Source organism: Pseudoalteromonas sp. Bsw20308 (genome assembly GCF_000310105.2).
Classification (GTDB): domain Bacteria; phylum Pseudomonadota; class Gammaproteobacteria; order Enterobacterales; family Alteromonadaceae; genus Pseudoalteromonas; species Pseudoalteromonas fuliginea.
In genome coordinates, this window is record NZ_CP013139.1 from 346,028 (window position 1) to 403,698 (window position 57,671).

The 57,671-nt window shown below is 38.5% G+C and carries 43 protein-coding genes and 2 pseudogenes (1 of these 45 cut by a window edge); 27 read left to right on the forward strand and 18 right to left on the reverse strand.

The window, feature by feature from the left end:
- From D172_RS18775 to D172_RS18800, 6 genes and pseudogenes are all read left to right on the forward strand, one after another.
- A pseudogene (locus D172_RS18775) lies at nucleotides 1–399 on the forward strand (amidohydrolase family protein) (it extends 908 nt beyond the left edge of the window).
- A gap of 8 nt (nucleotides 400–407) precedes the next feature.
- Nucleotides 408–812 (forward strand): DUF4440 domain-containing protein, encoded by a 405-nt coding sequence (locus tag D172_RS18780; protein WP_007375577.1) that lies wholly within the window; start codon nucleotides 408–410, stop codon nucleotides 810–812.
- Nucleotides 813–873: 61 nt separating this feature from the next.
- Nucleotides 874–2,115 (forward strand): sensor histidine kinase, encoded by a 1,242-nt coding sequence (locus D172_RS18785; protein ID WP_007375576.1) that lies wholly within the window; start codon nucleotides 874–876, stop codon nucleotides 2,113–2,115.
- Entirely contained in the window at nucleotides 2,112–2,639 is a 528-nt protein-coding gene (locus D172_RS18790; protein ID WP_007375575.1) for a response regulator transcription factor, read from the forward strand. Before D172_RS18785 ends, D172_RS18790 begins: the two co-directional genes overlap by 4 nt.
- Before the next feature lie 27 nt (nucleotides 2,640–2,666).
- Nucleotides 2,667–3,089 carry a thiol-disulfide oxidoreductase DCC family protein gene (locus D172_RS18795; RefSeq protein WP_007375574.1) on the forward strand — a complete coding sequence of 141 codons (423 nt, stop codon included), beginning with the start codon at nucleotides 2,667–2,669 and terminating at the stop codon, nucleotides 3,087–3,089.
- A gap of 102 nt (nucleotides 3,090–3,191) precedes the next feature.
- Nucleotides 3,192–3,470 (forward strand): peptidylprolyl isomerase, encoded by a 279-nt coding sequence (locus D172_RS18800; RefSeq protein ID WP_002959014.1) that lies wholly within the window; start codon nucleotides 3,192–3,194, stop codon nucleotides 3,468–3,470.
- A 185-nt stretch (nucleotides 3,471–3,655) separates the two neighbouring features.
- On the opposite strand, the gene cysB is transcribed toward D172_RS18800, so the two are convergent.
- Nucleotides 3,656–4,633, reverse strand: a complete 978-nt coding sequence (gene cysB / locus D172_RS18805) for an HTH-type transcriptional regulator CysB (RefSeq protein WP_007375573.1) — start codon at nucleotides 4,631–4,633, stop codon at nucleotides 3,656–3,658.
- Nucleotides 4,634–4,932: 299 nt separating this feature from the next.
- On the opposite strand from cysB, the gene D172_RS18810 reads away from it, so the two are divergent.
- From D172_RS18810 to D172_RS21390, 4 genes and pseudogenes are all read left to right on the forward strand, one after another.
- Nucleotides 4,933–5,691: a hypothetical protein gene (locus D172_RS18810; RefSeq protein ID WP_007375572.1), complete on the forward strand. Its 759-nt coding sequence runs from the start codon at nucleotides 4,933–4,935 to the stop codon at nucleotides 5,689–5,691.
- A 1,094-nt stretch (nucleotides 5,692–6,785) separates the two neighbouring features.
- On the forward strand, nucleotides 6,786–7,556 hold the full coding sequence (locus D172_RS18820; protein ID WP_007375571.1) for a sel1 repeat family protein: 771 nt from the start codon (nucleotides 6,786–6,788) through the stop codon (nucleotides 7,554–7,556).
- Nucleotides 7,557–7,802: 246 nt separating this feature from the next.
- Nucleotides 7,803–8,288: an ankyrin repeat domain-containing protein gene (locus tag D172_RS18825; protein ID WP_033023035.1), complete on the forward strand. Its 486-nt coding sequence runs from the start codon at nucleotides 7,803–7,805 to the stop codon at nucleotides 8,286–8,288.
- A gap of 91 nt (nucleotides 8,289–8,379) precedes the next feature.
- Nucleotides 8,380–8,484 (forward strand): annotated as a pseudogene (locus D172_RS21390) (peptidylprolyl isomerase); the annotation flags it as partial.
- An 86-nt stretch (nucleotides 8,485–8,570) separates the two neighbouring features.
- On the opposite strand, the gene D172_RS18830 reads toward D172_RS21390, so the two are convergent.
- The 5 genes from D172_RS18830 to D172_RS18850 form a co-directional block, all read right to left on the reverse strand.
- Nucleotides 8,571–9,230, reverse strand: a complete 660-nt coding sequence (locus D172_RS18830) for a DsbA family oxidoreductase (RefSeq protein ID WP_007375570.1) — start codon at nucleotides 9,228–9,230, stop codon at nucleotides 8,571–8,573.
- 114 nt (nucleotides 9,231–9,344) lie between these two features.
- On the reverse strand, nucleotides 9,345–10,565 hold the full coding sequence (locus D172_RS18835; RefSeq protein ID WP_007375569.1) for a M24 family metallopeptidase: 1,221 nt from the start codon (nucleotides 10,563–10,565) through the stop codon (nucleotides 9,345–9,347).
- A gap of 101 nt (nucleotides 10,566–10,666) precedes the next feature.
- Entirely contained in the window at nucleotides 10,667–11,275 is a 609-nt protein-coding gene (locus tag D172_RS18840; RefSeq protein ID WP_007375568.1) for a flavin reductase family protein, read from the reverse strand.
- A 9-nt stretch (nucleotides 11,276–11,284) separates the two neighbouring features.
- Complete coding sequence (locus D172_RS18845; RefSeq protein ID WP_007375567.1) at nucleotides 11,285–12,007, reverse strand: SDR family NAD(P)-dependent oxidoreductase; 723 nt, start codon at nucleotides 12,005–12,007, stop codon at nucleotides 11,285–11,287.
- Complete coding sequence (locus D172_RS18850; RefSeq protein WP_007375566.1) at nucleotides 12,004–12,402, reverse strand: thiol-disulfide oxidoreductase DCC family protein; 399 nt, start codon at nucleotides 12,400–12,402, stop codon at nucleotides 12,004–12,006. The genes D172_RS18845 and D172_RS18850 overlap by 4 nt, the downstream gene beginning before the upstream one ends.
- Before the next feature lie 120 nt (nucleotides 12,403–12,522).
- Between D172_RS18850 and ppc the strand changes: the two genes are divergently transcribed.
- Nucleotides 12,523–15,168, forward strand: a complete 2,646-nt coding sequence (ppc, locus tag D172_RS18855) for a phosphoenolpyruvate carboxylase (protein ID WP_007375565.1) — start codon at nucleotides 12,523–12,525, stop codon at nucleotides 15,166–15,168.
- Between the two features lie 136 nt (nucleotides 15,169–15,304).
- Nucleotides 15,305–16,231, forward strand: a complete 927-nt coding sequence (gene cdd / locus D172_RS18860) for a cytidine deaminase (RefSeq protein ID WP_007375564.1) — start codon at nucleotides 15,305–15,307, stop codon at nucleotides 16,229–16,231.
- A gap of 94 nt (nucleotides 16,232–16,325) precedes the next feature.
- On the opposite strand, the gene udp is transcribed toward cdd, so the two are convergent.
- The gene (udp, locus tag D172_RS18865; RefSeq protein ID WP_007375563.1) at nucleotides 16,326–17,081 is read right to left on the reverse strand and encodes a uridine phosphorylase; all 756 of its coding nucleotides are present in this window, start codon (nucleotides 17,079–17,081) and stop codon (nucleotides 16,326–16,328) included.
- 464 nt (nucleotides 17,082–17,545) lie between these two features.
- Here udp and D172_RS18870 point away from each other — a divergent pair, with 464 nt between their 5' ends.
- The 8 genes from D172_RS18870 to D172_RS18905 all read left to right on the forward strand — a co-directional run bounded on the left by D172_RS18870 (nucleotide 17,546) and on the right by D172_RS18905 (nucleotide 29,802).
- Nucleotides 17,546–18,655 carry an arginase family protein gene (locus D172_RS18870; protein ID WP_007375562.1) on the forward strand — a complete coding sequence of 370 codons (1,110 nt, stop codon included), beginning with the start codon at nucleotides 17,546–17,548 and terminating at the stop codon, nucleotides 18,653–18,655.
- 88 nt (nucleotides 18,656–18,743) lie between these two features.
- Nucleotides 18,744–19,445, forward strand: coding sequence for a substrate-binding periplasmic protein (locus D172_RS18875; RefSeq protein ID WP_007375561.1), 702 nt, complete (start codon nucleotides 18,744–18,746; stop codon nucleotides 19,443–19,445).
- Between the two features lie 133 nt (nucleotides 19,446–19,578).
- Complete coding sequence (locus D172_RS18880) at nucleotides 19,579–20,859, forward strand: hemolysin family protein (protein ID WP_007375560.1); 1,281 nt, start codon at nucleotides 19,579–19,581, stop codon at nucleotides 20,857–20,859.
- A gap of 308 nt (nucleotides 20,860–21,167) precedes the next feature.
- On the forward strand, nucleotides 21,168–22,337 hold the full coding sequence (locus D172_RS18885) for an efflux RND transporter periplasmic adaptor subunit (RefSeq protein ID WP_007375558.1): 1,170 nt from the start codon (nucleotides 21,168–21,170) through the stop codon (nucleotides 22,335–22,337).
- A 12-nt stretch (nucleotides 22,338–22,349) separates the two neighbouring features.
- Nucleotides 22,350–25,484, forward strand: a complete 3,135-nt coding sequence (locus D172_RS18890) for an efflux RND transporter permease subunit (RefSeq protein WP_007375557.1) — start codon at nucleotides 22,350–22,352, stop codon at nucleotides 25,482–25,484.
- The gene (locus D172_RS18895; protein WP_007375556.1) at nucleotides 25,481–26,899 is read left to right on the forward strand and encodes an efflux transporter outer membrane subunit; all 1,419 of its coding nucleotides are present in this window, start codon (nucleotides 25,481–25,483) and stop codon (nucleotides 26,897–26,899) included. Before D172_RS18890 ends, D172_RS18895 begins: the two co-directional genes overlap by 4 nt.
- Before the next feature lie 96 nt (nucleotides 26,900–26,995).
- The gene (locus D172_RS18900; RefSeq protein WP_007375555.1) at nucleotides 26,996–27,622 is read left to right on the forward strand and encodes a TetR/AcrR family transcriptional regulator; all 627 of its coding nucleotides are present in this window, start codon (nucleotides 26,996–26,998) and stop codon (nucleotides 27,620–27,622) included.
- A 560-nt stretch (nucleotides 27,623–28,182) separates the two neighbouring features.
- Nucleotides 28,183–29,802, forward strand: coding sequence for a diacylglycerol kinase family protein (locus D172_RS18905; protein ID WP_007375554.1), 1,620 nt, complete (start codon nucleotides 28,183–28,185; stop codon nucleotides 29,800–29,802).
- A 50-nt stretch (nucleotides 29,803–29,852) separates the two neighbouring features.
- Here the strand turns inward: D172_RS18905 and D172_RS18910 are convergent, their stop codons facing one another.
- Together D172_RS18910 and D172_RS18915 are read right to left on the reverse strand one after the other, a co-directional pair.
- On the reverse strand, nucleotides 29,853–30,161 hold the full coding sequence (locus D172_RS18910) for a VF530 family DNA-binding protein (protein WP_033023078.1): 309 nt from the start codon (nucleotides 30,159–30,161) through the stop codon (nucleotides 29,853–29,855).
- Between the two features lie 54 nt (nucleotides 30,162–30,215).
- Nucleotides 30,216–30,518 carry a DUF1496 domain-containing protein gene (locus D172_RS18915; protein ID WP_007375552.1) on the reverse strand — a complete coding sequence of 101 codons (303 nt, stop codon included), beginning with the start codon at nucleotides 30,516–30,518 and terminating at the stop codon, nucleotides 30,216–30,218.
- 126 nt (nucleotides 30,519–30,644) lie between these two features.
- On the opposite strand from D172_RS18915, the gene D172_RS18920 reads away from it, so the two are divergent.
- Nucleotides 30,645–30,878, forward strand: a complete 234-nt coding sequence (locus tag D172_RS18920) for a TIGR02647 family protein (RefSeq protein WP_007375551.1) — start codon at nucleotides 30,645–30,647, stop codon at nucleotides 30,876–30,878.
- Nucleotides 30,879–30,889: 11 nt separating this feature from the next.
- On the opposite strand, the gene maiA is transcribed toward D172_RS18920, so the two are convergent.
- A complete protein-coding gene (gene maiA, locus D172_RS18925) occupies nucleotides 30,890–31,519 on the reverse strand; it encodes a maleylacetoacetate isomerase (protein WP_007375550.1) in 630 nt (209 codons plus the stop codon).
- Nucleotides 31,520–31,521: 2 nt separating this feature from the next.
- Complete coding sequence (gene hmgA, locus D172_RS18930; protein WP_007375549.1) at nucleotides 31,522–32,823, reverse strand: homogentisate 1,2-dioxygenase; 1,302 nt, start codon at nucleotides 32,821–32,823, stop codon at nucleotides 31,522–31,524.
- A 151-nt stretch (nucleotides 32,824–32,974) separates the two neighbouring features.
- Between hmgA and D172_RS18935 the strand changes: the two genes are divergently transcribed.
- Complete coding sequence (locus D172_RS18935; RefSeq protein ID WP_007375548.1) at nucleotides 32,975–33,406, forward strand: MarR family winged helix-turn-helix transcriptional regulator; 432 nt, start codon at nucleotides 32,975–32,977, stop codon at nucleotides 33,404–33,406.
- 51 nt (nucleotides 33,407–33,457) lie between these two features.
- Here D172_RS18935 and D172_RS18940 read toward each other — a convergent pair whose 3' ends face one another.
- From D172_RS18940 to D172_RS18950, 3 genes are all read right to left on the reverse strand, one after another.
- On the reverse strand, nucleotides 33,458–36,586 hold the full coding sequence (locus D172_RS18940; RefSeq protein ID WP_007375547.1) for a TonB-dependent receptor: 3,129 nt from the start codon (nucleotides 36,584–36,586) through the stop codon (nucleotides 33,458–33,460).
- 341 nt (nucleotides 36,587–36,927) lie between these two features.
- Nucleotides 36,928–40,101 carry a TonB-dependent receptor gene (locus D172_RS18945; RefSeq protein WP_007375546.1) on the reverse strand — a complete coding sequence of 1,058 codons (3,174 nt, stop codon included), beginning with the start codon at nucleotides 40,099–40,101 and terminating at the stop codon, nucleotides 36,928–36,930.
- Between the two features lie 43 nt (nucleotides 40,102–40,144).
- Nucleotides 40,145–40,999, reverse strand: a complete 855-nt coding sequence (locus tag D172_RS18950) for a S1/P1 nuclease (RefSeq protein WP_007375545.1) — start codon at nucleotides 40,997–40,999, stop codon at nucleotides 40,145–40,147.
- Between the two features lie 221 nt (nucleotides 41,000–41,220).
- On the opposite strand from D172_RS18950, the gene D172_RS18955 reads away from it, so the two are divergent.
- Nucleotides 41,221–42,117 carry a hypothetical protein gene (locus D172_RS18955; protein WP_188085299.1) on the forward strand — a complete coding sequence of 299 codons (897 nt, stop codon included), beginning with the start codon at nucleotides 41,221–41,223 and terminating at the stop codon, nucleotides 42,115–42,117.
- Nucleotides 42,110–43,054 carry a hypothetical protein gene (locus D172_RS18960; protein ID WP_007375543.1) on the forward strand — a complete coding sequence of 315 codons (945 nt, stop codon included), beginning with the start codon at nucleotides 42,110–42,112 and terminating at the stop codon, nucleotides 43,052–43,054. Before D172_RS18955 ends, D172_RS18960 begins: the two co-directional genes overlap by 8 nt.
- Before the next feature lie 29 nt (nucleotides 43,055–43,083).
- Here D172_RS18960 and ushA read toward each other — a convergent pair whose 3' ends face one another.
- Nucleotides 43,084–44,703 carry a bifunctional UDP-sugar hydrolase/5'-nucleotidase UshA gene (gene ushA, locus D172_RS18965; protein WP_007375542.1) on the reverse strand — a complete coding sequence of 540 codons (1,620 nt, stop codon included), beginning with the start codon at nucleotides 44,701–44,703 and terminating at the stop codon, nucleotides 43,084–43,086.
- A gap of 87 nt (nucleotides 44,704–44,790) precedes the next feature.
- A complete protein-coding gene (locus D172_RS18970; RefSeq protein WP_007375541.1) occupies nucleotides 44,791–44,976 on the reverse strand; it encodes a hypothetical protein in 186 nt (61 codons plus the stop codon).
- A 249-nt stretch (nucleotides 44,977–45,225) separates the two neighbouring features.
- Here D172_RS18970 and D172_RS18975 point away from each other — a divergent pair, with 249 nt between their 5' ends.
- Entirely contained in the window at nucleotides 45,226–45,966 is a 741-nt protein-coding gene (locus tag D172_RS18975; RefSeq protein ID WP_007375540.1) for a peptidylprolyl isomerase, read from the forward strand.
- A gap of 67 nt (nucleotides 45,967–46,033) precedes the next feature.
- On the opposite strand, the gene D172_RS18980 is transcribed toward D172_RS18975, so the two are convergent.
- Nucleotides 46,034–46,450 (reverse strand): MAPEG family protein, encoded by a 417-nt coding sequence (locus D172_RS18980; RefSeq protein WP_007375539.1) that lies wholly within the window; start codon nucleotides 46,448–46,450, stop codon nucleotides 46,034–46,036.
- A 240-nt stretch (nucleotides 46,451–46,690) separates the two neighbouring features.
- On the opposite strand from D172_RS18980, the gene D172_RS18985 reads away from it, so the two are divergent.
- Nucleotides 46,691–49,573 carry an insulinase family protein gene (locus D172_RS18985; RefSeq protein ID WP_007375538.1) on the forward strand — a complete coding sequence of 961 codons (2,883 nt, stop codon included), beginning with the start codon at nucleotides 46,691–46,693 and terminating at the stop codon, nucleotides 49,571–49,573.
- Between the two features lie 972 nt (nucleotides 49,574–50,545).
- Nucleotides 50,546–52,723 carry a discoidin domain-containing protein gene (locus D172_RS18990; RefSeq protein ID WP_007375537.1) on the forward strand — a complete coding sequence of 726 codons (2,178 nt, stop codon included), beginning with the start codon at nucleotides 50,546–50,548 and terminating at the stop codon, nucleotides 52,721–52,723.
- A 505-nt stretch (nucleotides 52,724–53,228) separates the two neighbouring features.
- On the opposite strand, the gene D172_RS18995 is transcribed toward D172_RS18990, so the two are convergent.
- Complete coding sequence (locus tag D172_RS18995; protein WP_007375536.1) at nucleotides 53,229–57,608, reverse strand: di-heme oxidoredictase family protein; 4,380 nt, start codon at nucleotides 57,606–57,608, stop codon at nucleotides 53,229–53,231.
- Between the last annotated feature and the right edge of the window lie 63 nt (nucleotides 57,609–57,671).

Sequence of the window (57,671 nt, forward strand, 5' to 3'; positions counted from 1 at the left end):
GGGGCAACGGTCAGTGAAGAGGTGCTTACAAACCCAAATATGCCACCGGCAATAGCCGACAAAGTGCGTGAAGTGACTCCAAAAATGCAGGCTTCGTTTAAACTTGCACTGAAAAACAAGGTTAATATAGCTTTTGGAACAGACTCTGGGGTGTCGCGTCATGGGCTTAATGCTAACGAATTTAGTTTAATGGTAAACAATGGTATGAGCGAAGCCCAAGCTATTAAATCAGCAACCATACATGCAGCTAAACTGCTGGGGCAAAGCGCACTCATTGGCGACTTGAGTGTTGGTAAACAAGCAGATATTATCAGTGTGAATGGCTCACCGCTTAAAAATATCGACGTACTTAAAAACGTACAATTTGTTATGAAAGCTGGGCAAGTTTATAAACAATAGGGAAGGTTATGAGCAGCAAAATAAAAGTGTCGTTGTTTAATCATTTGATTGACGCTGAGCGCCAGTTACTAGACCCAGAAGTTCGCCAATCTGAGCGCGCATTAGATGCTTTACTCGATGATGAATTTATCGAAATTGCTGCCAATGGCACTACATTTAATAAATACCAAGTACTAACTCGTTTACCTACCGAGGTTGTGCCACAGTTTTATAATCAGCATTTTAAGGGCCGAATGCTGAGCGATGATGTAGTGCAACTTAGTTATCAAGCAGCTTATAGGCGCTCTGCTCGCGCTGAGTTTAATTATTCATTGCGTATGTCGCTTTGGCGGCAAACTAACGGGCAATGGAAAATGGTGTTTCACCAAGGAACGCCTTGTGCACCTTTTTCAATTTCGATGGATGATGATTAAAAATCACATAACCGTTAAAATAACCTTATTAAACATTTGATTGGGCAATTACCTCTTGTTAATGCGTACCGACCCCACCATTAGTCGACTATTAATGCTGCGAAGCGGCGCTATTGCCGTGCAATTAATTGCGGTGCTTAGCGTTTATTTTTTATTAGAACATCAAATTGCATTACTGCCTTTACTTATTGTTATTGCCGTTGAGGCTGTGTTTCAGCTTATTAGCCTATTTGCTTATCGAAATGTAAGCCGTGCTAAACCTTTGGGTATGTTGATGCAGTTAACCGCTGATGTATTATTTTTAACGGTTTTGCTATCGCTAAGCGGCGGTGCGACCAATGCATTTGTATCACTGTTATTGCTCCCGATAATGATCGCTGCTGTTACGCTGCGAGAAAAAGGATTAGCTTATATTGCGGTATTAGCCATTGCCGCATACAGTTTTTTACTTATAAAGATGCCCGATCACAGTATGCATCAAATGAATATGAGTGGTCATTTTATTGGCATGTGGGTTAATTTTGTTTTAAGTGCCAGCGTAATCGCACTTGTTATTGGCGCAATGAGCAGGGCACTTAAAGAGCGAGAGCGAATTATTGCAAACGTGCGTGAAAAACAATTACGTAATGAACAGCTTGTTACCCTTGATGGGGCCGCTGCACAAATAACCCATCAACTAGCGACCCCAATTGCAAATTTACAGCTATTGTTTGAAGAGTTATTAGAAGAGCAACCAAACAACCCCATTGTTAAGCACATGCAAGCGCCGCTTACTCAGTGTAGTACGCAACTTAACGACTTTAGAAAACTCTCAGAGCAATTACGCCTTAAAAATTCACAAGAGCATACCACCGTAAAGCAGCTGCAAACACAAATTACAGATACACTTTTACTGCAATACCCTGATCAGCACATTAAATGGATTACGCCACCTATTGCGGCAACGCTATTGAGTGATGCGATGTTATTGCCTGCTATTTTAAATTTATTGCAAAACGCCGCGCTTGCTAATCAAAAACAAGGTAAAACTCAATTAGAGCTGAGTTGGCAGCAAGATAACTTACATAGTGAATGCGTTTACTTGTTAATTCGCGATTTTGGCCCTGGCTTTTCATCATCGCAATTAGCAGAGCTGGGCGGGCAACTTATGCCAAGCGATCAGGGAATGGGGCTTGCTGTACTTTTATCAAACGTTACTTTTGAGCGTTTAAATGGCTCACTTACTTTGTTTAACCATGCTGATGGCGGCGCTGTTGCCAAAGTTAAACTCGCTATTGTAAACATTGAGAATAACGCCTCATGAAGTTACTTATAATTGAAGACGACATTAATTTAGCCAGCACACTGGCAAGGCGCTTAACTAAACAAAGCTTTATCTGCGAGGTGGCGCATAATCAAAGTGATGCGTTACTTACCGCGCGTAAAATATTGCCCGACTTTGTTTTATTAGACATGAAACTAGGTGACGACAACGGGCTTGCACTCATAAAGCCGCTGCGTAGTTTGCTCCCCCAAACTCATATTGTTTTACTAACAGGGTTTGCAAGTATAGCAACCGCAGTAGAGGCAATGCGTTTAGGCGCAAACGATTACCTTACTAAGCCGGTTGATATGGCAACATTATTAAAAGCGCTTAACACCGAGCCTGTGCCATCGGCATCGAGTGTTATTGATGATGCGGTTATGTCGCCGGAGCGCTTAGAGTGGGAGCATATTCAACAAGTACTGCACAGTAATAATGGCAATGTGTCGGTTACCGCAAGGCAACTTAATATGCATAGACGTACTTTGCAGCGCAAGTTACAAAAAAAGCCGGTGCAGCAGTAATTTAGTACTTAATTTGAGGAAAGTGCCATGAGCGATGATGCAGCTATATTAATGCAAAATCAAAAAATTATATTATTTGATGCGCAATGTAAGCTGTGCAGCGCGTGGTGTAATTTTATTATTGCTAATGATACACAGACTATTTTTAAATTATGCAGTGTGCAATCTCCAAAAGGAGAACTGTTGTTAGCACACTTTGGTTTTTCAACAATTGAATATGCTTCAATGGTTTACCTAGAAAACGGTAAAGCATTTACACAAAGCCATGCTTTTTTTAATGTTGTTAAGCAGCTAGGTTATCCATACAAGCTAGCAAACGTATTTAGTATTTTGCCAAATAGGTTTAATAATTGGCTATACGATAAGATTGCTTTAAACCGCTATACCTTATTTGGTAAATATCAGTATTGCAGAATTCCCAACCCAGATGATGCCAAACATTATTTATAAATTAGTGGTTAATACACTGCAGCATAAGTAGATGATAGGCTTATGAGGTTGTGTTAAAATCGCCGCGTTTAATTTTAGCTAACGGTATAAAAGGCTTTTTTCATGGCAAACACAGCACATGCACTTCACATTTTGGTTAAGCACAAAGAAATTGCAGAAGATATTATTAAGCAATTAGGTAAAGGTGCGAAGTTTCAAACCTTAGCTAAAAAGTATTCGTCATGCCCATCGGGCAAAAAAGGCGGTGACTTAGGTGAATTTAGACGCGGCCAAATGGTCCCTCAGTTTGATAAAATTGCATTTAAAGGCGCAATTTTAGAACCCCACCTAGTTAAAACAAAATTTGGCTGGCATGTAATTAAAGTACTTTATCGCACGTAATAAAATGATTTTTTGGTATTTGCGCGTTGTGATTGCTTGTATATGGGAAATGACTACATCGCTGTAAATTTAACCTTTGATGATAAACACGCGCTAACCTAAAATTTTGGGTTGTTTACTATTATAAAGTATTAAAAAAAACCGCATTTTATATCTACGCGGTTTTTAACTAATTAAATTATTGATTACTTAACTGGTAATTCGATATCTGCAAATAATTTATCGACATCATCTTGGTTACGCAATAAACTTGCTCGTTCAACACGTTCTTTTGTTAGGTGTGGTGCAAAACGCTCAATGAAGTCATACATATAAGTGCGTAAAAAACTGCCTTTTCTAAATCCAATTTTAGTGGTACTTGCCTCAAATAAATGGCTCGCATCAATACAGACTAAATCGGTATCACTTATTTGATCTATTGCCATTGAAGCGACTACACCGACCCCTAACCCTAGACGAACATAGGTTTTAATTACATCAGCATCGGTTGCTGTAAATACAATATGGGGCTCAAGACCATGTGCACTAAATGCTTTATCTAGTTCTGAGCGACCCGTAAAGCCAAATACGTAAGTAATGAGCGGATATTGCGCTATGTCGGCAACAGTTAAATTATTTACTTTTTTCGCAAGAGGATGGTCTTTTGCAACAACAATACTGCGATTCCAGTGATAGCATGGCAACATAACCAAATCTGAATAAAGATGAAGTGCCTCAGTCGCAATTGCAAAATCAGCGTCGCCACGAGCAGCTGCGTCTGATATTTGTTGTGGTGTACCTTGGTGCATATGGAGTGAAACCGCAGGATATTTCTTCATAAATCCTTGAATAACACTCGGAAGAGCGTAGCGGGCTTGCGTGTGAGTTGTTGCAATATTAAGCTTACCTTGATCTGGTAATGTATGCTCATTTGCAACCGCTTTTATGCCTTCTACTTTGGAAAGTATTTCTCGGGAAATATTAATTATTTCTTCGCCAGCGCCCGTCACATGGGTTAAATGTTTACCGCTGCGGCCAAAAATTTGTACACCCAACTCATCTTCTAACATACGTACTTGTTTAGAAATACCAGGTTGAGAGGTAAATAAACTTTCAGCAGTTGCTGAAACATTTAATTTATGATTTTGTACTTCTACGATATATCTGAGTTGTTGTAATTTCATAGCTGCATATTTTAACGTTGTTATTCATATAATTTATAAAGGTAATACGTGTTAAACCCAAGCGTTTTTAATTTTAAAATTCACCTTGAGTTTTAGGCATACACATTTATCTGTTTGGGATCTAAGGCTAGCACAATAAATATGCTTCAGATAGCAATGATTATCCGAGATAATCTTATAATAGGCCCTCCTTGTAATGCTTTTTTAGCATATTTATAAGTTAAACAGCGCAAAGCTACCCTGTTAGTATATATTTAATGTAAGATTAAAAAATTAGATATGAATCCGAGAATTACACTATGATCGTTTCAATTATTATTGTGCTCATAGTCGCACTTATTGTGATTGCGCTTTGGGTAAGTGCTGTACAGCAACACAAAGAGAAACAAGAAGGCGAACGTCGCAAAGAGCTTACAAAGCAAAAGGCGATAATAGAAGAGACTGAAGAGGCACTTGTGAATAGCGCCAACATACCTTTGTCCGAACCTATTATTCGCGTACTACAACGCCGTGTTTATGAAGCGCTGAAAACTATGGTGGCAAATTCCACTGGTTCAAAGGCGCTTAAAAATAGGTTAAGTGAAGCAAAAGAGCATCTTACGCAACCTGTTCAAGGCAATAATAATGACTCGCTGTCTTTACCGAGTAACGACAAACAGCTTGTAAGTCTTATCCAAGGTATAAAAAAATTACGCATAGTGTTACGCTCAGAACACAATAAAGGGCGAGTTGATAGCCAAGTGTTTACGGTTGAAGATAAACGATTAGAAAAGCTTCAACTTCGTATCAATATAGAAAGCCAAATAAAACGCGGTTTATCAGCACGTTCGGCAAACATGGTAGGTTCTGCTAGGCAATATTTTGAAAAAGCCCAGGTTACTCTTAACGGGGTTACTTATTCTGACGAATATGTTTCAGCTAAACGCCAAGAAGTGGAAGGTTATCTAGAGGCAATTAGTGTAGAGCTTCGGGCATCGAATGCTAATGCGCTTAAAAAGAAAAACGAACAAGAGCAGGACGACTTGGATATATTATTTGCTCCTAAAAAGAAATGGTAAATATGTGTTATCAGCGATAAGCATCCTTTCATTTTAAATTATTATTTGAAAGCCAGAAACTTTCTGGCTTTGTATATTTTTATTTCAGCCTACCCCTCAGCTAAAATGCTTGATCAGCTTGTCGTGTTGTTACAGGTAATCAGTACTCGAATGATAAATCTAACACCCATCCTAATTTCCTTAGCGAAAAATGGAATGAAAAATAAACTTTAGCCAAAAAAGTAAATTTAGTGGCGCAGTTTTGTTAGTCCAATTAATGTGGCAGTCTACTTTGGTTTTTGAAGCAACTATTACTTAGCCAAGAATCTATATATGGTAATTAAATGATTGAAAAAATTATTGGTTTCGTTCTTTTTTTTTTATTCTTAGTATCATTTTTAAGTGTGCTCGGCAATTTATTAGCTGCTTTACTTAATCCTATTGAACTGAAGTTAATTGCCTTCAAAAGGTTGAGTATATCCTTGGCTATACTGATAGTTACATTTTTAGTCGCATATAAATTAGGTTATTTTATTGATAAGTATAAATAAAGGAAATAACAAAGACACATATAGGCGTTCCCTTTTAGTCAAAACGAGTTAGTTTATAAACATAAAAAATTAATGCTTTTCATCTTATTTAATATCACTGTAATGGTGCGTCGCAGTCTTTTTGAAAAGCAAAGTTACTAAAAAATAATGATGCCACCCTGCATAATTTTATGTGGTGAAAATCATTTACGGGAATCGAAGAGGATGGGTTGAAGTTAAGTCCTTTATACTACTGTGAATAATAACACCTCCTTATTACTGTATGTTGACGATAAAAAAATAACGTTAACATCCATCCTAATTTTCTTAGCGAAGAACGGAGTAAAAAAGATGAAATCTTTGCCAAAAAGATTAAATTTAGTGGCACAGTTTTGTGGTTAAATTAAGATGGCTGTCATCCTAATTTCTTGTATGGGGTACGTTGGAGTTGAAGCTTCAGCTACCATTGGAACTGCTGAAGGCTATATGAGTTATAGTTATCCTGTAGTAGAAAATTTTAACGTAATAAGCAGTGCTTTCATAGAGTCGTTTTATAATCAGTCTAAGGGACCGCTGGGGGATTAATTGAGTAAGTTTTTATTTTTTATATTGTTAGTAGTATTTTTTTGCCATCAAGCAAAGGGTAATTGTAGTGAGAATGTTACTTTAGAGTTGATAAAGGATGATATTGACGCACAACAGGAACTCGAATGGAAAGATGTTTCTAATATACTAGAACAAGGGATATTGCAGAATGACAGCACTGCGTATTTTCTGTCTGGTTACATTTTATATTTGGGAGCATACAACCAAAATCCAGATTATAAAGAAGCTAGAAAAATGCTTTCAATTTCATCGGATTTAGGGAATATAAGAGCAAAGCATATTCTGGGTAGTTTTTTAATTACAAGTGAAAAAGCAGAAGATGTATATAAAGGTACCAAGCTACTAGAGTTATCTTTTGAGGAAGGTATTTTAGATTCTAGTGTAAATTTATATTATGCATATCAACTTGGAAAATATGGTGATATTGCTTTTCTAAAAAATTCCTTACGTAAAGCATCTGATGTGGGTGATGATGAGGCTGCTATATTATTCGGTCAATTGACTTTAGATGAAGCAATGAAAAAGAATGATTCAGAATCACTATTTAAAATGGTTTCTTATCTATCAAACAGAGCTGATAAGCAAGGTTTTTCAAATGATATGTATAAGAACTTATATTATCTTTTTTTTGGAGTATACGGCCTGCGAGACTCTCCGTTAAAAAATAGTATTTATGCGGATTATTATTTAAAAAAAGCGGCTGAAAATGGACATGAATATGCAATAAAAATACTTAATGAAAATAAATAGGTCCAGGTCTCTTTTTGCTTTTTTGTTATAATAGTTATTTTTACTGGTTCAATTGTTGCTGTTGGTAAAGGTAGTGTTAGTGAGGAAATCACAAATATTACCAGCATTAGTTCTGGGATACTTGTACGCATTAATGCGAAAAAATTAACGTGACACCCATCTTAATTTTAGGCTTGTCTGCGCCCACTTATATACCAGTAAAACATCAGTTCAAATACCACAGAATTACAGGAGTATAGGTTGATTATGTCCCTTGGTAACATACGATTAGTAAAATATATTGTCCCAATACTTTTACTGTGTGCAAATAATGTCTGGTCTTGCTCAAAGTATGCAGAGATGGTTCAAACGGCTGACTTGAGTGAGGTCGGCGAACTTGCCCGACGAGAATTGGGACATGAACTTATGAGGGAGTATGATTTCCCAAGTAAGGTATTGAAGAGACTGATGAATAATGAAATGGAATTTGAAAAAAGTAATATTCTTCATAAATATGGGGATGTTTTGCTTGATATGGCTGTTTATCGTTCAAACTATGAAGGTGTCAGGTATTTGCTAAGTAACGACATATCCTTATTTTCAAAACGGAGATTTATAGAAAGCCCAATATTTGTTGCTACAAGTGCTAAGGACAAAAAAATGTTAAAGTTACTATTAGAAATGACAAGCTCTGAACATACTCAATTGTTTAAAATGGCAAATAAATATATTGATTGTGCTAACTCTTTGTAAGGTTAAGTAGTTTCATAAAAAATTAACGTGGCACCCATCTTAATTAGGATAGTTTTGCTTGTTAAAAATAGGTGCCTGTCTTGCTTAATATCTACCACAGTTCGATAAGGTTGCATTTAAAGGCGAAATTTTAGAACCCCACCTAGTTAAAACCAAATTTGGCTGGCATGTAATTAAAGTACTTTATCGTACTTAGTTTATTTTTAAGTAAGAAGTAGTCTGCGCTATATAGAAGAAGGCTGCAATAAGCAGCCTTTTTTAGTTTTAAACTTTATTTGTATATTAAGCGTCTTGCTTGGCTTCTTCTTCACTAATTTGTTTTAGTGCTTGAATGAATGATTCGCTTGGTTGTCCGCCAGTAAGTGCATACTTATCGTTTATGATAAATGTAGGTACTGACGTAATACCCATTTGTTTAAAGTTGTCTTGCTCTTGGCGTACGTCTTGTACGTATTTGTCTGAATGTAGAATACCGCGCGCAGTTTCTTTATCAAGACCTACTTTTTCAACAACGTCGAGTAGTGCTTCTTCTTGATTTAAGTATTTTAAATCAGTGAAGTGCGCTTCAAAAAAGGCAAGTTTTAATTCGGTTTGCTTACCTTCTTCACGTGCCCACATTAATAAACGATGCAAATCAAAGCTGTTGATCATGATGCGTTTGCCATCAAAATTAAAGGTGAATCCAGCACGCTTTCCTGCTTCGAACATGTTTTTACGATTTTCGTCGCCTTGCTCTTCTGTTAGGTTGTACTTTTGCATTAAATGTTCGTTTAAGTCTTGACCTTCAATTGGCATATCTGGGTTTAGTTCAAAAGGATGCCACGTAATATCTGCGCTCATTTCGTCTTTGAGTTGCTCTAGTGCAGTTTCTAGGTTTTTATAACCCACTACACACCAAGGGCACATTACGTCTGAGACGATATCAATTTTAAAGTTTTTCATATTTATCCTTTTGAGGATTGCTTTGGTATAACAGGGGATATTGGGATGAACTGCACTTTATCAATACCAAACTAAAAAGAGCAGCTAAACAGCTGCTCTTGAAGGTATTCAGTTTTAAGCGTTAAGCCCAAATGGGTCGTCAATGCTATAACTTGGTTGTGTAAACCAATGAGGGCCGTTGTCGGTCATGTAAAAATGATCTTCTAAACGCACGCCAAATTCATCGGGTATAACTAACATTGGTTCGTTACTAAAGCACATGCCAGGGGCAAGTGGGGTTTTATCACCGCCAACTAAATATGGCCATTCATGAATGTCTAGCCCAATGCCGTGCCCCGTTCGATGCGGGCAACCCGGTGTTTGGTACTGCGGGCCTAGCCCTTGCGCTGCTAAATAGTTACGTGCGCCCGCGTCAACGTCTTCGCACGTAGCACCAATTTTAGCTGCATTAAATGCCGCCATTTGCGCTGCTTTTTCATGATCCCAAAACATACGTTGGCGCATTGTTGGTTCGCCAAATACATAGGTACGGGTTATATCTGATAGGTAATCGTGTACTTTACAGCCAGTATCAATTAGTACCATATCGCCTTTTTTAAGTATTTGGGCATCTTTAACACCGTGCGGGAAAGACGTTGCAACACCAAATAAAACAATACAAAAATAGTTACCTGGTGCACCTACTTTTTGGTGTGCTTGCTTAATAAAAGCTTCTACTTCGGTGGTGGTTATTCCCTCATAAAGCATGCTTGCTGTGGCTTGATGTACGGCTAAGGTCATGTCCATCGCGCGTTGCATTAAGCTAAGTTCATGAACTGATTTATGCATACGGCAATGCGCCGTTACAGGTTGTGCATTTATGAGGGTTAAACCCATTTGTGCTTTATTAATGCCGTCGAATATAAAAAATTGTGCGCTTTCATCAATGCCAATAGTTGCGTTTTCATTAATGTTTAACTTTTTTAATACTTCGACAAAAAGTGCATAAGGATTTTCGTGCTCTTGCCACCCATGAATAGGCCCATCTATTACTTTAAACCCGTTTAGTGAACCAATTTCGAAATAAGGCGCAATGTATTGTACTTCACCAAGGGCGGGTAATATCGCGCCAACCATACGTTCGCTCGCGTACCATTTCATGCCTGTAAAGTAGGTAAGGTTGGTGCCAGCGTTTAAATAAATTGCATCTATGTTGTTTGCTAGCATATACGCTTGCGCCTTGGCTATGCGCTCTAAATGTTCGTCAGCTGCGATAGGGGTCAGCGTTTGCGTCATGTTACTTAGGCTTGCCAGCGCTTGCTCGCTTGATTGTGTACCAATACCGGTGGTGGTCATATTTTTCTCCTTGGATTTTTAGCTAGTGTGATTAATACCAAGGTAAAATTCAATGTTATGCGATAAGAGGCTATTAGTTTATAGCCTCTTAAAATGGCATATTATTTTTTAGCGTAAGGTAAACGCGTGAGTTTATTACTTGTGTGGTAGCTATCAAGCCCGGTTACTGCCACTGTTTCAATAGCCTGTAAATCTAAAAAGCCATCACTTTGAAGTGCTACTTCATCTAAATACACATCAGTGATTTCACCTATTACAAGCTCTGTGCCATTGATGGCTAAATGTTGGTTTTCTACAAATTTAACTGAGTACTTTAAGCGGCTTTCTTTAACAAAAGGCGCTGCAAAGTCATTTAAATATTCGGGCGTTAAACCTGTCGCCGCAAATTCCGACTCGCCTTTGTCGTAGCGGGCTGATGTTTGATGAGCTTGCTTATAAATAGCTTTATTAACCTGGTTAATGGTGTAACTACCGGTTTCGATTATGTTTTCGAACGTATGTCGAGGCACGCTATTTGGGCGCATTATCATGCCAACTAGCGGCGGGTGAGCCCCTAAATGAATAACAGAGCTAACAATGGCGAGATTAGTATTGCCTTGTTTGTCTTGCGTGCCAATTAAGTTGGCGCTCTTAAAACCCGAAAGCGAATTAATTAAATGAGTACGAGTGTGTTTTTCAAGTGCGTTTATGCGCTCTTTAGTAAAATGCATTAAAGGTCCTTACCACGGTATGGTTTCGCCTTGCCAATCTAAGTAGGCAGGCTGACCATTGAGTTCTAAATGAGGGTTATTAAAAGTAAGTGTAAAAAGCTGCTTGGCTACAAATTCAGCTGTAAACAGTTTTCCTGCGGGTACATTTTTTTGAAATGGCTTTGAAAGCTCAGTATCAGTAGTCCCTGGATGAAATAAAACGAGCTTAGTATTTTTAGCTCTGCGTGCAAGTTCAATCGCTGCGGTTTTAAATAGCATGTTAAGCGCAGCCTTGGAGGCGCGATACGTATACCAACCGCCTAATTTATTGTCGTTAATGCTGCCCACACGCGCACTAAGTGCTGTAATAGTACACTGCGTTTTATGTGTTAAAAGCGGCAAAATACTCTGCAAGCAAAGTAGGGGAGTTAGGGTGTTTGAATTTAGAAGTTGGCTAAAATACTCAGCGTCTAAATCCTCCAGCTTTTTTTCGGGCATATGGGTTTCGTTGTGCAGTGTACCATTGAATATAATAACTTGTTGTATATCGGCATTTTGCGCTTTTAGGTAATTAGTAACGCGCGCTAAACTTTGTTTTGTGTAGTCAGTATGCAGGTGGACAACACTTGAGTCAGATTCAATACTTTTTGAACTAATACAAACGATCTGATGAGTAGGCGTGTTTATTTGTAGATGTTCTATATATGCATTTGCTATGGCACTGCTTGCGCCGAATAAAACAATAGTTTTCATTTATCACCTTTTGCTTTTAGTCCACATTGGCCGTTACTGCACTGAGTATTTGGCATTAAAAAGCGACTGATGGGGTGCCGATACTTAGCAAATAACAGGTATCCGCAGTCAGCGAAAAAGCGAATTATTGGCAAGCGAAAAATTTTCAACCAGCCGTGTTTACCCACTAATTTCCATGCTTCGTACGTTACATCAAGCCCGTAAATCATTTCACCTGATAGCTTTTGAGCTTGCAGATAAGTCATTGCTTGGTCTTTATCAATATACGAGTAGCGCTCACTAAAGTCGCTCGCGTTAAGATCTTCAAGCGTAATTAGATTTTTAGAATCAGCGTGTTTTAGTTGCTGCATTTCGGTGCTGCAAAGGGGGCAGTTACCATCGTAAAAAATTATCATGTGGGTGCTTTGTGATTATTTTATATATATTTTTTTACGACAAGACATTGCAAATGGATCTATTAAATATCCCTACATGATGATATTAATAGTGCCCTACGAAATAAAGGAGAATGAGAAATGAGTGAACAATACGCCGCCTTGCGAGGTAATGTAAATTTATTAGGGCAACTTCTAGGACAAACAATTAAAGATGCTCAAGGCCAAGCTATTTTAGATAAAGTAGAAGAAATTCGGGCTTTATCTAAATCATCTCGCAGTGGTAATGAAGACGACAGACAAGCGCTAATAGATGTTTTACATGCGCTTAGTGATGAAGAGCTTTTGCCGGTTGCCCGTTCATTTAATCATTTTTTAAACCTTGCTAATGTAGCAGAACAATTTCATACCGTTTCGCGTTTTAATGACGTTGGCCTTGGTCAACAAAACCCTCTCACTCAAACATTAAAAACGTTAGTTACAAAAGCAGAACAAGGCCAGCTAGATAGTAATCATTTGGCCGAAACACTCTCAAAACTCCACATAAACTTAGTATTAACCGCTCACCCAACCGAGGTGACGCGCCGTACTATTATTAATAAACATGTTGAACTAAGTGATTGCTTAGCGTCGCTTGAGCGAAAAGATAACTTACCGCTAGAGCGAGATGCTATTTTAAATCGTATTGAACAGCTTATTAGCCAGGCTTGGCATACCGACGACATTCGTCGCTCTCGCCCAACGCCAGTTGATGAAGCTAAATGGGGTTATGCGGTAATCGAAAACAGTCTATGGCACGCTGTTCCGCGCTTTTTACGTGAATTTTCAGCCAATGTTAAAGAGCAATCAAGTTTAGAGCTACCAAAAGATTACAGCCCGATTGAGTTCACATCTTGGATGGGTGGAGACCGTGATGGAAATCCATTTGTAACATCGCAGGTTACAGCAGAAGTGCTTGACCATGGTCGTTGGATGGCGCTTAACTTATATATTCAAGATTTAAAAACGTTATGCGCTGAACTCTCTATGTCAGATGCCAGTGATGAGCTTATTGAGTTGGCAGGTCAAGACTTTGAACCATACAGAGCGGTGATCAAAAAGCTTAAAAACCAAGTTGCAGAAACAGTAGCTCATCTTGGCGCTAAAATTAAAAATAAGCGTAGCGATTCACAAGATTTAATTACCGATATTAATCAGCTTAAACACCCTGTAGAGGTCTGCTATCGCTCGTTATTAAAGTGTAATATGAAAGTCGTTGCTGATGGCTTATTGCTTGATTTACTGTACCGTATTAATAGCTTTGGCTTGCGTTTAGCTAAACTCGATGTGCGCCAAGATTCGTCTCGCCACAGCGATGTGTTTTCAGAGCTGACGCGTTATTTAGGTTTAGGCGACTACAACCAATGGCAAGAGCAAGACAAACAAGCTTTTTTACTTACTGAGCTTAACTCTCGCAGACCGCTTATTCCAAAACATTGGCAACCAAGCCCTGATGTTCAAGAAGTGCTAGACACCTTTGATGTTATTGCTAAGCAAGACGAAGCAACATTTGGCTTGTATATTATTTCGATGGCGCGAACAGCATCAGACATTTTAGCAGTACAATTATTGCTAAAAGAAAGCGGCTGTAGCTTTGATTTACCAGTAGCACCGTTGTTTGAAACACTCGACGATTTAAACGCAGGCAGTGATGTAATTACTACATTACTTGATAATGTTTGGTATCGCGGGCACATTAAAAACACCCAAAATGTAATGATTGGTTACTCTGATTCTGCTAAAGATGCCGGCATGATGGCAGCAGGTTGGGCCCAGTACGAAGCAATGGACAAACTAGTACAACTTGCTGATGAGCGTGGTATTGAACTTATTTTATTCCACGGACGCGGTGGCACAGTAGGGCGTGGCGGTGCACCTGCCGCACAAGCGCTGCATTCACAACCGCCAGGTTCGTTAAAAGGGGGGTTGCGTGTAACCGAGCAAGGCGAGATGATCCGCTTTAAATTTGGTTTACCCGATGTAGCACTGCAAAGCTTAAATATTTACGCAGGCGCGGTACTACAAAGTAACTTATTACCGCCGCCGGAGCCAAAACCGCAGTGGCGCGAAGTAATGAAGCTAATAAGTGAGGAGTCGTGTGAACACTACCGTAATGTAGTTCGCCACGATGAAAACTTTGTACCTTACTTTAGAATGGCAACACCTGAGCTTGAGTTGTCTAAGTTACCGCTTGGCTCGCGTCCTGCAAAACGTAATCCTAATGGTGGTGTTGAAAGCCTGCGTGCTATTCCATGGATTTTTGCTTGGAGTCAAAACCGTTTAATGCTTCCGGCATGGTTAGGTGCGTTAACAGGCTTAAAAGCTGCGCTTAATAAGTACGGCGCAGAAACACTCAACGAAATGAGCTTACAGTGGCCGTTCTTTAGATCGCGCCTAGAAATGCTAGAAATGGTATTTAGTAAAGCAGATTGCTGGTTGAGTGAGCATTACGACAATGCGCTGGTGGAAGATATGTACAAACCACTGGGTGTAACACTTCGTAAAGAGCTTCAAGAAGCTATTAGCTTGGTGCAATCACTTAGCCCACAAAAAAGCCTACTAGCCGAACAACCTTGGATTAAGGAGTCGATTAGCTTACGTAATCCGTACACCGATCCACTTAACTTACTACAGGTTGAGCTTTTACGCCGTGCTCGCTCAGAGGAAAAACGAAACGAAGGTGACATTGATAATGCGTTAATGATCACGATGACAGGTATAGCTGCAGGTATGCGTAATACCGGCTAATACTTTATTTTGTTAGGTATACCTATTGGTATTAAAAGGGAGCACGCGATGTGCTCCCTTTTTTTGCGTTAAATAGGCTGGTATTTAACGCCCTAACCTTTTAAACTACGTAGCCATTGAATAATTAAAAAATGTTATGGCTTCAGCAACTTTTACTGTACAGCAAGATACAGCACTTACAAATTCGCACATCACATTAAACGTAGCGCAAACAGCGTCATTACGTAGTCAATTAAAATCACAACGTGGCATATTAAATTCTAGTAATATTAAAGCGTTATGCGCTCAACTCAATGTGTCTGATGATGCATTACTACAAGGTTTAGTACCTTTAGCTTCTGAGTATGCTGTTGCGCCAGTGTCAGATTTTCATGTAGGCGCAATTGTTAAAGCACTTGATGAAAAGGGTGAGGTAAACTTTTATTTTGGTGCAAATGTAGAGTTTGATCATCAAGCATTGAGTTTAGTGGTTCATGCAGAGCAATCGGCTATAAATAACGCATGGTTAAACGGCGCTAAAAAAATAGTTAAAATAGCGATTAGCGATGCGCCTTGTGGGTATTGTCGCCAGTTTATGAACGAACTAGCTGATGCGAAAGAGTTTGATATTTTACTTCCTGATCAGCAATTTAAACTTGCAGAATTACTGCCGCATTCATTTGGACCTACCGATTTAGGTAACGAATTTAGCTTATTTAACCCAAAACCACAGCAAGGTAAGTTTAGCTTTGATGGCCTTGATGAAACCCTTGCGCGTTTTGCACTTAATGCGTATGTGCCTTACAGCCAAAACTTTAGCGCCGTAAAAATAAGTACATTTAGTGATGGTGACTTTTACGGAAGTTACGCAGAAAACGCAGCGTACAGCCCAAGCTTGTCGCCACTGCAAAGTGCACTAAGTCAGTTCTTTTTAGCTGGGCTTAGCTTTAACGAAAGTACGGTGAAGGGAATAACATTGCTCGAAACAGCGGGTCGTGAAAACCAGTCGCAAGTGGCAAAAGCTGTACTTGCCAGTTTTACGCATTTACCAGCACTTAAAGTAATTAGCGCACCACTTAAATAGTGGCTTGCATACAATAAAGCACAGCCGGAGCTGTGCTTTATTAAAGCGAGTCATTCTATCGAATTAAATAACTCACTAACTGCTATAATCGGTATTAATCAAGTAATACTTTAGCTGCTTCTAATACGACTGCTACAGATTTACGCTCAATTTCACCGTGGTCTACATTTGGTATTTCTTGGCGAGTACGGTTAACAAGTACGCCTGCTACACATGCTGCTTGTAATCCAAGGGCTGCACACATAGTAAATAATGTTGCCGATTCCATTTCGTAGTTCATCACGCCCAATTTTTGCCACTCTTCGCAGCTACCTTGTAGTGATTTAGGAACGTAACCAGAGTGCGTATCGTAACGCTCTTGCCCTGGGTAGAATGTATCGCTTGATGCAGTAATACCAATATGAAAATCGATATTTAGGTTTTTACATGCTTGTACCATAGCTTGTGTTGCATAAAAGTCAGATACAGCAGGGTAGCTAAGTGGTGCAAAGTGTTGGCTAGCTCCATCTAAACGTACAGACGCTTGGCTAATTAAAATTTCGCCTTCGTTAATGTGTGGCTGAATTGCACCGGTTGTACCAATACGTAAAAATTTACGCACGCCAAGTTGTGCTAATTCTTCTACTGCAATCGACGTAGATGGACCACCAATACCTGTAGAACATATAACCACAGAGTGGCCGTTTAATTGACCTAAATAAACATGAAACTCGCGAGTTTGAGCAAGGCAGGTTGGGTTGTCTAGGAATTGTGAAATACGTGCTGCACGATCTGGATCGCCCGGTACAATCGCAAGTTTTGCACCTTTAAGATCGTCAATACATAGTCCTAAGTGAAATACCTTTTCCATAGCTAAGCCTTTTATAATAATTTGTTGTCAATCTAGCATCATTGCTAGAAACGTTTATTAAGTACAGGACGATTGTCCGTTTTATCTTAACTCTTCCAATAAAGCCTTAATAATTTTAAGGGCTAATTTGATTTATTCACCAACTATGAATATTCACTCAAGTACTTATATACGTAGCCTTGTTGCGCTGTTGACATGTTCAAGCAGACATAATAAGTATCACTCAAGCGCGTAACTACGATTAAATGGATGATTACAAAGTTTCATTAATATCAAATAAATTCAATGGCTTAATCTTGTAGTGAACACGTAAAAACTAACGTGTTTACTTATATTAAGCACTGACTTATTTAGCAAAGTGACATTTATTTGAAGTTTAGGCACTTTTAGTGATTTTGCATAACTAATCAAAAGTAATCAAAACTAATTAGCTACGTACAGAATAAAAACCGAAGGAGTTTATTATGAGCACACAATTTGAAGCATTTAAAAACAAAGTTGAGCACTGTTTGTGCGCACCGGGCGATGGCGTATACACAGTAAATACTGCAAAAGAGCGCAAAGCCGCACTGCGTAATAAACTTTACGGACAAACTGAAAACGTTGATAACTTGTGGCGCGAGTCTTTAAACGAATTACCAAGCTCACCACATAAAGCCGTTATGTTAGGTATTAGTTCAGACTGTGGCGGTGGAATTTTACGCGGTGCAAACTGGGGGCCATTGTTTGTGCGCTCAGCATTAATTGATCAGCATCCGCAATGTCATTCGTTTGATTTAGGCGATGTACGTGTAATCCCACATTTACTTCATGACAAATACCTAAATGATGCAACCATTTCTAATTGCCAAAAAGCTTTATATGGTGATGAAGATAACGATTATTACGTAAGCCCATTATCAATCACTGAAGATGTCTGCGACAGTTTTTACGCAACGTTTAAAGATAAAGGATTATTTGGTATTGGTGGCGATCACTCAATTAGTTACCCACTTACTAAAGCGTACTTAAAAGCAAAACGTGAGCAAGGTAAGCGCACGGCTATTATTCATTTTGACGCGCATACCGATTTACTTGTGGAGCGCTTAGGTATTGATTTATGTTTTGGCTCGTGGTGTACACATATATTAGAGTTTTTACCGGCACCGCATCATTTAATACAATTTGGTATACGCTCAAGTGGCAAGCCTAAAGCGCACTGGGAAAGTACCTTTGGCGTTAAGCAACATTGGGCACATGAAATCATTGAGCGCGGCGCAGCAGCGGTTGCTGCCGACGCTATTGCACAATTAAAAGCCGATAACGTTGATGAAGTATATGTAAGCTTTGATATTGATGCGCTTGATGCCGAGTTTGCATCTGCCACAGGTACGCCAGAACATAATGGTTTAACACCAAAGCATGCGCTTGATATTTTATCAGCCATTGCGGATGAGTTTCCAATTACGGGGGCTGATATGATGGAAATAGCGCCATTCACCGACAGTTCGCTTGTCGGTCAGTCTAGTTCTGAAACAACACTCAGAGAAGGCGCTAAAATATCGGCCTTTTTAATCAACGCAATGAACAAGTAAATTGGTCGTGCTTATACACTACTAAAAACTAGCAGTTCGCAGAGCCTCAGCTATATTTATTAATGTACTTATCATGAGGCTCAGTTAAATGAAGTGGTTTATCTTTTTACTGTGCGTTATCTGTATTAAGGTTAACGCCACTGAAATTACAATAGTAACGGAAGTATTTCCGGACTTTCAGTACATCAATGAAGATAACAAACTCATTGGCCGCTCTGTAGATAAAGTTCATAAAGCGCTAGAAGGGTCAGGTATAAATTACACTATGTTTGCCTATAGTTGGGCCATATCGTACAACGCAACATTACGTGATAAAAACACCTGTATATTTTCGATAGTGCGACTCCCTAATAGAGAGAATAAGTTTACTTGGATAGGCGAGCTAGAAAGCTTTGACTCTGCTATATATGGGCTTAAGTCGAGAGGTATAAAGTTAAATACTCTCAATGATGCCAAAAAGTATAAAATAGCAGTACTGCGTGATAACTTTAGTCATCATTATTTGTTAGAGCGTGGCTTTAGCGAAAGTAAGCATTTATTACTTATAGATAGCCTAGACAAAATAGATAAACTTATTAGTACTCGCGACGATATTCTAGATTTTGTTGTGCTTAGTAAAAAGCAATTTGACTATCGAATTCAAGCTGAGCCAAGGCTTAAATTACTTGAACCTGTTCTCAGTTTAAATACAACACAATCCCCTTTGTACTTTGCTTGCAATATTAATATGGATCCTGCCTTAGTTACGCAATTAAAAGCTGCATTTAAAAATATTAGAACAGTAAAATAAGTGGTTTTATTAATATAACACCATGAAATATAATTACTTTAATATATTTTTTAAATTTAAATTGCTGCGTTTAAAAAACCGACTATAATCAGCTGCTTTTGTTTCAAAAGCACTAACTTTTTTGGAGCGTTAAATGGGTGATTTAATCGGGATTAGCTTATTGATCTTGATCAGTGCGTTGTTTGCTATGTCAGAAATAGCAATTGCGGCGTCGCGTAAAATAAAACTGCGAGTAATGGCAGATGAAGGAAATATAAAAGCTGCAGCGGTATTAAAGCTACAAGAGAATCCAGGGGCTTTTTTTGCCATGATTCAAATTGCACTCAACGCGATTGCGATTTTGGGTGGTATTGTGGGCGAGCAGGCTTTATCGCCTTATGTTGAAAGTGTTTTAGTGCTTTTTTATCAAGGTGCACACTTAGAAAAAATTAGCTTTTTATTCTCATTTTTTACTATTACATCTCTGTTTATCTTGTTCGCCGATTTAATGCCCAAACGCTTAGCGATGATCATGCCAGAAGCAGTCGCTGTGAGAGTGGTGACTATAATGCGTTGGGTGACATTTGCCTTAACCCCGTTAGTGATGTTTTTTAATGGTGTAACTAACTTTGTACTGCGCTTATTTAAAGTACCTGCAGAGCGGGAAGACAATGTAACAACTGAAGATATTGTTGCGATGATGGATGCAGGTGCTGCATACGGAAGCTTGCAAAAGCAAGAGTATGAATTAATAGGCAATGTGTTTGATTTAGAAGCGCGGTTTTTATCAAGTGTAATGACGCCACGCGACCAAATTGTCTATTTTGATTTAAACGAATCGAGTCATGATATTGCGACTAAAATTATTGATCATCCTCATAATCACTTTTTAGTGGTGTCAGGGAGCTTAGATAAGTTACATGGCTCTGTTGAATCAAAAGATATTTTACGACAAGTATTAAAAGGTGAAGCAGCCAATATAAATGATGAGTTGATTGATAAAGATGTTTTTTATTTACCCGAGACATTAAGCCTATCAGAAGCATTAAATGCCTTTAAAAGTGCAGCCAAACCGTTTGCCGTAGTTGTTAATGAATACGCTTTATCGGTCGGTATCGTTACGGTAAAAGACTTAATGAAAGGCTTTATGGGGGATTTAATAACTCACCAAGGCGATGAATTAATTATAGAACGCGATCAAGACTCTTGGTTAGTTGATGGTTTAACTCCGATTAGCGATTTAGCAAAACTGCTGGACATAGAAGAGTTTCCTGAGCAAATGCACTATGAAACCGTTGCAGGCTTTTTAATTTACAATATGAAGCGAATACCCAAGCGTGCGGAACATTTAACCTTTTCAGGCTTTAAATTCGAAGTGGTTGATGTAGAGGGCATTAGGGTAGAGCAGTTATTAGTTTCAAGAGTTATTACTTAGCACAGTGCTAATATCCTTTAAAATAAGGTGCGCTTTAGTTTTTATATAAATAGCCAAGCTGTATTTGCTTGGCTTTTTTGTGTCTGTTAAACACTTCGTTTCTAAAATGAGATATTATTTCAATATGTTCAGTTGTTTTATTTTCATACAGTCTTGATTCTATTTTCATCTAATTAACATTAAATGCAACCTAAGACGTATATTGTACTGATGAGTGTAAGTTTGTGTAAATTTCTTCTAATTAAGATTCATTCTCAGTGCGTTTTAATTTAGAATGATCGTTCACTCTAAACTAAAAGGTATTTAACATGCAGCGTTCCCGCATCGCTTTATTTGTATTGTCCGCCCTCGTAGGTTCTGTTGCTTTAACTGGTTGTGACCAAGCAACTGAGCAGTCACAAGCTTCAGCTCCTCAAGCTGTGCCAGTGGGTGTACTGACATTAAAAAGCCAAGCGCTTACTCTCAAAAAAGAACTTCCTGGGCGTATCAGTGCATTTCAAATTGCTGAAATTCGCCCACAAGTAAGTGGTATTGTGCAATCTCGTTTATTTGTCGAAGGTAAAGAGGTTAAGCAAGGCCAAGCACTGTATCAAATAGACCCAGCTACATTTGAAGCAGACCTTGCAGCAAGTGAAGCGAGCGTTGCACGCGCAGAGGCAAGCATCGCCAGCTCTAAATCAAAAGCATCACGTTACGGCGAACTCTTAAAAATCAAAGCAGTGAGTCAACAAGATTTTGACGAAGCGGATGCTGCGTACAAACAAGCAAATGCTGAATTATTAACGGCTAAAGCCCAGTTAAAATCAGCGCAAATTAACCTTGATTACAGCCATGTGTCTTCCCCTATTAGTGGCCAAATTAGTAAATCAAGCGTAACAGTGGGTGCACTAGTAAGTGCAAATCAAAGTACAGCACTTGCTACAGTGACTCAATTAGACCCAATTTATATTGATTTAACACAATCGAGCAATGAGTTGACGCAACTTAAAAAAGCGATTGCATCTGGCCGTTTAGGTATTGATGCAAACAGCCAAACAGATGTTGAATTAATAATGGAAGATGGCTCGGCGTATTCTCACAAAGGAACGTTGCAGTTCTCAGAAGTTACTGTTGACCCAAGTACCGGCTCTGTAACTTTGCGCGCTAAATTCCCTAACCCTGAAAAGCTATTATTACCAGGCATGTATGCACGTGCATCTATTGTTGAAGGCGTTAAAGCGGATGCGATTTTAGTACCGCAACGCGGTGTAAGCCGTAACAACAAAGGCGAGCCAACAGCAATGGTTGTCAGTAAAGACAATAAAGTAGAAAGTCGCGTGTTAAAAGTGGATAGAACCGTTGGTTCAGATTGGCTTGTTACTGATGGCCTAAGTGATGGCGATAAATTAATTGTAGAAGGCTTACAAAAAATTCGCCCGGGTGCGCCAGTGAGTCCTTCTGAAATTCAGTCATCTACAAAAGCTGATAAAGCGCAATAACGGAGAGTTGTAATGTCACGATTTTTTATCGACAGGCCCATTTTTGCATGGGTACTGGCAATAGTAGTGATGCTAGCAGGTATTTTGGCTATACAAAGCTTGCCAATTGCACAGTATCCGTCAATTGCACCGCCAGCAATTAGTATTACGGCAACGTACCCTGGTGCATCTGCACGTACGCTTGAAGATACGGTTACGCAAGTTATAGAGCAAAAAATGAAGGGGCTTGATGGCTTACTTTATATGTCATCAACGTCTGAATCGAGCGGTTCAGCAACGCTTACACTTTCATTTAGTGCCGAAACAGACCCTGATATTGCACAAGTTCAAGTGCAAAATAAATTAGCGACTGCAACACCGCTTTTACCTGAAGAAGTACAAAGGCAAGGTGTCGTTGTTGCAAAGTCTGCTCGTAACTTTTTGATGGTATTAGGTTTTGTGTCTAAAGATGGCAGTATGACTAACATCGATATTGGTGATTATGTATCATCAAACGTGCAAGATATTGTTTCACGTGTTGAAGGTATAGGTGAAGTGCAATTATTTGGCTCACAATACGCTATGCGAATTTGGTTAGACCCTTCAAAACTGCAAAATTACAAACTAACGCCAGCGGATATTAGCGCCTCAATTAGCGCGCAAAATGCACAAGTATCTGCGGGCCAATTAGGAGGGATGCCAGCAGTTGCAGGACAGCAACTTAATGCAACGGTGACAGCGCAAAGTCGTTTACAAACGGCCGAGCAGTTTGAGAATATTTTAGTAAAAACAAATCCTGATGGCTCTTTTGTCCGCCTTGAGGATGTTGCACGTGTAGAGTTGGGTGGCGAAAGCTACCGTGTTGTAGCACGCTACGATGGACAACCTGCTTCGGGTTTAGGTATTAAATTGGCCAGTGGCGCGAATGCACTTGATGCAGCGGCAGGCGTTAAAGCCGCCATTGAAGAGTTAAAACCTTATTTTCCTGAAGGGTTAGACGTAGTTGTACCCTATGACACCACACCATTTGTATCTTTATCAATTGAAAAAGTAGTTCATACGCTTATTGAAGCGGTTATTTTAGTATTTGTCGTCATGTATTTGTTTTTACAAAACTTCCGTGCAACGCTTATTCCGACCATTGCCGTGCCTGTGGTATTGCTTGGTACGTTTGGTATTTTGTACGCATTTGGTTATTCAATCAATACGTTAACCATGTTCGCGATGGTGCTTGCCATAGGCTTACTTGTGGATGATGCGATTGTTGTAGTCGAAAACGTTGAGCGCTTAATGACCGAAGAGAAGCTATCGGCACTTGAAGCAACGCGTAAATCTATGGATGAAATTAAAGGCGCGTTGGTCGGTATTGCCATGGTACTTTCTGCGGTATTTATACCAATGGCGTTCTTTAGCGGCTCTACTGGGATTATTTATCGTCAATTTTCTATAACACTGGTATCTGCGATGGGGTTATCGGTTTTAGTGGCCCTAATTTTAACACCTGCATTGTGTGCAACGCTTTTAAAACCAAGCCATGTACATAACAATAACACGTTATTTGGCCGATTTTTTACAGGCTTTAACCGTGGTTTTGATAAAACAAACTCTGGAGCACAAAGCTTTGTGGGCCGTATGCTTACGCACTCTAAGCGCTATTTGCTTATTTATTGCGTGATTGTGGGCGGCATGGTTTATGTATTCTCAAGCTTACCAACGGCATTTTTGCCTGACGAAGACCAAGGTATTTTGTTTAACCAAGTGTCATTACCGGCAGGCTCTACAACACAAGAAACACTTGAGGTTGTTAAAAAAGTAGAAAACCATTTCTTAAATGATCAATCCGAAGCAGTAAACGGTATTTTTACCGTGACTGGTTTTAGTTTTGCAGGTTCTGGCCAAAACTCAGCGATTGCGTTTGTTAACTTTAAGCATTGGGATGAGCGTCAGCGAGATGATTTATCTGTTAAAGCGGTTGCAGGTAAAGCAATGGGCTACTTTTCAACAATAAAAGAAGCCTTTGTTTTTGCATTTCCACCGCCGGCAATTGTTGAGCTGGGTACGGCCAATGGCTTTACTCTCTTTTTACAAGACCGTGTTGGCCTTGGACATGATGATTTATTAGCGGCAAGAAACCAATTATTAGGTATGGCGAGCCAAAGCCCAATTTTAGCGGGCGTACGTCCAAATGGACAAGAAGACATGCCAGAACTTCAACTTGATGTAGATTTAGCTAAAGCTGAAGCACTTGGTGTTTCACAAGGCGATATAAACAGCACGCTTGCCACTGCTTGGGGTAGTAGTTATGTAAATGACTTTATAGACCGTGGTCGCGTGAAGAAAGTATACCTACAAGGTGATGCGCAATCGCGTATGGTGCCTGAGGATCTAAACAAGTGGTATGTGCGCAATGATAATGGCGACATGGTGCCGTTTTCAGCTTTTGCTAGCTCGTTTTGGACATACGGTTCACCACGCTTAGAGCGTTACAATGGTTTTTCAGCAATGGAAATTCAAGGTAGTGCAGCGCCTGGTTACAGCACGGGACAAGCAATGGATGAAATGGAGCGATTAGTTAAACAGCTGCCTAATGGTATTTCGTCTGAGTGGACCGGTATTTCATTCCAAGAGCGCTCAAGTAGTGGTCAAGCACCCTTATTATATGGCTTATCGCTGTTGTTTGTATTTTTATGTTTAGCCGCGCTTTATGAAAGTTGGTCGGTACCATTTGCGGTAATGATGATTGTACCACTGGGTATATTTGGTGCGATTATGGCGGCACTCGCTGGTGGTTTATCTAACGATATTTACTTGCAGGTAGGCTTGTTGACCACCATTGGTTTGGCATCTAAAAATGCGATACTTATTGTTGAGTTTGCGATTCATAAAATGGAAGAAGGGCTTGGTTTAGTTGATGCTGCTATTGCAGCTGTACGCTTACGTTTGCGCCCAATACTCATGACTTCGATGGCCTTTATTTGTGGTGTTTTACCACTAGCAATAGCCTCAAGTGCTGGCTCTGGTGCGCAAAATGCGTTAGGTATTTCGATTATTGGCGGCACACTCGCATCATCAATATTAGTTGTTGTATTTGTACCGTTATTCTTTGTGTTAGTTCGCCGTATATTTCCTGGTACAACTAACGAAACAACAAAGGAGAGCGCAGAATGAGCATTAAAACATTCAGCCTAAGTGCAATTGCTTTATTGGTGCTAAGCGGTTGTCAATTAGCGCCAGAGCAAAAAGACCTTGTGCTACCAGTATCTGATGCTTATGCATCAGATACTGCGCAAAGCGCTGCGCAGCAATTAAATTGGCAGCAGTTTTTTAATGATGAAAAACTACAAACGTTAATTAGCCAAAGCCTTGAGCATAATAAAGACATGCAAATTGCAGTGCTTAATGTGCAGCGTGTGCGTGGTTTGTATCAAATTGAAGACTCTGCTTTGTATCCGTCTCTTGATTTAAACGCATCAGGTACGCGTCAGCGCTTACCTGCTGATTTAGCGGGGACTGGCGATGCTACTATTAGCTCGCAGTACAGTGCAACAGTGGGTATTACCTCCTACGAGTTAGATATTTGGGGCAAAGTGCGTAACCAATCAGCGCAAGCCCTGCAAAATTTATACTCTACAGAGCTTAGCCAATACAGCACGCAAGTGTCGTTAATTTCAGAGTTGGCAAATGCATGGCTCAATTACGCGACGGATTTACAACTGCTAGAGCTTGCAAAAGAAACGCTCACCTCTCAGCAAGAGTCATTATCGCTTACGCAAAAAAGCTTTGATTTAGGTGCAGCTTCTTCAATTACCCTTGAGCAGCTTAGAAGTACAGTTGCTACAGCAAAAGTAGACATAGCAACGTACAAGCGTTTGTTAAAGCGTGATAAAAGTGCCCTAGATTTATTAGTGGGTAAATCTGTTTCAGCTGATTTACTGCCAAATAAAGACTTGACTAACTTGATCAGCATGCCAGAAGTACCCGTTGGTTTACCGTCTGACTTGTTATCGCAGCGCCCTGATATTAAAGCCGCTGAGCATTTAATGCTTGCTGCAAATGCCAATATTGGTATTGCACGTGCGGCGTTTTATCCAAGCATTAGCTTAACAGCCAATGCCGGCTCTGCTTCAAGTGATTTAAGTGGCTTGTTTGATTCAGGCTCGGGTACATGGAGTTTTGTGCCGTCAATTAGCTTACCTATTTTTAATATGGGACGTAACCAAGCAAATCTTGATGTAGCAAAAGCAGATCAAGAAATTGCGGTAGCAACGTATCAGCAGAAAATTCAAAATGCGTTTCGCGAAGTTGCTGATGCACTTGCCGATAGAGAGGGCTACCAAGAGCAATTAAGTGCACTTGATATGCTTATAAGTAGCCGACAAATCACGTTTGATTTATCAAAAATGCGTTACGAAAAAGGTGCAGATAGCTACTTGCAAGTACTTGATGCTCAGCGTACATGGTACGGCGCACAACAGCAGTTAATTGCGGGTCAGCAAGCTTATCTTGCGAGTCAAATTAACTTGTACAAAGCGCTTGGCGGCGGATGGAACGTAACCAGTGAAATAACTCAGGAAGAGAAATAATATATGCGGCTTTTTAAAGCCGCATTACAATTTATATGGCGAGACTATTTATAGCTCTTGCTTTACTGAGCTTATAACTTGGTAGTGGAGTTGAACATGAAGCCTAAAACCAAAAGGCAAACTGATCCCGCGATAGCACTGGCTAGGCGTGAGCAAATATTAGCGGCTGCTGCAGAGTGTTTTCGCCGAAAAGGTTACCACGGTGCAGGTATGGCAGAAATATCTAAAACGGCAGGGATGAGTGCAGGCCATATTTATAATTACTTTGAAAGCAAAGAAGCCATTATAGAAAGCATTATTGAAAAAGATATGGAAGAAATGTTCTCTATCTTTCAAAAGTTTGAAGACCACCCCGGTGATGTTTTAGCAGCTCTTTTAGATGGCTTAAATATTGGTGTGCAACGACACATGGATACGGGCTCGTGTGTTATTGATTTAGACATGATGGCAGAAGCAGGTCGTAATATGAAAGTCGCTACTCTTTTGCGCGAAACTGATATTCAAGCAAGAGGGCGCATGAGGCAGCTTTTAACAAGCGAGCGAAGTGCGCTCAAAGACATTGATGAGCTTGAACTTGAAAGCCGAATTAATGTTATTTTTTCGATGATGGCAGGGTTATTACTCAGAAAGTTACTTTACCCTGAACTAACCGAAGAAACGGTACTAATAGCGCTTCGCCCTGCGATGAAAACATTACTGATGCCATTTGATAAAGCCCAGTAACGTTAAAAATAGATAACTAAAAGTAAGCTAGCCAATACCTTGGCTAGCTTTTTTATTTTAGCCCACAAATTTGTCCATCAGTATCTCCTTGCTCTTTTGCGCTAAAAAGAGGGCGTTGGGTATCGTTATCCACAGTGGTCCTGTTTTCTTATTATCATTGAGTAAACGTTTGAAATGGTGATTTGGAGGCAAAAATTGCTATTCAACTTGAACTTTGGTTAAGAGAATTACTAACGTATTGAACCATATTTATTTTTCTCTAACCATTTATTTTCCAGAGTTCAAGTTATTTATACTGGCTGAGTTATACGTTAATACAAGCGACAACCGTTAAGATATTGAAACTAAACATGTAGGTATAATTTATTCACATGTCTGTAAAAAGTGCACAAAGAATGAGGATACTTGAGGGAGTGTATTTTATTATTTTAAATATCAGTTGGTTAAGATATATTTTTGAGTTTTAAGTGTTTTTTATATGGCGTGATACTTGCAAAAGAATTTATACAGCCGTTTAAATTAAGATTAAAAAACGGGATTATTTATAACAAGGAGAAATTATGTGGGCTGCAATTGGTTATTCACTTTTAGCACTACTGCTTATTTTTATTGGTTGGGAAGTGGACTCTGTTTATTTTGCTATTATTTTTTATTGGACTGCACTGTCACTTTTATTAGTGAGTACCGCATATATTTTTAATACTGCAAAAATATTTAGAAAACGTGAAAATGGGGTGATCCCTTTTTATATACGCTGGGCGTTTGTACCATTTCTGCTTGGTGTACAAATCTATAATGCTTGGTCACGTAAGCGCGATAAAGTACCGCCCATTCAACAAATAAACGAAAATCTATTTTTAGCTTGCCGATTATTCCCCTCAGATATAGATACATTAAAAAGTAACGGGATCACGGCTATTTTAGATGTAACGTGTGAATTTGACGGCCTCGAATGGAGCTCTACGCAAGAAAGTATTGATTACTTAAATATTCCGGTACTCGATCATAGTATTCCTACCCATTCGCAGTTAAATCAGGCTATTAATTGGATACATCACCATATTAAAGAAAATCATCGCGTTGTTGTACATTGCGCTTTAGGGCGTGGGCGTTCAGTTTTTGTTATGGCGGCTTATTTATTGAGTCAAAATAAAAATGCAGATGTACATGAAGTGCTTGCACAAATAAAAGAAACCCGCGAAACCGCAAACTTAAATAAGCATCAGCTTCGTCATCTAGCTAAACGCCATAAAAAAGGCGAACTGCTGATTAAAAACAAAGCCGTTTTAATTGCAAACCCTGTATCTGGTACACGATTATGGCAAGAAAAAGAGCATTTAATTGTTGCGCGGCTATCGACCTATTACGATTTGAAAGTGCTTACTACTTCAAAAGAGGTTAATGGTATTGAGCTTGCTAAACAGGCAATTGCGCAAAATCCAGATATTATAATAGCGTGTGGTGGCGATGGTACCGTAGCAGAAGTTGCAAGCATACTTGTAAATACACGATGTAAACTAGGTATCATCCCAATGGGTACAGCGAATGCACTAGCCCATGTATTAATGGGTATTAGCTCTAAATTTATTCCTGTAGAACAAGCTTGTGATTTAATTATAAATGGTCAAACAAGTTTAATAGATACTGCTTATTGCAATAATGAACTGGTATTGTTGCTTGCGGGTATTGGCTTTGAGCAGTCAATGATTGAAAAAGCAGATAGAAAATCCAAAAATAAATCAGGGCAACTTGCTTATTTGAACGGCTTTTTTCAAGCCTTTAACGAGCAAAAATCATTGTTACTTAACGTAAAGCTTGATGACAATGAACCTCAAGAAATTTGCACCAATAGCTTTATTGTGGCTAATGCTGCGCCTTTTACAACGTTATTGGCGCAAGGTGGCGGGCAACCTGATCATAGTGACGGACTACTCGATGTAAATTGGTTAACACCAAATAATGAAGATTCAACTACAGTACTAAGTATTGCAGAACTGATGTTTAGTAGTTTAACGCAAACACATTTAGCAATAAATTCGCACCATACAAATGCTAAAAGGGTCGAGGTTACAGGCGAAGGAGAGCTTAAGTATGTACTTGACGGTGAGGTTAAAACAGCTCAAAAACTGGTTATTACTATTGAACCAGCCTCATTAAATGTGATTTGTAAAGAGCAATAAATCGCGCTTGCTACAATCAAAAAAGGAGCTAAATTAGCTCCTTTTTTACATCATTTTTTAATTGATGGCCAAACAAACCCTGTAGTATCCGGCGCTTGAGAAGATGTTTCTCTCGGTGCACTTTTTGGGCTACGAATAGGTTTGTTATTTATAGTGTGAATATAAAGTGCTTCCACTTTATCGCGAGCCCAAGGCGTTTTACGCAAAAACTTTAAACTCGATTTAATGCTCGGTTGATCAGTAAAGCATTTGATTTTTACTTGCTCGCCAAGTGTTCTCCAGCCAAGTCGCTGTTCTAACTCAACAAGTATTTGTTCTAACGTTACCCCATGTAAAGGGTTTTTAGGTTGATTATCCATAGCCATACTACTTATTTAAACTGCGTGCATTGTAGCTCAAATCAGCTTTTAGCGCTAATTCACAGTGATTGTTTTAGGAACTGTTGGGTAAATAGCATTACCTTGCTTATCTATTTTAAGCCAAATGAGTTGGCTGTTACTGTGTTGGGGTGTTTTAGCACCACACAAAAGTGTAAAAGAGTGAACTTGTATTAATGCCCCTTCGCTATAGCGTTTGTTGTCGTACCAACAGTTAGCTTCTTCATTTACAAACTGGTTTGCATCAATAATTGAATGGGTTTTTAGCGTTGTTGCTTCACTAAGTATTGAATACGATAAGCTGCTAAAACAAAAGCATAGAATTAAAAAGTTACGCATTAGAGGCCTTTAAATAGGGAGGGTTAAAAATAATACATTAAGCTAAAAAACGTGCTAGTGTAAAGTACACAAAGTGATTTTAAGTATAAACTTAGTTATTCACAGAACAATAAAAAGGTGCACACAATGCAATTTAATCAAACAATGATCGAAGAATTCACACTATTAGCAAAATTCCCTCGCGACAGTAAAATGCAAGGTATTAAATTACATTCAGACGCAGAGCCAAGCTTACTTAGCGCAGCGCAACGTTTATTTGAAAAAGGGATTATAGATAGCCCAGATGGCGGATATTTAACTGATCTGGGCTTAGATTTAATTGAGCACGTTACGGTTATTCATAGCGCGCTGCAAAGTTAATCTAAATTGGCTTAATTTGCATCGGGTTGATTTTGCGGTGCAGCGTCATTAAATGCAGCTAATTTATTACAGTGTTCGTAAATGGCTGCAATTTTTGGATAAGCGCTCATATCTACGTTAAAACGAATTGCATTAAATACTTGCGGCACTAAACAAATGTCAGCAAGTGTTGGTTGGTCACCAAAGCAGTAGCCATCATTTTCGTTTAGCATCAGTTCTATTTTTTCAAAACCAACTTCTATCCAATGTCGATACCATTTATTTTTAGCCTCGTCATCAACACCTAATTCGTTTGATAAATACTTCAGCACGCGTAAATTATTAACAGGATGAATATCGCAAGCAATGGCAAAGCTTAAGTTTCTTATTTGCGCCTTTTGCCACGCAGTCCCTGTAATTAATGGCGATTGCGGATAAGTTTCATCTAGCCATTCCAGTATTGCAAGCGATTGTGCTAAAACACCATTATCGGTTTCAAGTGCAGGTAGTAACCCTTGCGGATTAGTCGCTAAGTATTCTTCCCCAAGCTGCTCCGATTTTAAAAGGTTAACAATAGCAAGTTCATGATCGATTGCTTTTAAGTTAAGCGCTATACGCACTCTATAAGCCGCTGATGAGCGAAAGTAGCTGTATAATTTCATAATTAATCCTGTGAACCTGTAAATTGTTTTTTAATAGTACGCCAGCAATCGGTGTAGTTTAGTTGGCGCTCTTTACCTTCTAATGCATATTTTGTCGGTGAAATTATATAGCGCGACTCAAACATAAAGGCCAATGTGTTTTCGTATTTTTGTGGTGTAAGCTCAGCGTTTGAGGCTTTTTCAAATACGTCGGCTTCAGGTCCATGTGGCGACATACAATTGTGTAAACTTGCGCCACCAGGTACAAAACCATGCTCTTTTGCATCATACACACCTTCAATCAAGCCCATAAATTCACTCATAATATTGCGGTGATAATAAGGCGGGCGAAATGTATTTTCGGCTACCATCCAACGCGGTGGAAATATCACAAAATCGACATTTGCCATACCCTCAGTAGCAGAAGGAGAGGTTAGCACAGTGAATATAGATGGATCGGGGTGATCAAAGCTCACTGTATTCATCACATTAAAACGCGATAAGTCGTATTTATAGGGCGCACTATTACCTGTCCATGCAACCACATCAAAAGGAGAGTGCTTAATTTCACAGCTAAATAAATTACCGTTAAATTTAGAAACAAGCTCAAAGTCACCTTCTTTATCTTCAAAGGCAGCAACGGGGTATTGAAAGTCTCTGTCGTTGGCATAACCGTTTGCACCAACAGGTCCTCGCTCGGCAAGCTCAAGAGCATGGCCATAATTTTCACAAATATAACCACGGGCTGTATCGTCAATTAAATCAACAGAGAACTTAATTCCTCTGGGAATTACAGCAATTTCACCTGGCTTAATGCTTAACTTACCGCACTCGGTGTGAATTAATAACTCACCTTGCTGAGGAACAAACAACATTTCGCCATCGGCATTGCAAAAGTAACGTCCTTGCATTGACCGATTAGCGACATATACATGAATGCCAATACCAGATTGCCCATTAGCATTGCCATTAGCTGCCATCGTTACCAAGCCATCAATAAAGTCAGTAGACTGTGAAGGCATATCAATAGGATTCCAACGTAGCATTGTTGGTGGTGTTACGGCTTCAGTGATTGGAGCTGTTCTTATTAGGCCGTTATCAATTGCTTGGTAATCTCCTTGCACTACAGACGGACGAAGACGGTAAAACCAAGTGCGGCGATTTGAAGCGCGAGGAGCCGTAAACGCAGTCGAACTAAATTGCTCGGTGTATAAATCGTATTTAACCTTTTGTGGGCTAAATTGCCCTATTGGCAGTGCACCGGGTAGCGCTTGTGTTTCAAATTCATTACCAAAACCGGTCATATAACTTAATTGTGTCGCCATTACTGACTCCTGTGAGAGGGGGTTGGTTTAATATTATTTTTATTTCAGTTAAGATACTCTCAAGTGAGACTAATATCAAATGTGCAAGTATGCACCTGCGTAAATATTAATGAACACCAAAGTAAGCCTTATAAAGCTGGGATAACCAAAAATGAAAATTGATTTAGCAACGTTTTTACCTTATCAATTAACGAATGTAGCAACACGTGTAAGTAACGACTTTGCCGAGGTTTATCAAACTAAGTACGGTTTAAATATTCCCCAGTGGCGAATACTTGCTAACTTAGCGCAGTATGGCCAGAGCAACGCAAAGGATTTATGCACGCAAGCAAACATGGATAAGTCGACAGTGTCGCGTGCGGTAAAAGTTTTAATAGATAAAGGTTTAGTGAAAAGTGAGTTAAATGCACAAGACAAACGCGCGGCCTTACTTGTACTGAGCAAAGCAGGGCAAAGCTTATATGAAAATATAGCGCCCGATGCACTGAATTGGGAAAAACAATTACTGAGCACTTTAACCAACGAAGAATACGGAGTATTAGTGAGTATTTTTGAAAAGTTAAATAATAAATTAAAAGCATAAAAAAGCCCACAAAGTGGGCTTTTAAAAAATGTATTTGTTTACAATTCTAAATTAGAAAGTGTAACGAACACCTACACGCATTTGCCATAAAGACGCATCAGATTGTACTGATGTATTTGCGTTGTTTTTGTTAAAGTCTGAGTATACGTAGCGGCCTTCTTCATCAATTGATGTTGAAATCATGCTAGCGCCTACGAAAGGACCTTTCTTAAGTACGCCCCAATCATCGTTTAACAGATTTGTAAGGTTATCAATTACGAAGAATGCTTCACCTTTGTGACCTTCCATAAAACCTGGAAGCTCTTGTGTCACTTTAAAGTTAAACTTAACAAACCAATCAGAGTTCTCTGCGTTACGGCTAGTCGTTTGACCACGTTTTAAACCATTTGATGCAATAAATTCATTGAATTCATTGATATCAGCAGCACTCATGTCGTAAACAACGTTAGGATCGTTTTCTAGTGGAACATACAATAGCTGGCGGTTGCCATTCCAGTTTGAGTCACCGAATTTGCTATCACTGCCATCAAATGTGTAGCTGTAAGGTAAGCCTTTATATGCTTCACCGAATAGGTTAAAGCGAGTAGCAAATCCATCAACAAACTCATGACTATAACCAAGAGTCATAGTAAAACGATGTGGGATTTCGTAATCAGATGAAGCAACACCTGGGTTACCTGGATCTGTTAGCGCAATATTACCGTAGTTAGAACCTGCTGTAGAGCTAGTCATTGGGTTAACATCATCAGAATCTGTGTATGCATAACCAAAGTTTACGCTCACACCATTATCAAACATCTTGCTAACCGCTAATGAGATAACCGATGAATCACCGCTATCACCAGTTACATTTGTAAGAAGGTATTCCTCCTTGCGACCTTCAATTGACTCGTAGATAGGGCGACCGTCAAAAGTATTTTCGCCGCTATCTTGAAGAGCGATGTCACGCGTTAATGCAGCGTCTCTTTTCTTAGAGTATAAGTAATCAAGTGAAATAACATACTCGTTTTCAGTTGTGTATGTTGCACCAAGTGAATACTTCCATTCTGAAGGAATTTCGAAGTCTGGGTCAACAGCGTTTGTTGCTGAATCACCTGAGCCGATTACAGTATTACCAACCTCATCAAATAATTGCTGAGGAACTTCAAAACCTGGTTTACCAGCATTTACATTAGCTGTATTGAATAAATCAATTTTATTATCGTCATCGCGAAGTAATGTACCAATGTTTGTTATACCATCATTCGAATATGAATTTGATAACCAAACGTTAGGATTACCGCCTGAGAACAAGCCAACGCCTGCACGTACTTCAAGTGCGTCTGTAGCGTACCATTGGAAGCCTACACGAGGTTGAATTAAATCAATACCATCAAATGTACTTTGGTTGCTGTAGCCATAGCGATCAGTAAAGTTTTGATTTAAGTTAGGTGCATCATCACTGGTGTATTTATCATAACGTAGACCAAACGTGATGTTTGCATCTAAATCAGTGAACGAGTACTCGTCTTGCACGTAAAATGTATGTTGAGCGTATGAAAAGCTCGCAGCAGCATCATTTGGATCATTCGTACCTGCCGCATTATTGTAGTAGATACGGTCGGCAAGACCTGCCTCAAAATTATTTATTGAGTCAAAACGATATTCACCTTCAGTATGCTGAACGAATAAGTTAAATACATCTAACTCTTCGAACTCATAACCAGCAGTAATTGTATGTTGATCAAGGTAGTAAGTACCTGCAACTTTAAATGTAGTTGTATCGTAATCTAAGTCATTTGATTGACGTGAATCATCTGGACCAATATAAACTGTACCACCATCGTCGGTACGAATTTGCATTTCACCAAAGCTGCTTGCTGCATCTAGTGATTGTACTGTTGCATCAAGCTCAGATTTACCAATTCGAACTTCAGTAGAGAAGTCATCTGACCAATCAGAGTAAACAGATGCAATGATTGAAGTGAATTCTGCACTTTGGTCATAAAAGTGGTTAGATAGTGATACACGGCTAGAGCCAGTATCAGACTGTGAAACAGTATTACCATCGTTGTAGTTGTAGATTAAGTTTGCGCGGTGATCTTCGTTGATGTTCCAATCTAGTTTAACTAGTATTTTTTCATCTTCAACAGGCATACTTGAAGGCATACCACCGGCATCATAACCGTAAACAGATTGAGAAATGCTCTGAATTCGAGAAATATCATCAGCAGTTACACTACCGCTGCTTAAACCATCGTAGTTAAACTGTTGAACGCCTTCAAGTTTTTCATATGAAGTGAATAAAAATAGTTTATCTTCAATTAGTGGAAGACCTACGTTGAAGCCGTAACGTTTTTCAGTATAGTTACCGTTATCAACGTCATCACCTTCAATTTTATCACCCTTGAAAGAGTCGCTAGTGTAATCATAGAAAACAGCGCCATGAACATCATTGCCACCAGATTTGGTTACTGCGTTGATGTTACACGATGTAAAACCACCGTATTGAACGTCAAACGGTGCAAGTTCAGCTGAAACTTGTTCAATTGAATCAAAAGAGAAAGGGGCGCGAATAGTTGGGTAACCATTTGAGCTTAAACCAAAGTTGTCGTTCATTCGAACGCCGTCTAGCGTTAAGCTGTTGTAGCGAGGGTTACCACCACCACAGTTAATTGAACCACGGCTATCATCGATTGTGATACGTGGGTCAATACGGATAATGTCTTTTAAATCACGGTTAATAGCTGGTGTATTTTCAAGATCAGTTAGCGTAAATGTAGACGCCGGACCAGTACCACCAGACATAGAGCTAATTGGCGCGCCAGAAACTACAATTTGTTCCATGCTTGATTGTGACTCAAGAGAAACGTTTACTGGGTAGTCGTTACCAATATTAAGAATAATGTTATTGAATTCTTGGTCTGCATATACATCAGAATCAACAATTACTTTATAAGGACCGCCAACACGTAGGCCTTTGGCTGTGAAATAACCAGCGTCATTTACTTCAGTTGTTTTTACTGATCCAGAAGGCACGTGTAAAATTGTTACTTTAGTGCCGGCTGCTGGGTTGCCATTAGGCCCCATTACTTGACCTTTAATTGCAGAGGTCGTTTCGTTAGCCATTGCAGCGCCACTTACACCAACACATGCTGCAATAGCAAGTGAAAGAGCTGTTTTGCGTAATTGAGTTTTCATTTAATTTTCCCGTGTAGTTAATAATTAAATTTTTATATTTTTATTTTAAATTTTGAAAAATAAACAGTCGAAGTTCATTTATTCAAAATCCGTTACTAGTGTACCTCATTTATTCGTTACAAATAAAATACAACTGCAATATATTTTTAATAAATAGTACTATTTTTGTCTATTTGAGTGTTTTTTTGAGCAATAACTCTATATCGGGGTATATATTACGCGGGCTTTATGACAAACATGTGAAATTATAGGGAGGAATATGAAAAAACCCATTACAAATTGCAATGGGTTTATTGTGATTTACAAATAACTTAACACGTTATTTGTATTGTTTTTAAGGCTTAAAATTTGTAGCTGATACCAACTTTAGCCTGCCAAGCTGATGACGATGAACTGATTTGCGAGTAATTACGCACATCCGCACCGCCAAAACTGTTGTCTATTTTATATCTGCCTTGATCATCAAGACCACCAAAGTCATAAATAGTTTGGTTAGAGTAACCTAAGCGCTTTTCTATACCCCAGTCACTGTTTAAAAGGTTTGCGAAGTTATCAATCATAAAGTAAACCTCACCACTGTGACCTTGTGCAAAGCCAGGTATTTCTTGCTTGATGCTTACATCCATGGTTGTTACCCAAGGCTGAGTTGCTGTGTTTTTACCTAAAATACCACCACGTTGAGATATACCAGCACGCTCTAATAACGGTTCTAACTCAGCCCAAGTCATTTTAGAATCAGCCCAATTTACATTCGGATCATCAGCACCTGTAGGAATATAAGGTAAGTAGGCACCATTAGAGAATAAAGAGCTTGTATCTCCTAAATCACCTTTTTTATACATATTCATAGTATAACTAAATGGGCGACCTGAACGACGCTCAAAATACACGTTAAATTTAGTAGCATATCCTTCAAAAATTTCAGTGTTATATGCTAAGTTAATTTTAAAGCTGTGCTCAACTTCGTAAAAGCCACGTGCTGCAATATCTTCATTACGATTTACTGTAATATTGTGCTTATAGTTACCTTCTGCCTGAGAGGCTGAACCTGCTGATGATTCTGTAACATCTTGGTGAGCATAGCTTGCCGATACAAACAGGCCATTGTCCCATTGTTTAGCAATACCCGTTGAAATAATAATTGAACGACCATCATCCGATGAATTAGTCATTTCTATGTCAACATTATCGCCACTGTAAATACTTTGATTGATAACACGTTCGCCGTCCGCTGCTAAGCCTACTGGGTTAATAGACGAATTATGCCATACCGCTTCATTCTCTTTTTTATGATAAGCAATCTCTGCTTGCCATTTAAAGCCATCACCTAATAGTTCAGAATCAAACTCATATTCAAAACCTATTTGAGTACGAATGCTTGAAGGCAATTTAAAGTCAGGGTCGATATACGCAACGCTACCAGCACCTTGCTCTAATGTATTTTTTATTTCATCAGGAACCTGAGTAATATCAGCTGTGTTATTTGCATAGTAATCATTAATTACATCGTTTTGTGCTGATACTAAAGTAATGCCATCACTTTGGAATGAATTGTTATACCAAACATTTGGAATGCCGCCTTGGAAACGACCAATACCACCATTAATAGTAAGCGCTTCTGTTACGTAGTACTTAAAGCCAACACGAGGAAGTATAATATCTAGGCCATCAAGATTTTCTTGGTTAGTAAAGCCATACGTATTAGCAAAGTTTTCATTTAGAGTTGGTTTATCATCAGATGATAAGCGCTCATAACGAATACCTGCTGTAACTTCTAAATCGTCACCTACATAAAAAGTATCTTCTATGTAAAGCGCTAGCTGGTTACGTCTTACATCATATGCTGTATCAGCTGAATCATTAGTGTAAGCATTTTGATAAGAGAAATCATAAGAACCAATTTCACGGTTTTCAAAATTTTCTAAGCTATCAAATTTCCACGTTCCAAGAGAGTTTTGAGCAAACAAGTTATATAAACGAAGTGACTCGTACTGAGCTCCAAAGTTTATTTCATGCTCATCCATTAAATACGTAGCGTCTAACGTAAAAGTTAGGTTTTGTGTTTCTGAACGGTTTGCATGGCGGTATTGATCTGTACCAAAGTTGTAAGAAGGACCATTTCGACCGTCTTCCTCAACAGTAATGCTTCCTAAGTTAGAGCGAGTTGCGCTATCAGAGGTAACATCTTTATACGACACACCAATTTCTGTTGAAAAGTTTTCAGACCAATCAGAGTAAAGTTTAGATGAAAAGTTATTAAACTTAGTTACGTATGCATAAGTGCTTGAAACTAAGGCTATATTATCACCGCCAGTGCTAGAGTTACGCTCATCTTGGTCGTCTTGCCATTGATAAGTGAAATCTAAACGATGGTCATCACTTGCGTTCCAGCTTAATTTAACAAGCAAGTTTTTGTTTGTATCTTCTGGCGCACCGGCTAATGAATCAGTTAAGCCGTATTCATTATTTAAGATAGAGATAAAACGATTATAGTTAGCTTCAGAAGTATTAAATTCATTTGAAGCACCAGAGCCGTCAAAGCCGTAATCTAGATCTAATTCACTTGACCATTCTGCATAGTTAACAAAGTAAAACAGTTCATCAGCAATAATCGCTCCACCAACGTTAAAACCAAATCTTTCTTCAGTTTTAATCGGCTCTACTTTATTTGTAGAGTAAGTTTTATGACCTAGCTCATCAAGATCGTCTTCTTGTACAATATTATCAACATCGCCAGCTATCTCAGGAGTAGATATTTCGTAAAAGCCAGAAAATTTGAACTCATTTGTACCAGATTTTGTTACTGCGTTAATAGTACCGCCACCAAAGTTACCTTTAGAAGCTGAGAAAGGAGATACATCAACAGAAACTTGTTCAATAGCATCAAGTGCTACAGGAGGCTGAGAAGTAGGGTAGCCACCAAAGTTCAAGCCAAAGTCATCATTTTGACCAATACCGTCAACGGTTAAACCGTTAGTACGAGGGTTACTACCTGCAAACGTTAGCTCACCATTACCATTAATACTGGCAAGTGGGTTTAAGCGCGCAATATCTTTAATGTCGCGATTAAAGCTTGGCATATTTTCAATAGTGTCAGAGCCAAATGTACTGCTAGAGCCACCTGATTGTTGAACAATCTTATAACCAGACACTTCAATCTTTTCGATGTTTAGCGGAGCTAGCTGTGAGCTTAAACGGTAAGTTTCACCAAGGTTTAAGTAGATATTTTCAACCGTTGTGTCGTTAAACGTATCAGAATCGATGATCACCATGTAAGGACCACCTACACGTAAACCATTAGCGATAAACGTACCACTTTCGTTTGTAGTGAGCTCGCTAATAGTTCCCGTTGGTTGGTGAACTACTTTGATTTTAACGTTTGCAGCACTGCCACCTGAAGGCGTTGTGATTTTACCACGCATTGCAGATGAAGTATCAGCAGCCATTGCGCTTGTAGAAACACCTAGAGCTAAAATTACCGCTCCAGTTAATTTCGAAAGGCGAAGCTTAGTCATAATGTTGATTTCCCGTGTGTAGGTTATATAAATTTAATACAGCTTATTTGTCAGTCGTCATTTTCAGCGCCGTTTCTAACTCTTTTGCAGAAGGGTCAAATAAGGCATTTAGTAATCCAGCTAGTCGAATACCCGCTTGTTGTAAGCGTGTTTTTACAATTGGAGTGTTGTTATAAATGTAGCTATAACCAATTTCATCGTTGGTATATTTATAAATTTTTGTTGCTAAATTATGAGATTCTTCAACCCAAGTTTTAGGTGAGCTTTGTAAATACTCAGCAATTAGTTCTTTATTGTTTGTATCAATAAATTGTGCAAATTCGGTGTAAGACAAGTTCTGGTTTTCGATTAACTTAGTATCCCAAAGGCTGTGAAGGTTTGTTTCTTCGTTAAAAAATGAAACCTTGATACGGTTACCACCTCTGTCTTCACCTCGACCGGCATGAAAGGGCTGATGGCTATCGCCTACTAAATGCACTAAAAAACGCAAACTGAACTGCTTAGCATCTAAGGTGCTATTTTTATCAGTGAGCGTTTGCATTGAATAGTGAATGCCCTCTAGGATATTACTTACAGATTCTTTGTTTTTAGTGTGATCGTGATTGAAGCTGAAAGTTTTTCCTGGTGCTGCGTTAATGTAATGCCAACGAGATGATTTCTTTTGCCAAAAGTCGCCAGGAGCAGAGCGCATTTCATCAGGCCACGTTGATATTTGCGCAAGTGACTCACCATCAAGGTAGGGTTGTATTGCCGTTTTTGTTGTTTCGCTTATATGAGATTCTGCAATCTTCCCTACAATACGATGGCCATTTTGACCCCAAGCGTATGAGTTAGTGCTTGTGAATATTGCACTAATCAAAAGCAAAGAAGATATCGAGTATTTTATATTGTTATGCATTAGAACTTCCTAAATGAATATTTCATGGGGTTGCTATAAGCTAATGCGGTCAATTGTCCTCACTTTTAATGTTGATAGGAAGGACTTATTAAAATTCATACTTTCTTATTCACTTGTGATTAAAATCAATAGCTTATAATTAACAGGTAAAATTACTTGTTGTAATAAGTAAGTAAAGTTGTTCAAATACAATATATGATTTATTTTTGAGTGGCACTGCGTTGAATTTGAAAAATATCGTGTTACATAAAACGTTAATTGTTACATTTTTGTTTGTTTTATTGGTCGTTACGTGGGTTTGTGGACAAGTTAGTGTGTATAACGATGATTTGCATTTCCCAGTTATGATCGAAACCTCAACAGAGTGTCAAACAACAGCAACAAGTAATAAAAGCCAATTGATTGTTTTTACGCAATCAAAAAAAATAGCCAAGTTATTAACACAAAATTTGTGTTCTGATAACGTAGTGTCTAAGCAGTATGGCTCTGTAAAAGGATATTGGGGGTATAGAACGGCAGACAGCTTTGAGTTTGTTGGTAAAGGTATTGCTGATTTAATTTTGGCTAAAAATAATATTATGGCAGCCTTTAAAGCAGAGTCGACCTATAACTACCAGCCTGTTGTTGGCTTTTCTGACTACACGGCCTTTTTTATATCTTCTAAAGAAAAACCTCGAATCACAAAACAATACTTTTTAGATAAGCGCATAGGTTTGCTTGATTATCCGACCAGCCGCTCAGGGCATATTTTACCAAAGCAGACGTTTAAAGAGTTGGATATAAATTTAGCTAATTTGAAAATCACTTATGCTAGCTCTCATAACGAATTACGTGATTTACTCGCCGACGGAAAAGTAGATATTATTGCCTCGTTTTGGAAAGAGAGCGACGAAAAACGTTTTTCTAAAAACTATATTACGCCATTGAGTAATAACATTTCAGGAACAAGATGGTACTTAAAAATGCAGCAAAACAATACTGATTTATTGTGTGCAGTGCAAGCAAATTTACTTGATATGTCTAAAGATCAAAGTTTGCATTACTATCAAAACGTACAGCCATTTTGGAGTTGCGGTACTAGTTCAGTAAACTTAAAAGAGGAAGTTAGTGATGAGTAAATATAAACAACTGCTTGTTTTATTTTGCTTGTTTTTAACTTTATCGTCTGTTTTTTATATTTCTGTAACTCAAAAAAACCAGCAAGTAACTAAACAAAAAATAACGCAGATAGAAAGGCAAATAGCACTAGATTTACCATTACTTGATTTACCAAATGAGCTGCTTAAGCATTCAGGTAATAAAGATGCAGTTAACAGCTATATCAAAATCTTAAATAGCTACATTAATATGAGTGGGCTTAAAGTTGTTGCTATTGCACCAAAAAGCGAAATGGCAACACCTATAAACTCAAGCCAAATAATACGTAATTTGAGCACAAATAACGGACTCGTATTAGTTGTTTTTAGTGTTAAACACATTCACTTTCCGCTGAGTCATTTTATTTATTATTTTATATTTTTGGTATTAAGTGTGTTGATTAGTTTTTGGGTAAAGTTTGCGTTTATTAAACAAAGCAATAAGCAGTTTAATAATGCAAAGCATCAATCAATTGTAGAGCCTACGCCGCTGATACTTATTGTTGATCTTAACGATAAAACATTATCTAGTAGTTGTAACCCAGAACAAAAAATATGTTTAGCCAATAAGCCATTGTGCTTTTATTTAGCACTTATAGAGTATTGTACAAATAACGATGATGTAGCACTTAGTCATAATAAAGATGTACCAGAGGAGCTGCTAGAGCTTGCTAACAAGTATTTTTATAGGTTAGTCCAACTTGGTCACACAGTTAGAAAAAGACCAAACTTTAATAATAGTCTTGAAAAAACGTTGAGTGAAATACGTGCGGCACTAGATGAAGTACTTAACGAATGCCCTGAAGAGAAAGAATTATATTATCCACCAAAAGCGTATGGTGAGGGCTCTCGCTCTCGTTTGCATAGTTATGGGCTGGCAAATATTAGAAAAGGCAATATCGAAATAAGAGGAAAGTAGCTTGGCTACTTTCCTCTTATTATCTTTATTTACTTAGGAGCAAACTCAGCCGTTTTAAGAGGGCTGTTTTTTGATATAAAGTCTTGAAGGGCTTGGGCATCTGTTTCATCTGTACTAACAAACCCCTTTTTATTTGTAAGGGCAGGGTAGCCATCACCGCCTGATGCGTTATAGCTATTTAGACTCATTCTATACGTATTATGTTTATTAAAAGGCTGGCCATTAATAAGCACATTAACTAGCTGTCCATCTTTACGCTCAAACGATAGTTTATGGTATTGCAAATAAGCACCTGCATCCGGTGGGAAGCTCGTTACTGTATTTAAATAATCCCATAAATCACTGCCTTGCCAATCCATATAAGTAATGCGATTTTTAAAAGGATGTACTTTTAAAATATCTTTATAGCTTACTTCACCAGCATCAATTGAGCTGCGAATGCCACCACCACTTATCAGTCCAAAGTCTGCACCCACTACATCCATTTGCGCTTGAATAATTACGCGTGCAAGATTTGTTTGTTGATAGCGGACTTTGTTTCTGTCACCTTCTAAACGAGCATCTACTTCACCAATGGTACCTTCAATTTGTTTAGCGCCTTTAGCTTGGTATACCGCTAAATAAGATTCAAGTTTTGAGTCTGGTTTAATGTACTCGTTTGCTAAGACTGCTTTAGTAGAACCATCAGCTTGTACTTTATCAACATATAAATTAACTGGCATAAGTTTGTAGTCAAGTAATGTTAATTTACCGTTTTCAAGTTTAAACTCAGCTTTACCCACATACTTACCCCATTCATGGGCCTGCATAATGTAAGTACCGTTTTGCTGGTCTGGTTTACAGGCAAGGCCTGGTTTAAAGTTATCGTCATTTACATTTTTATCACTCATACACACAGGTTCTTGTGAGTGACCACCAATGATCATATCAAGCGTGTTTGCAGGAAGTGAGCGGGCAAGCGTTACATCGCCTGGTGCGTTAATACCAAAGCTAGCATCAACATAATGACCCATATGAGTCAGGGCGATTGTAATGTCAGGATTGTACTTAGCTTTTATTTCTTTAGCTAGTTTTGCGGTAACGTCAACAGGGTCTTTAAACTCTAAGTGCCCAATATACTGAGGATTACCAATTTTAGCTGTGTCGGTTGTTGTTAATCCAATAACGGCAATAGTTAAGCCATTTTTTTTGAATATTTTATAGCTATCAAACGCGTGCTCGCCTGTCTCTTTTTCAAATATATTGGCTGATAAAAAAGGAAAGTTCACCCATTTTTGCTGTTGCTTTAAAACATCAATAGGGTTGTCGAATTCGTGATTACCCAATGCCATTGCATCGTAACCAATCAGCGACATTCCTTTAAAGTCAGGTTCTGCTTTTTGTAAGTCTGACTCAGGAATACCCGTATTAATATCACCACCAGAGAGTAGTAAAACGGCATGACCTTGTTTGTTCGCTTCAGCTCGAAGCGAATCAATAAGCGTTTTACGTGCAGCCATGCCGTATTCGCCTTTTTCATTGTGCCAAAAACGTCCATGGTTATCATTTGTATGTAGAACAGTTAAGTATTGAGTTGAGGGACTACTAGTTGATGATGAAGTGCAACCAAGTACACTAAGAATAATTGAGAATAAAATAATAATACGCATAAAATACCTATGGATTAAGGTCTACTTAATTTATTGAGCGGGTAGTTTAAACTAGTTTAATCCTAAAAAAACGTACTTATTTACATTTTATTTAGAAGGTGCAGTTAATTGATTTGTGGCGGCACGTTCTCGACGCCTTAATTCGGTATTCGCATATTCCCGCTTGCTGTGATTAGTACCTATCATCCATGTTAAAAAGCTCGCCGGTAGTTTTGTGTATGGTTCACCTTTGTGTAAACCAAAGTCGCAAATCGTTTGTTTAGTGTGTGGCATTGTTAGATCCTGTTGTTTGTGTTTTTTTAAAGTAACAAAAAGTAGTCACGCTTTTTAGATGATTTATTTGTAAATAATTAAATTTATATAGCTAAAAAGCATATAAATAATGATGTATGTAATTAATTTGTTATCAACACGGTCTGATTTGTATCAACTCGCACTTTAGAATCGATTTTAATCGCCTATGGTATTAATGTGTTAACGTATTAACTACTTATCTAAAAAATATAACAACAGGAATGTAACATGAAAAAACTTTTACTTGGCTCAGTACTCGCTGCAGCAAGTTTTACAAGCACCGCTACTATTGTCGAAATGAACACGAGCCAAGGTGTGATAGAAATTAACCTTTTTGATCAACAAACACCTAAAACAGTCGAAAATTTTTTAAGTTATGTTCAAGATGATTCATATAACGAAACAGTGATTCACCGCTCTGTCAGTAATTTCGTTATTCAAGGTGGTGGATTTACATTTTCTGATTCATTAGACGCGATTACGACAAAGCCTACTGTAATAAATGAGCCGGTTTTTTCTAATGTTAAGGGTACAATTGCTATGGCTAAATTATCAGGTGATGCTAATAGCGCGACAAGCCAGTGGTTTTTCAATATCACCGATAACAGTGCTGCACTTGATACGCAAAATGGTGGTTTTACTGTGTTCGGACAAATTACTGCAGCGAGTCAATCTACTTTAGATAAAATTGCAGCTTTGGTGCACTGTGGTGAAACTCCAGTTGTTGATATTACTGCTGAACAATGTTCAAGCAATGACGTAACGATTAGCAGTGCTAATTTAGTGACTATTCAAAGCGTAACTGTAATGGATGATGACCCGAATTCTTCAGCAGGGCTTACAGTCACTGCAAATACGTTAATTGACGCTGACACATCAACAGATTCAGGTAGTAGCTCTGGCGGCGGGTTAATTTGGCTTTTAGGTGCTTTTTTACTTGCGTTACCTCGTGTAAAACGTGCTAAATAATTAAAATTAACGGTAATGTGGATGGCGTAAACCAGCCGTCCACATTACTATTATTAAACTTTGCTATTTAAAATAATATTCGCCAAACCATCGCAAGCCAAATTGAAAACACACAAATACAACCCAGTAAAAACACGTTAAAACGTGCGCGTACGTTATTTTTACCTAAATGAATAACACTATGCACAATTCGTGTTGCTACAAATAAACAGGCCAATATAGCCACAAGTGTACTGGCGCTACTTAGTTGTAGTGCAAGTAAACATCCCGCGTAAAAAAGTACAGGTATTTCAAACTGATTCGAAAAGTTCCTATCTGCAACCCTAATAGTGTCGCCAGCCTTATCTAACTGCATTGTTTTAAAATCGCTTAAATCTAGTTGTTTATTTTTAGCTGCTGCAAAGCGCCTTTTACCCATAATGAGCATAACAACCAGTGAAAGTGTAACTTGTGTGAACATGGCAAGTATGATGATTTTTTCCATTATTTTTCCTTATTATTATTTAGAGTTTGTGTATCTTTTGATATTGAATGATTTCTAATCTTGTAAGGTTTTCAGATTCCCAATCTAATATTCGATTATGAAGTCATTTTTCACAATGTGTTACACAAAATAGCGTTATTTTGTAGAAAGTTATTAATTGAAAATGTTAGTTTAGCTTAACTATATTGCTTTGAATTGGCGCACGCTATTTTGCGCAATACTTTTTAATGGAAAACAAAAATGAAAAAGATTATTGGTTTTAGTGCCATCGCACTTGCAGTTTTAAGTGGTTGTTCAAATACGGCTTCGGTTTCAGTGGCGCCTCAGGCCTCTTTACTATCAGATACGTTAGTCGTAAGTCCTAACGATAACCGCGAATATAAAACACTTAAGCTGGCAAACGACATTGAAGTTATTTTAGTGTCAGATCCAGGTGCTGAAAAGTCAGCAGCGGCACTAAGTGTAGGTGTTGGTTTACTGCACGACCCGATGTCGCAGCAAGGTATGGCGCATTATTTAGAGCACATGCTGTTTTTAGGCACAGATCGTTACCCAGATACAAAAGGGTATTCTGATTTTATGACCAAAAATGGTGGCGCGCACAACGCGTATACGTGGCTCGATATTACCAATTACATGTTTAAAATTAATAACGACGCGTTTGATGAAGGATTAGATCGTTTTGCCGATTTTTTCAAAGCGCCAAAGCTATACCCAGAATACACAGACAAAGAAAAAAATGCAGTGAACGCAGAGTGGTCAATGCGCCGCGAAATGGACTTTTTTGGACAATTTAAACTCGCGCGTAAAATGATGGGCGATCACCCAGCTAATCGCTTTTTAATTGGTAACCTAGAAACCCTTGGCGATAAAGAAAACAGTTCACTTCATAAAGAAACGGTTGATTTTTATAATAAATACTACTCTTCAAATATTATGAAAGTTGCGCTTATTTCTAATTTACCTATTGCTGAAATGGAGCAAAAAGCGCAAAAATACTTTGCTGACATAAAAAATAAAAATATCGAAAAACCAACAGTGACTGCAAAACTTGATTTTGATAACGCTGGCGGAAAACGCGTGTTTTATGCACCAAATGAAGATGTAAAACAGCTGCAACTTGATTTCACCATTGCTAATAATAATAGTGAATTTGCACTTAAACCAAACCGATTTGTAGCGTATTTACTAAGTAATGAAATGCCGGGCAGCCCAGCGCAACTTCTTCGTGATAAAGGGTGGGTATCTCAGCTTTCAGCTTCAGCTGCACCAAATCAATATGGCAACTACGGTTCGTTAAATGTAAATGTAGAGCTTACAGATGAAGGCATGAAAAATCGTGACGAAATAGTTGCAACTATCATGCAGTACATCGACCTAATTAAAAAAGAAGGCGTTGATAGCAAGTACTTCAACGAAATTCGTACTTCCCTTAATAACCAATTTAAGTTTTTAGAAAAAGGTGATGAATTTAATTATGTAAGCTCACTTACACAAAGTATGCAAGATTATCCGTTAAATCACGCTATTAATGCACCTTATTATTATGCAAAGTTTGACGCTGACGCTGTAAACAATGTACTTGAGCAGTTAAATGCCGATACCCTTCGTATTTGGTATGTATCGCAGCAAGAAGAGACTGACTCACAACTACACTTTTACGACGGTAAATACCGCATCAGTGACATTAGCGATGATGAAATTGCCAGCTGGAAAAAACCAAGCGAATTTAAGTTAGCACTACCAACAGTAAACAATTTATTGCCTGAAAATTTTGCAATAAAAACGCAAGCATTTAAAGAGCAAAAACACCCAGAACTTGCTTACGATAAAAATGGTGTAAAAGTATGGCGCCAAGCAAGTCAAAAATTTGCAGAGCAGCCAAAAGGGCTTGTCGAAGTTTATATAAATACTCAACCCGGTTTGAACGATATTAAAGCAGAAGTCCTTTATTCTGTTTGGGCTGATTTATATAATATTCAACAAAGTCAGTTAAGTACCGAAGCAGCAATCGCCGGTATGAGCGTAAGCTTAGCACCGAGTAATGGTCTTGTTTTATCTATGAGTGGTTTTACAGATAAGCAAGATGTATTGCTTAAACAAGCTTTAACCGGGTTAAAAGCCGATGAAACAGCACAAGCATTTAGCCAAGCGGTAGATCGTTTTAAACGTAATTTACTAAACCAACAAAAGCAGTTTCCGTATGCACAAGCATTTGGCGAGTATTCAAAACTAACGCGTACAGGTGGCTTTGATACAGATGCGCTTATAAAAGCCGCTGACTCACTGAGTGTTGCCGACTTAGCACAATTAAAAACAGCTACGTTTGCACAAAACGATTTACGCGTATTTAGTTACGGTAACTACGATCAGCAAGATATTGACGCGATTGCACAAGAGTTAAGTGCAACATTACCAAGTAATCATAAGCGCAGTGAATTTGCACGAAGCAAAGCGTGGTTGCCACAACCGGGCGAAACGCTGGTACTGCAAAAAGATATTGATGTAGCCGATGTAGCGGTGGTTGATATGACCGTTCATCCTGTTGCGGGTTACAAACAAAAAGCAGAAGCAGCTGTATTACAAAGCCACTTTAGAACAGTTGCGTTTGATAAAATGCGTACTGAGGAGCAACTTGCATACGCAGTAGGTGCGTTAGCTCGCCCAATTGAAGATTACTCAGCAATTGGTTTGTATATCCAAACACCGGTTAAAGGACCAAAAGAAATACAAGCTCGTTTTGATAAGTTTAAAAAAGAATACGCAGTTGAACTCGATAACATGAGCGAAGAGACTTTTGAGCAGCTGAAAAACTCTACCCTTGTATCACTTAAAGAGCAGCCTAAAAACTTAAGTGACGAAATGAGCCCACTTATAAACGATTGGTACCGTGAAAACTTTACCTTTGATTCTAAGCAAAAGCTGATTGATGAAGTTGAAAAAGTAACGCTTGCAGATATAAAAGACTACTACAAGCAAACAATGCTTAACCCTAATGCTGCACGTTTAAATGTGCAATTACGCGGGACTAAGTTTATAGAAAGTGACTTTGCCGATTTACCAAATCAAACTAAAATCACAACGCTTGATGCCTATTACAATGGCATCAAGTTACAAAAGTAATACGCTCTGTTATATGTAAAGTGAAACCGGTGCAAATGTACTGGTTTTACTTTTATACACTAACTCTTCACTTCTAAAATCGTTATTTTTAATATTTATATTTTAATGGTTTAGCTAAAAGTTTATTATTTTTACTAGGGCGTGTTGACCTGTGTGGATTGAAATTTTTTCAATCTAGAGGCGATTAAATCGCGGCGCATGTTTGGTATTTATGCTTCGTTATCGCCTATTTATGGGGAATAAACACCATACGCTCTGCCTTGCTTAAAAACCAAACATATTGCTGGAAATTAAGCCACCAAAGATCACATGCCCTAATGCAAATTCTAATTTTTCCGTAAATAATACCAACCTGTGTAAATATTTTAACAATTTATCGAATTAAATCACTCTACAGTGTTGTTAAAAATTTTTATTTAGAACAACTAGATACAAAAATTTTTGCCTAGTTCTAGCGAAATTTTCTTATCGTTAAATAGACCCCATATATGATCAGATTGGTATAACCTGAACTCCGGTTAAAATATTTACTAACGTATTGAATTAAAGTGATATTTAAATTTATTTTCTCTAGCCAGCCTATTGCAAGTAAATTCAACGCAGTTAGCGTTGAAAATAGCTGAGCGAGATAGATTTATTATCCAGAGTTCAGGTTAAATAATAAGGAAAAGTTCGGTTTATCCATTTACTCATCAACAGTAACTTCTGCTAGCATGCGTCATCGGAACCTACCTTGAATATTCGTAAAATCCATAAGAAACTTGTTTTAACCTCCACAAGTTAACATTTGTTAACGAATAGTAATTTTGTATCTTATTTTTTAATTTAAATATTGGCTTGCAATTAGTACCTTAAGAAGGTAAATTGCCGTCCCCTTCAAACTATAAGCCTGCTTTTATTTTTGAATGTAGTTATAAAGTGCTGGTATTTTTTTGTGGGTAAGTAATTTAAATAAATTAATGAGAAAAAATAATGATTGGAAAATTTAAAATATTACCGCTTGCTGCGATAATGTTAACGGGTTCAATGCATGCAGATGCAGTTGTTATTAAAAACGCAGGCTTTGAAAGTGGCCTAACATATTGGACGATAATTGATGACGCACGTGCATCAATTATAAGTAATTCTGGTACGCAATCTCTGCAATTAATGGGCTCACCAGCGCGCGTACACCAATGGATTGACGTTGAAAAAAATACAGATTACATTCTTACAGGCTATGTAAATGGTTCTGGTAAGTTTGGTGTTAATAATGGTTATGATGTAGTAAAAAAAGTAGTGTTTGATGTGAGCAAATGGCGTAAAGCTGTTGTTCCATTTAATTCTAAGTCACGTTCTAGAATTCAAGTTTACACTAAATTTAATGACGAATTCCAGCATGGTTACTTTGATGATATACAAATAGTTAGAGCTGATTCTATACCTACAAACCCAACTGAACCAACTCCTGTTCCAGAACAGTGTGGCGTGACTAAGTTAGAAGTTATCGAAGCTAGCGATGATGGTTCGTATAACAACAACTACTCACCAGAAAAAGCGATCGATGGATTTTTAACTAACTCTTCACGTTGGTCTTCAAAGGGCGACGGTAAGTGGATCCAGTTTGATTTAGGTGGCGAAACTACGATTGACAGTATTAAAACAGCGTGGTTATCAGGCGACAAGCGTACTGCTTACTTTGATATTGAAACGTCACTAGACGGTGAAAACTGGACTCCTGTAGTAACAGATGCTAAATCTCAAGGTGATGACTCGCTTAATAAAGATGATTTAGGCGATGTTTACGCTCGCTTTGTACGAGTTGTGGGTTACGGTAATAGCTCATCTGAAGACTCACAATGGAATAGCTTACTAGATGTAGAAGTATATGGTTGTGATGAACTTAAAGAAAGTCCAATTGAAACGCCTACTGAACCAACAGAACCAACAGAACCAACAGAGCCACCAGCTTCCTGCCCAATTACACGCTTAAGCGCTTCAGCTACTGATGATGGTTCATCAAGCGGTAATTATAAGCCAAGTCTTGCTGTAGATAATTCTTTGAAAGACTCTTCTCGTTGGTCTTCTAAAGGTAACGGTAAATGGTTACAGTTAGATTTAGGTGGCGAGACAACAATTGATTCAATTCAAACTGCTTGGTACTCAGCGGATAAGCGCACAGCTTATTTTGACATTGCTGCGTCATTAGATGGTGTTAACTGGGATTCAATTCTTACGGGTGGAGAGTCCAAAGGAAATGAACAGCTAAATGAGAATAATTTAGGCGACGTATATACTCGCTTTATTCGAGTTATAGGCCAAGGAAATAGCTCTTCTGAAGATTCTCAATGGAATAGCTTACTAGAAGCACAACTTTACGGTTGTGGTGAATTAGTAGATAGCCCAATTGAATTGCCAACAGAGCCTACGGAACCAACAGAGCCAACAGAGCCTACGGAACCAACAGATCCTGGTGAGTCAATTCCAGATTTAGTTATTCCTGAAAACATCACTAATGGTTCACTTTTTGATCTAGAGGGGAGTGACCCAAGAATTAACGACTCTACTTTAGTATTTCTTGCACTTGAAGAGCAAGTGACTACGCCTAACGGTAACGGTTGGCGTCATGAGTACAAAATCAAAGAAAGCAAACGTATTGCGATGACGGATACGTACGAAGAGTTCCAAGCAACTATTAAAGTTGACCTTTCTAAAGGTGGTAAAACAATCGTTGCGCAGCATCACGCAGGTGATACTGGTACGATTATGAAACTTTACGTTTCTGATACTGATGAGCCTGGTTTCTCTGATAGTAAAGCTGAAAACGGTATATTCGATGTGTACGTTCGAATTCTTAATAAGAGCGGTAAAGAAGAGAAAAAAGCCCTAGGTACTATTAAGACCGGTGATTCATTTACTTTCCACGTATTAAATGATTACGGTGTGGTAAAAGTATCTGCTTTTGGTAAGGACTTAGAAACTGAAGTTGAAGATGATTCAAAGTCATACTTCAAATTTGGTAACTACTTACAATCACAATACCCTGAAGGCACAGATAATTGTGGAAAACATGGTGATTCTTCAAGCTTTAAAAAGTGTTTTGAGAAAATTGGGATTACAACGTCTAAAATTACAATGACAGACGTAACATACGTTCGTAAAACAAAATAATTTTTACGAATAACGAATCTAAACCCGTATAGCGTTTGCTATACGGGTTTTTTTATATTTAAATTTATTAACTTAGCCATTTATTTATTTGTTAATTGCCTTGGCAGTGAGCCTCAGCCTTTAAAACTTATTAACCTAGCCGTTTATGTATTTGTTACTTATCTTCGCAGTGATCCTCAAGTTTTTTATATTGGTACGTGTAATCATGAAGGCATATCTAATCTACTTTATTTGGCTATCTGCTTAAAATGATATTATTTATTCATACGCTATTGTTTTAGTGAATAAAAAATTTATAGACAGCAGTGTTCAACCCTTTAAATTTGAGGCCGTGTTTTATGTATCAAAGTGATTTGTTTAATCTTATAAATAAATGATGCAACGGGGGAGGGTTTACAGAGATTTAGTTAAATAGAAGTGAATGATTACGCAGTGGATGATTGAATAGCGAAACATTCACATCAGTAATTTATACTGATGTGAATGTCGTTCTTATTGCGATGTCTTATAGTGAGTTTAAAAACGCCAACAAGGCTGAGCGTCTTGTATTACTCAGAGATTCATAAGCAATACGTGATTGCTCTGCTTCTCCACCGTGCCACATGATCGCCTCATTAATAGTACGTGCACGGCCATCATGAAGGTAGTTTGCGTCAGGTGTGCACACGTCGTCACCTTGATAACCTGTTGGATTAGTTACTCCTGCGGTTACACATGCGGATAAACCAAGGCCCCAAAGTGGTGCTGTGCGCCACTCTGCACCGGTTGCATTTCCGCCACCTAAGTTATCAGCTAGACCTTCACCCATATCATGGAGTAATAAGTCAGTAAATGGGCGAATAGTTTGACTGCGAAGCTCTGCGTGTACAGCAAATTCACTGGTTTTCATTGTGCTTCTATGACAGCTTTCACAACCCGTTTCGTTGAAGATCGTTTCACCTAATATTACACTTGAATCATCAAGATCGCGCTGTGCACGAACACCTAATAAAGAAACATATTTAACTAAATCATTTAGGTGTTCATCAGCAAGCTCACTGCCTGTATTATTTCCACAGGTTGTTTGCTCTGGCCCACAATCAGGAGTTGGCAATACCGATGTCATTACACCCATATCTGTATTTAATGCGCCAGCAACTTGATGCATAATACTTGTTGCATTACCTTTATAACCAAATCGTCCTAAACGCGTTTCGCCTGTTATAGGGTCAGTGGATAAACGAGCTTTGCCAGAGATGCCATCTCCATTAAGATCTGCTTCATCTTCACGTTCTAATATTGTCTCTTCACTTATTGCTTCGAGTAAGCCTAAACCGACTAGTTGTGGTGCTAAGCGAGCAGAAAAACGTGCAGGTCGACCTTTTGAGAACTCATAATTAGGTGAGCGCAAGCCATTATTTTCAGTCCATGAAGCAATTTTAACTGTACCTTCACCTAAAGCTGAATTAATACCAATATTGTTAGATTGTAAAATATATCCACGAAGAGGATCTGGTTGGCCATTTTCGTCTGCAATTGCAAACACCCATTTATCTAATGGTTCGCCTACATCAGCAACAGAGGCACGGCCATTTCGTTGATGGCAACCAGCACAAGATGCATTTACGTAGTTCGGCCCCGCTTTACCTGCGAGTTCAGCGAAAATACCATTTTCAACGCTTTCATCATGGCCACCTGTTTTAAAATTAGTGTGATGAACACGACGACCTTTAACAAATGTTTGACCATTAATATTCGATAAATTAGTTGCCATTTGCATAAAGTGATTGTCAGACTCCGCAGTATAATTGTATGGTAAAGTAGTACCGCCACCTAAACGGCCATGTTCTGCAATAGGGTATGAATCTTCGCGTTCTGATGTTGAATCTTCAAATTCACCCACTGTTTTCCATGGTACAAGACCTTCACCTATAATGTACAAATAGGTTGTGCCGTAATAATTTTCACGCCCCTCTGGTACACCGTCTAGAAACTGACTTACTTCAAATTCCATCCGTTGACCCACAGCCAATGGGATATTATCAGATGCTGACCAGTTTAAAGGGCGGTAACGATCAATAACTAAATGGTAACGGTATTGATCGCCATCATTACTTATTTTATTAAAGTTATGATCGTAACTGCCGTTATCTAATTCAACAACATTACCCCCTAAATTACCATGGTATTCAGCAACTGTATTTAAACCGCGATACCAAGCTCTAAGTTCTTTTGCGCCTAATTTCCATTCAGTAATAAAAGTAATTTCAATAGTTGAGCCACCTTTAGCTACGTAGTCAGCAAGCTCAAACTGTGCTGTTCGATGCGCCCAATAGTGTGATAAATAATGATCGTAGGCTTGAAATTGGTCCTCTTTTGCATGACGATCGCGCCCACGATCGGCAAAGCGAGTCACTAATGCATCGCCTCTGTCGAATGATATGGCTTGCTCAAGTACCGTATTGGCATTAAATAAAGGAACAATACTCGTTAAATCTGTATTAAGAGGATTGTCAGCGCCGCCACCGTTGTTAGTGAACGCAGTGCTACTAAATACTAAGTTAAACCAAGGTGACGTTTTTACTCTGTAATCACTGTCTAAATATGTAAAAGAGTAAATAATCTGATCGCCATCATTTAGCCCAGTAAGGCTTCTTGTGTTATTATTACCATTGTTGGCCATTCTGAAATTACGCTGTGTACCTTCATTGACAAAATAATGTACATCAGCCCAATCAGGTAAATTAACAACAAAATCTAGTGAACTTTGCGAGGTGATTTCAATATCTAAGATATTGGTTTGTATGATTTTACAACCAGCTTCATCGACAACTGAACCTGGTAGAGTATCGGTGCATTGATCTTGAGCATCAAGTACTCCATCATTATCACTATCAATAACAGTATCGATTATCTCTGGTTCTATAAGCGTCAACTCTAGCCAATTAAAGTTAAAACTTCCGCTTTGTGCTGTAATAGTTAATGTATGTTGCGATGCTTCTAGTTCTACTGTATTTAAAAACAATGTTTCATATTCATGCCAACCTTCAGTAGCTGTAACACCGGTTGCAATAGCTTCACCATCAATAGATAACGTAAAGCTACCCGTTATTGCAGAAGCAACGCGGGCATTGATATCGTATGTACCTGCACCTAAATTTAGTGTGTAATCAAGAAATTCTTCTGGTTCTATCCATCCAACATTGTAGCCACCGCCTTGATCTGTTGTTGTTCGTATGTCAACAGCATCATCACGGTATTCACCACCAATATTTATCGGCGTCTTATCATAGTAGTTAGTGTAATCCTCAGCTTCAATGCGCACACTTTGTGCAGTTATTATGTGGCAGCCGTTATTATCAACATTTTTACCAGGCTGGGTATTAGGGCAAATATCATTAGTATCTAATACACCGTCATTATCAGTGTCATCTTGGTTAGAAGTTGTATTACCACCTAACCACACTATGTCATCTATCGCCATTTCAAAGGGGGCTTTGGGTAAATCATTATCAAGACTTGTAATATAAAAAAGGCCTTTTAATGATTGCAGTGCAATTAATTCACCACGCAATTCATTAACAGGAATATTCACTGTAGACCATTGACCATCTCGAATTAACCCATAATGTTCTTCATTAGCTGGAAATTCGATCCAATTTATATTTGTATATGTATCTTCAATACCGATTTTAAACGATACGTCTGCTGGTATTTTAATTTTAAAACTTAATACACCATCCTCTGTAAAGTTACTTAGATTTCTTACTTGGCGTGCTTGAACCCCTGCACCAAACCATTCATTTTCAGAGACATAATCCCACGAAATAACATTACCACCTTCAAATGGCGGTTCATCACCTGCAGTAATAGACTGCGTATTCCACACAAAAATGTCTGCATTTGTGCCTATTTCAAGTTGGTTGTTAGTTTCTATTGTGTCTGTGTATATGCCAAAGCTGCCATTTTCTGGAACTGTTTGATCACCAATAAATACTTCCCCTTGGCCATCTAATTCATACACTCGAACGTAATCTACGTACATTTTTGCCGGTTTTATAGCGGTGACTTGGTTGTTGGTTATGGCATCGGTAAAATTACCACCGACAGCTAAGTTCAATAGTAAATAAAAGGGAGCTTGAAACTCACTCGACTCATCAGTGATAGTAAAAGGTGCATCGAACATATCAATTTCAACGCCGTTATCTTCAACAGTGAAGCGTATTTGCGAGTCGGTCCAGTAAGTGCGATATGTTACAAAGCGGTTTGTTAATGGCTCATTTGATACGTGCGCATTATCGTTTTGCCAAGCAATGCTTGCAGCACATGTTGGATTACCATCACTACAGGCATCGTCGGTGTAAAAAATTAAGTTAGAGCCAACGTAGCTATTAATATCAGCCCCAGGAAAGCCTGCATCCACGCGTGCTTGTGCTTTGTGGCCCATTTCCATCATGTCTATTTCGCCTTTGGCAGGCCAAGATTGGTTTGTAGTGCCAAGTAACCATGCTGCTGGCCATAATCCAATACCTACATCGGGTACCATCATGCGCACTTCGATCATGCCATATTTTACAGCAATTTTATTGCTAGTTTGTACTTTACCAGAAGTAAAGGCATAACCATTACTTGCTTCATCTCGAGCTTCTAAAATGAGAGCCTTATTTCCCGCTTCATTGGGTATGTTATCAATGTATGCATTACTTTTAGCATACCATTGGAGCTCTTGATTCCCCCAACCACAGAGACCTTGGTCACACCCGTCTCCAACATCAACTGTCCATATTTCATCATCTAATGTGTTGAAATTCTCCTCCCAGATTAGATTTCCAATGGCAGCATTTGCGTGTATTGTTGGGCACAGCAAAAGGATTGCTAATCCTGTGAGTAGTATTTTCTTTTTCATATGGTAGTTCCTGATATCTCTACTATTAAACAAATCATTAGTAAAAGTAGACGCAATAAATTT

Excerpts from the sequence above, each read along its gene's own strand:
- D172_RS18935 (WP_007375548.1), top strand. The coding sequence starts at position 32,975 with ATGAAAATTGATTTAGCAACGTTTTTACCTTATCAATTAACGAATGTA.
- D172_RS18970 (WP_007375541.1), bottom strand. The coding sequence starts at position 44,976 with ATGCCACACACTAAACAAACGATTTGCGACTTTGGTTTACACAAAGGT.
- D172_RS18950 (WP_007375545.1), bottom strand. The coding sequence starts at position 40,999 with ATGCATAACAATATAAAATACTCGATATCTTCTTTGCTTTTGATTAGT.
- cysB (WP_007375573.1), bottom strand. The coding sequence starts at position 4,633 with ATGAAATTACAACAACTCAGATATATCGTAGAAGTACAAAATCATAAA.
- ushA (WP_007375542.1), bottom strand. The coding sequence starts at position 44,703 with ATGCGTATTATTATTTTATTCTCAATTATTCTTAGTGTACTTGGTTGC.
- D172_RS18800 (WP_002959014.1), top strand. The coding sequence starts at position 3,192 with ATGGCAAACACAGCACATGCACTTCACATTTTGGTTAAGCACAAAGAA.
- D172_RS18940 (WP_007375547.1), bottom strand. The coding sequence starts at position 36,586 with ATGAAAACTCAATTACGCAAAACAGCTCTTTCACTTGCTATTGCAGCA.
- D172_RS18785 (WP_007375576.1), top strand. The coding sequence starts at position 874 with ATGCGTACCGACCCCACCATTAGTCGACTATTAATGCTGCGAAGCGGC.
- D172_RS18780 (WP_007375577.1), top strand. The coding sequence starts at position 408 with ATGAGCAGCAAAATAAAAGTGTCGTTGTTTAATCATTTGATTGACGCT.
- D172_RS18975 (WP_007375540.1), top strand. The coding sequence starts at position 45,226 with ATGAAAAAACTTTTACTTGGCTCAGTACTCGCTGCAGCAAGTTTTACA.
- D172_RS18995 (WP_007375536.1), bottom strand. The coding sequence starts at position 57,608 with ATGAAAAAGAAAATACTACTCACAGGATTAGCAATCCTTTTGCTGTGC.
- D172_RS18810 (WP_007375572.1), top strand. The coding sequence starts at position 4,933 with ATGATCGTTTCAATTATTATTGTGCTCATAGTCGCACTTATTGTGATT.
- maiA (WP_007375550.1), bottom strand. The coding sequence starts at position 31,519 with ATGAAATTATACAGCTACTTTCGCTCATCAGCGGCTTATAGAGTGCGT.
- D172_RS18895 (WP_007375556.1), top strand. The coding sequence starts at position 25,481 with ATGAGCATTAAAACATTCAGCCTAAGTGCAATTGCTTTATTGGTGCTA.
- udp (WP_007375563.1), bottom strand. The coding sequence starts at position 17,081 with ATGGAAAAGGTATTTCACTTAGGACTATGTATTGACGATCTTAAAGGT.
- D172_RS18825 (WP_033023035.1), top strand. The coding sequence starts at position 7,803 with ATGTCCCTTGGTAACATACGATTAGTAAAATATATTGTCCCAATACTT.
- D172_RS18830 (WP_007375570.1), bottom strand. The coding sequence starts at position 9,230 with ATGAAAAACTTTAAAATTGATATCGTCTCAGACGTAATGTGCCCTTGG.
- D172_RS18900 (WP_007375555.1), top strand. The coding sequence starts at position 26,996 with ATGAAGCCTAAAACCAAAAGGCAAACTGATCCCGCGATAGCACTGGCT.
- D172_RS18905 (WP_007375554.1), top strand. The coding sequence starts at position 28,183 with ATGTGGGCTGCAATTGGTTATTCACTTTTAGCACTACTGCTTATTTTT.
- D172_RS18880 (WP_007375560.1), top strand. The coding sequence starts at position 19,579 with ATGGGTGATTTAATCGGGATTAGCTTATTGATCTTGATCAGTGCGTTG.
- D172_RS18840 (WP_007375568.1), bottom strand. The coding sequence starts at position 11,275 with ATGCATTTTACTAAAGAGCGCATAAACGCACTTGAAAAACACACTCGT.
- D172_RS18985 (WP_007375538.1), top strand. The coding sequence starts at position 46,691 with ATGAAAAAGATTATTGGTTTTAGTGCCATCGCACTTGCAGTTTTAAGT.
- D172_RS18945 (WP_007375546.1), bottom strand. The coding sequence starts at position 40,101 with ATGACTAAGCTTCGCCTTTCGAAATTAACTGGAGCGGTAATTTTAGCT.
- D172_RS18885 (WP_007375558.1), top strand. The coding sequence starts at position 21,168 with ATGCAGCGTTCCCGCATCGCTTTATTTGTATTGTCCGCCCTCGTAGGT.
- D172_RS18915 (WP_007375552.1), bottom strand. The coding sequence starts at position 30,518 with ATGCGTAACTTTTTAATTCTATGCTTTTGTTTTAGCAGCTTATCGTAT.
- D172_RS18875 (WP_007375561.1), top strand. The coding sequence starts at position 18,744 with ATGAAGTGGTTTATCTTTTTACTGTGCGTTATCTGTATTAAGGTTAAC.
- D172_RS18990 (WP_007375537.1), top strand. The coding sequence starts at position 50,546 with ATGATTGGAAAATTTAAAATATTACCGCTTGCTGCGATAATGTTAACG.
- D172_RS18920 (WP_007375551.1), top strand. The coding sequence starts at position 30,645 with ATGCAATTTAATCAAACAATGATCGAAGAATTCACACTATTAGCAAAA.
- D172_RS18980 (WP_007375539.1), bottom strand. The coding sequence starts at position 46,450 with ATGGAAAAAATCATCATACTTGCCATGTTCACACAAGTTACACTTTCA.
- cdd (WP_007375564.1), top strand. The coding sequence starts at position 15,305 with ATGGCTTCAGCAACTTTTACTGTACAGCAAGATACAGCACTTACAAAT.
- hmgA (WP_007375549.1), bottom strand. The coding sequence starts at position 32,823 with ATGGCGACACAATTAAGTTATATGACCGGTTTTGGTAATGAATTTGAA.
- D172_RS18845 (WP_007375567.1), bottom strand. The coding sequence starts at position 12,007 with ATGAAAACTATTGTTTTATTCGGCGCAAGCAGTGCCATAGCAAATGCA.
- D172_RS18870 (WP_007375562.1), top strand. The coding sequence starts at position 17,546 with ATGAGCACACAATTTGAAGCATTTAAAAACAAAGTTGAGCACTGTTTG.
- D172_RS18960 (WP_007375543.1), top strand. The coding sequence starts at position 42,110 with ATGAGTAAATATAAACAACTGCTTGTTTTATTTTGCTTGTTTTTAACT.
- ppc (WP_007375565.1), top strand. The coding sequence starts at position 12,523 with ATGAGTGAACAATACGCCGCCTTGCGAGGTAATGTAAATTTATTAGGG.
- D172_RS18835 (WP_007375569.1), bottom strand. The coding sequence starts at position 10,565 with ATGACCACCACCGGTATTGGTACACAATCAAGCGAGCAAGCGCTGGCA.
- D172_RS18795 (WP_007375574.1), top strand. The coding sequence starts at position 2,667 with ATGAGCGATGATGCAGCTATATTAATGCAAAATCAAAAAATTATATTA.
- D172_RS18910 (WP_033023078.1), bottom strand. The coding sequence starts at position 30,161 with ATGGATAATCAACCTAAAAACCCTTTACATGGGGTAACGTTAGAACAA.
- D172_RS18790 (WP_007375575.1), top strand. The coding sequence starts at position 2,112 with ATGAAGTTACTTATAATTGAAGACGACATTAATTTAGCCAGCACACTG.
- D172_RS18850 (WP_007375566.1), bottom strand. The coding sequence starts at position 12,402 with ATGATAATTTTTTACGATGGTAACTGCCCCCTTTGCAGCACCGAAATG.
- D172_RS18890 (WP_007375557.1), top strand. The coding sequence starts at position 22,350 with ATGTCACGATTTTTTATCGACAGGCCCATTTTTGCATGGGTACTGGCA.